General features: G+C 59.4%; 78 protein-coding genes, 1 pseudogene and 1 riboswitch (2 of these 80 running past the window's edge). Of the genes and pseudogenes, 40 read left to right on the top strand and 39 right to left on the bottom strand.

Annotated features, from left to right (window positions below; all coding sequences use genetic code 11):
• The 7 genes and pseudogenes from ACLM45_RS01015 to ACLM45_RS01045 form a co-directional block, all read left to right on the top strand.
• Positions 1–185 carry the end of a rhodanese-like domain-containing protein gene (locus ACLM45_RS01015; protein ID WP_415410138.1) on the top strand. The gene continues 916 nt to the left of window position 1, outside the view, so 185 of the gene's 1,101 nt are visible here — the last part of the coding sequence; its start codon lies off the left edge, out of view; its stop codon occupies positions 183–185.
• Positions 186–221: 36 nt separating this feature from the next.
• The gene (locus ACLM45_RS01020) at positions 222–701 is read left to right on the top strand and encodes a rhodanese-like domain-containing protein (protein ID WP_415410140.1); all 480 of its coding nucleotides are present in this window, start codon (positions 222–224) and stop codon (positions 699–701) included.
• The gene (locus ACLM45_RS01025) at positions 698–907 is read left to right on the top strand and encodes a hypothetical protein (RefSeq protein WP_415410142.1); all 210 of its coding nucleotides are present in this window, start codon (positions 698–700) and stop codon (positions 905–907) included. Before ACLM45_RS01020 ends, ACLM45_RS01025 begins: the two co-directional genes overlap by 4 nt.
• 15 nt (positions 908–922) lie before the next feature.
• Positions 923–1,504, top strand: a pseudogene (locus ACLM45_RS01030) (sulfite exporter TauE/SafE family protein); the annotation flags it as partial.
• Between the two features lie 79 nt (positions 1,505–1,583).
• Entirely contained in the window at positions 1,584–1,778 is a 195-nt protein-coding gene (locus ACLM45_RS01035) for a hypothetical protein (RefSeq protein ID WP_415410144.1), read from the top strand.
• The gene (locus tag ACLM45_RS01040; protein ID WP_415410145.1) at positions 1,741–2,217 is read left to right on the top strand and encodes a DUF411 domain-containing protein; all 477 of its coding nucleotides are present in this window, start codon (positions 1,741–1,743) and stop codon (positions 2,215–2,217) included. The genes ACLM45_RS01035 and ACLM45_RS01040 overlap by 38 nt, the downstream gene beginning before the upstream one ends.
• 988 nt (positions 2,218–3,205) lie before the next feature.
• Positions 3,206–3,784, top strand: coding sequence for a LuxR C-terminal-related transcriptional regulator (locus ACLM45_RS01045; protein WP_415410147.1), 579 nt, complete (start codon positions 3,206–3,208; stop codon positions 3,782–3,784).
• Between the two features lie 7 nt (positions 3,785–3,791).
• Here the strand turns inward: ACLM45_RS01045 and ACLM45_RS01050 are convergent, their stop codons facing one another.
• From ACLM45_RS01050 to ACLM45_RS01085, 8 genes are all read right to left on the bottom strand, one after another.
• Positions 3,792–4,247, bottom strand: coding sequence for a lipocalin-like domain-containing protein (locus tag ACLM45_RS01050; RefSeq protein WP_198005720.1), 456 nt, complete (start codon positions 4,245–4,247; stop codon positions 3,792–3,794).
• A 128-nt stretch (positions 4,248–4,375) separates the two neighbouring features.
• Complete coding sequence (locus tag ACLM45_RS01055; RefSeq protein ID WP_006041050.1) at positions 4,376–4,528, bottom strand: hypothetical protein; 153 nt, start codon at positions 4,526–4,528, stop codon at positions 4,376–4,378.
• A 110-nt stretch (positions 4,529–4,638) separates the two neighbouring features.
• A complete protein-coding gene (locus ACLM45_RS01060; protein WP_415410149.1) occupies positions 4,639–4,743 on the bottom strand; it encodes a DUF4278 domain-containing protein in 105 nt (34 codons plus the stop codon).
• A 171-nt stretch (positions 4,744–4,914) separates the two neighbouring features.
• Positions 4,915–5,103 carry a hypothetical protein gene (locus ACLM45_RS01065; RefSeq protein ID WP_006041051.1) on the bottom strand — a complete coding sequence of 63 codons (189 nt, stop codon included), beginning with the start codon at positions 5,101–5,103 and terminating at the stop codon, positions 4,915–4,917.
• Positions 5,104–5,491: 388 nt separating this feature from the next.
• Positions 5,492–5,812: a hypothetical protein gene (locus ACLM45_RS01070; protein WP_415410150.1), complete on the bottom strand. Its 321-nt coding sequence runs from the start codon at positions 5,810–5,812 to the stop codon at positions 5,492–5,494.
• A 45-nt stretch (positions 5,813–5,857) separates the two neighbouring features.
• Positions 5,858–6,601 carry a fatty acid desaturase gene (locus ACLM45_RS01075; protein WP_415410152.1) on the bottom strand — a complete coding sequence of 248 codons (744 nt, stop codon included), beginning with the start codon at positions 6,599–6,601 and terminating at the stop codon, positions 5,858–5,860.
• Positions 6,591–7,547 (bottom strand): orange carotenoid-binding protein, encoded by a 957-nt coding sequence (locus ACLM45_RS01080; protein ID WP_415410154.1) that lies wholly within the window; start codon positions 7,545–7,547, stop codon positions 6,591–6,593. The genes ACLM45_RS01075 and ACLM45_RS01080 overlap by 11 nt, the downstream gene beginning before the upstream one ends.
• Positions 7,548–7,652: 105 nt before the next feature.
• Entirely contained in the window at positions 7,653–7,904 is a 252-nt protein-coding gene (locus tag ACLM45_RS01085; protein ID WP_006041057.1) for a DUF3104 domain-containing protein, read from the bottom strand.
• Positions 7,905–8,026: 122 nt separating this feature from the next.
• Between ACLM45_RS01085 and ACLM45_RS01090 the strand changes: the two genes are divergently transcribed.
• On the top strand, positions 8,027–8,245 hold the full coding sequence (locus ACLM45_RS01090) for a hypothetical protein (RefSeq protein WP_415410156.1): 219 nt from the start codon (positions 8,027–8,029) through the stop codon (positions 8,243–8,245).
• 256 nt (positions 8,246–8,501) lie between these two features.
• Here the strand turns inward: ACLM45_RS01090 and ACLM45_RS01095 are convergent, their stop codons facing one another.
• Positions 8,502–8,636 (bottom strand): hypothetical protein, encoded by a 135-nt coding sequence (locus ACLM45_RS01095; RefSeq protein WP_415410157.1) that lies wholly within the window; start codon positions 8,634–8,636, stop codon positions 8,502–8,504.
• Positions 8,637–8,638: 2 nt separating this feature from the next.
• Here ACLM45_RS01095 and ACLM45_RS01100 point away from each other — a divergent pair, with 2 nt between their 5' ends.
• Both ACLM45_RS01100 and ACLM45_RS01105 read left to right on the top strand, forming a co-directional pair.
• Positions 8,639–8,767: a hypothetical protein gene (locus tag ACLM45_RS01100; protein WP_006041059.1), complete on the top strand. Its 129-nt coding sequence runs from the start codon at positions 8,639–8,641 to the stop codon at positions 8,765–8,767.
• A 141-nt stretch (positions 8,768–8,908) separates the two neighbouring features.
• A complete protein-coding gene (locus ACLM45_RS01105; RefSeq protein WP_415410159.1) occupies positions 8,909–10,165 on the top strand; it encodes a glycosyltransferase in 1,257 nt (418 codons plus the stop codon).
• Here the strand turns inward: ACLM45_RS01105 and ACLM45_RS01110 are convergent.
• Complete coding sequence (locus ACLM45_RS01110) at positions 10,132–10,332, bottom strand: chlorophyll a/b-binding protein (RefSeq protein WP_415410161.1); 201 nt, start codon at positions 10,330–10,332, stop codon at positions 10,132–10,134. The genes ACLM45_RS01105 and ACLM45_RS01110 overlap by 34 nt on opposite strands.
• A 60-nt stretch (positions 10,333–10,392) precedes the next feature.
• Complete coding sequence (locus tag ACLM45_RS01115; RefSeq protein ID WP_415410163.1) at positions 10,393–11,007, bottom strand: DUF3598 family protein; 615 nt, start codon at positions 11,005–11,007, stop codon at positions 10,393–10,395.
• Here ACLM45_RS01115 and ACLM45_RS01120 point away from each other — a divergent pair.
• The gene (locus ACLM45_RS01120) at positions 11,006–11,314 is read left to right on the top strand and encodes a Nif11-like leader peptide family natural product precursor (protein WP_415410165.1); all 309 of its coding nucleotides are present in this window, start codon (positions 11,006–11,008) and stop codon (positions 11,312–11,314) included. The genes ACLM45_RS01115 and ACLM45_RS01120 overlap by 2 nt on opposite strands.
• 7 nt (positions 11,315–11,321) lie before the next feature.
• On the opposite strand, the gene ACLM45_RS01125 is transcribed toward ACLM45_RS01120, so the two are convergent.
• Positions 11,322–11,630 (bottom strand): hypothetical protein, encoded by a 309-nt coding sequence (locus ACLM45_RS01125; RefSeq protein ID WP_006041064.1) that lies wholly within the window; start codon positions 11,628–11,630, stop codon positions 11,322–11,324.
• A gap of 69 nt (positions 11,631–11,699) precedes the next feature.
• On the opposite strand from ACLM45_RS01125, the gene ACLM45_RS01130 reads away from it, so the two are divergent.
• The 5 genes from ACLM45_RS01130 to ACLM45_RS01150 all read left to right on the top strand — a co-directional run bounded on the left by ACLM45_RS01130 (position 11,700) and on the right by ACLM45_RS01150 (position 14,480).
• Positions 11,700–11,918: a hypothetical protein gene (locus ACLM45_RS01130; RefSeq protein ID WP_006041065.1), complete on the top strand. Its 219-nt coding sequence runs from the start codon at positions 11,700–11,702 to the stop codon at positions 11,916–11,918.
• A complete protein-coding gene (locus ACLM45_RS01135; RefSeq protein WP_006041066.1) occupies positions 11,915–12,166 on the top strand; it encodes a TIGR03643 family protein in 252 nt (83 codons plus the stop codon). The genes ACLM45_RS01130 and ACLM45_RS01135 overlap by 4 nt, the downstream gene beginning before the upstream one ends.
• Before the next feature lie 30 nt (positions 12,167–12,196).
• Positions 12,197–12,466: a hypothetical protein gene (locus tag ACLM45_RS01140; protein ID WP_006041067.1), complete on the top strand. Its 270-nt coding sequence runs from the start codon at positions 12,197–12,199 to the stop codon at positions 12,464–12,466.
• Between the two features lie 1,351 nt (positions 12,467–13,817).
• Entirely contained in the window at positions 13,818–14,063 is a 246-nt protein-coding gene (locus ACLM45_RS01145) for a hypothetical protein (protein WP_415411449.1), read from the top strand.
• Between the two features lie 78 nt (positions 14,064–14,141).
• Complete coding sequence (locus tag ACLM45_RS01150) at positions 14,142–14,480, top strand: phenylpyruvate tautomerase MIF-related protein (RefSeq protein ID WP_415411450.1); 339 nt, start codon at positions 14,142–14,144, stop codon at positions 14,478–14,480.
• A 5-nt stretch (positions 14,481–14,485) separates the two neighbouring features.
• On the opposite strand, the gene ACLM45_RS01155 is transcribed toward ACLM45_RS01150, so the two are convergent.
• The gene (locus ACLM45_RS01155; RefSeq protein WP_415410167.1) at positions 14,486–14,932 is read right to left on the bottom strand and encodes a cupin domain-containing protein; all 447 of its coding nucleotides are present in this window, start codon (positions 14,930–14,932) and stop codon (positions 14,486–14,488) included.
• Positions 14,933–15,268: 336 nt separating this feature from the next.
• On the opposite strand from ACLM45_RS01155, the gene dcd reads away from it, so the two are divergent.
• On the top strand, positions 15,269–15,793 hold the full coding sequence (dcd, locus tag ACLM45_RS01160) for a dCTP deaminase (protein WP_006041074.1): 525 nt from the start codon (positions 15,269–15,271) through the stop codon (positions 15,791–15,793).
• Positions 15,794–15,805: 12 nt separating this feature from the next.
• Here the strand turns inward: dcd and ACLM45_RS01165 are convergent, their stop codons facing one another.
• Both ACLM45_RS01165 and ACLM45_RS01170 read right to left on the bottom strand, forming a co-directional pair.
• Entirely contained in the window at positions 15,806–16,627 is an 822-nt protein-coding gene (locus tag ACLM45_RS01165) for an SDR family NAD(P)-dependent oxidoreductase (protein WP_415410169.1), read from the bottom strand.
• 3 nt (positions 16,628–16,630) lie between these two features.
• Positions 16,631–17,155: a superoxide dismutase family protein gene (locus tag ACLM45_RS01170; RefSeq protein ID WP_415410170.1), complete on the bottom strand. Its 525-nt coding sequence runs from the start codon at positions 17,153–17,155 to the stop codon at positions 16,631–16,633.
• Positions 17,156–17,606: 451 nt separating this feature from the next.
• On the opposite strand from ACLM45_RS01170, the gene ACLM45_RS01175 reads away from it, so the two are divergent.
• The 3 genes from ACLM45_RS01175 to ACLM45_RS01185 all read left to right on the top strand — a co-directional run bounded on the left by ACLM45_RS01175 (position 17,607) and on the right by ACLM45_RS01185 (position 20,079).
• Positions 17,607–18,773 carry a hypothetical protein gene (locus ACLM45_RS01175; protein ID WP_415410172.1) on the top strand — a complete coding sequence of 389 codons (1,167 nt, stop codon included), beginning with the start codon at positions 17,607–17,609 and terminating at the stop codon, positions 18,771–18,773.
• Between the two features lie 156 nt (positions 18,774–18,929).
• Positions 18,930–19,781 carry an MBL fold metallo-hydrolase gene (locus ACLM45_RS01180; RefSeq protein ID WP_415410174.1) on the top strand — a complete coding sequence of 284 codons (852 nt, stop codon included), beginning with the start codon at positions 18,930–18,932 and terminating at the stop codon, positions 19,779–19,781.
• A 13-nt stretch (positions 19,782–19,794) separates the two neighbouring features.
• Entirely contained in the window at positions 19,795–20,079 is a 285-nt protein-coding gene (locus ACLM45_RS01185) for a DUF427 domain-containing protein (protein ID WP_038004869.1), read from the top strand.
• Between the two features lie 4 nt (positions 20,080–20,083).
• Here the strand turns inward: ACLM45_RS01185 and ACLM45_RS01190 are convergent, their stop codons facing one another.
• Positions 20,084–20,320, bottom strand: a complete 237-nt coding sequence (locus ACLM45_RS01190) for a hypothetical protein (RefSeq protein ID WP_415410175.1) — start codon at positions 20,318–20,320, stop codon at positions 20,084–20,086.
• 126 nt (positions 20,321–20,446) lie between these two features.
• Between ACLM45_RS01190 and ACLM45_RS01195 the strand changes: the two genes are divergently transcribed.
• Complete coding sequence (locus ACLM45_RS01195) at positions 20,447–20,716, top strand: DUF1651 domain-containing protein (protein WP_415410177.1); 270 nt, start codon at positions 20,447–20,449, stop codon at positions 20,714–20,716.
• Between the two features lie 202 nt (positions 20,717–20,918).
• Here ACLM45_RS01195 and ACLM45_RS01200 read toward each other — a convergent pair whose 3' ends face one another.
• From ACLM45_RS01200 to ACLM45_RS01210, 3 genes are read right to left on the bottom strand one after another with little or no spacing between them, the layout of a single operon-like run.
• Positions 20,919–21,440, bottom strand: coding sequence for a DUF924 family protein (locus ACLM45_RS01200; protein ID WP_415410179.1), 522 nt, complete (start codon positions 21,438–21,440; stop codon positions 20,919–20,921).
• Positions 21,427–21,744: a hypothetical protein gene (locus ACLM45_RS01205; protein ID WP_006041083.1), complete on the bottom strand. Its 318-nt coding sequence runs from the start codon at positions 21,742–21,744 to the stop codon at positions 21,427–21,429. Before ACLM45_RS01205 ends, ACLM45_RS01200 begins: the two co-directional genes overlap by 14 nt.
• A complete protein-coding gene (locus tag ACLM45_RS01210) occupies positions 21,741–21,980 on the bottom strand; it encodes a hypothetical protein (RefSeq protein WP_006041084.1) in 240 nt (79 codons plus the stop codon). The genes ACLM45_RS01205 and ACLM45_RS01210 overlap by 4 nt, the downstream gene beginning before the upstream one ends.
• Positions 21,981–22,037: 57 nt before the next feature.
• On the opposite strand from ACLM45_RS01210, the gene ACLM45_RS01215 reads away from it, so the two are divergent.
• The 3 genes from ACLM45_RS01215 to ACLM45_RS01225 all read left to right on the top strand — a co-directional run bounded on the left by ACLM45_RS01215 (position 22,038) and on the right by ACLM45_RS01225 (position 23,153).
• Positions 22,038–22,409: a hypothetical protein gene (locus ACLM45_RS01215; protein WP_415410180.1), complete on the top strand. Its 372-nt coding sequence runs from the start codon at positions 22,038–22,040 to the stop codon at positions 22,407–22,409.
• A gap of 164 nt (positions 22,410–22,573) precedes the next feature.
• The gene (locus tag ACLM45_RS01220) at positions 22,574–22,768 is read left to right on the top strand and encodes a hypothetical protein (RefSeq protein WP_415410182.1); all 195 of its coding nucleotides are present in this window, start codon (positions 22,574–22,576) and stop codon (positions 22,766–22,768) included.
• 43 nt (positions 22,769–22,811) lie between these two features.
• Positions 22,812–23,153 carry a hypothetical protein gene (locus ACLM45_RS01225; protein WP_415410183.1) on the top strand — a complete coding sequence of 114 codons (342 nt, stop codon included), beginning with the start codon at positions 22,812–22,814 and terminating at the stop codon, positions 23,151–23,153.
• Positions 23,154–23,530: 377 nt separating this feature from the next.
• On the opposite strand, the gene ACLM45_RS01230 is transcribed toward ACLM45_RS01225, so the two are convergent.
• The 11 genes from ACLM45_RS01230 to ACLM45_RS01280 form a co-directional block, all read right to left on the bottom strand.
• Positions 23,531–23,698, bottom strand: coding sequence for a hypothetical protein (locus tag ACLM45_RS01230; protein WP_415410184.1), 168 nt, complete (start codon positions 23,696–23,698; stop codon positions 23,531–23,533).
• A gap of 68 nt (positions 23,699–23,766) precedes the next feature.
• Complete coding sequence (locus ACLM45_RS01235; protein WP_006041092.1) at positions 23,767–23,967, bottom strand: hypothetical protein; 201 nt, start codon at positions 23,965–23,967, stop codon at positions 23,767–23,769.
• 116 nt (positions 23,968–24,083) lie between these two features.
• Positions 24,084–24,743, bottom strand: coding sequence for a Na(+)/H(+) antiporter subunit B (locus ACLM45_RS01240; RefSeq protein ID WP_415410186.1), 660 nt, complete (start codon positions 24,741–24,743; stop codon positions 24,084–24,086).
• On the bottom strand, positions 24,740–25,297 hold the full coding sequence (locus ACLM45_RS01245; RefSeq protein ID WP_415410187.1) for a hydrogenase subunit MbhD domain-containing protein: 558 nt from the start codon (positions 25,295–25,297) through the stop codon (positions 24,740–24,742). The genes ACLM45_RS01240 and ACLM45_RS01245 overlap by 4 nt, the downstream gene beginning before the upstream one ends.
• Positions 25,287–25,610: a monovalent cation/H(+) antiporter subunit G gene (locus ACLM45_RS01250; RefSeq protein ID WP_415410188.1), complete on the bottom strand. Its 324-nt coding sequence runs from the start codon at positions 25,608–25,610 to the stop codon at positions 25,287–25,289. The genes ACLM45_RS01245 and ACLM45_RS01250 overlap by 11 nt, the downstream gene beginning before the upstream one ends.
• Positions 25,607–25,855: a hypothetical protein gene (locus ACLM45_RS01255; RefSeq protein WP_415410189.1), complete on the bottom strand. Its 249-nt coding sequence runs from the start codon at positions 25,853–25,855 to the stop codon at positions 25,607–25,609. Before ACLM45_RS01255 ends, ACLM45_RS01250 begins: the two co-directional genes overlap by 4 nt.
• Positions 25,852–26,301 carry a Na+/H+ antiporter subunit E gene (locus ACLM45_RS01260; RefSeq protein ID WP_415410190.1) on the bottom strand — a complete coding sequence of 150 codons (450 nt, stop codon included), beginning with the start codon at positions 26,299–26,301 and terminating at the stop codon, positions 25,852–25,854. The genes ACLM45_RS01255 and ACLM45_RS01260 overlap by 4 nt, the downstream gene beginning before the upstream one ends.
• Entirely contained in the window at positions 26,298–27,812 is a 1,515-nt protein-coding gene (locus ACLM45_RS01265; RefSeq protein WP_415410191.1) for a proton-conducting transporter membrane subunit, read from the bottom strand. The genes ACLM45_RS01260 and ACLM45_RS01265 overlap by 4 nt, the downstream gene beginning before the upstream one ends.
• Positions 27,812–28,174 carry a cation:proton antiporter subunit C gene (locus tag ACLM45_RS01270; RefSeq protein WP_415410193.1) on the bottom strand — a complete coding sequence of 121 codons (363 nt, stop codon included), beginning with the start codon at positions 28,172–28,174 and terminating at the stop codon, positions 27,812–27,814. Before ACLM45_RS01270 ends, ACLM45_RS01265 begins: the two co-directional genes overlap by 1 nt.
• The gene (locus ACLM45_RS01275) at positions 28,175–29,191 is read right to left on the bottom strand and encodes a TerB family tellurite resistance protein (protein ID WP_415410194.1); all 1,017 of its coding nucleotides are present in this window, start codon (positions 29,189–29,191) and stop codon (positions 28,175–28,177) included.
• Positions 29,192–29,243: 52 nt separating this feature from the next.
• On the bottom strand, positions 29,244–29,444 hold the full coding sequence (locus tag ACLM45_RS01280) for a hypothetical protein (protein ID WP_415410196.1): 201 nt from the start codon (positions 29,442–29,444) through the stop codon (positions 29,244–29,246).
• 420 nt (positions 29,445–29,864) lie between these two features.
• On the opposite strand from ACLM45_RS01280, the gene ACLM45_RS01285 reads away from it, so the two are divergent.
• The 3 genes from ACLM45_RS01285 (at position 29,865) to ACLM45_RS01295 (ending at position 32,559) form a co-directional block, all read left to right on the top strand.
• Positions 29,865–30,038, top strand: coding sequence for a DUF2256 domain-containing protein (locus ACLM45_RS01285; protein ID WP_415410198.1), 174 nt, complete (start codon positions 29,865–29,867; stop codon positions 30,036–30,038).
• Between the two features lie 725 nt (positions 30,039–30,763).
• Positions 30,764–31,801 carry a metal ABC transporter substrate-binding protein gene (locus tag ACLM45_RS01290; protein WP_415410199.1) on the top strand — a complete coding sequence of 346 codons (1,038 nt, stop codon included), beginning with the start codon at positions 30,764–30,766 and terminating at the stop codon, positions 31,799–31,801.
• A 2-nt stretch (positions 31,802–31,803) separates the two neighbouring features.
• Entirely contained in the window at positions 31,804–32,559 is a 756-nt protein-coding gene (locus tag ACLM45_RS01295; RefSeq protein ID WP_415411451.1) for a metal ABC transporter ATP-binding protein, read from the top strand.
• A gap of 49 nt (positions 32,560–32,608) precedes the next feature.
• On the opposite strand, the gene ACLM45_RS01300 is transcribed toward ACLM45_RS01295, so the two are convergent.
• The 3 genes from ACLM45_RS01300 to ACLM45_RS01310 form a co-directional block, all read right to left on the bottom strand.
• Positions 32,609–33,838, bottom strand: a complete 1,230-nt coding sequence (locus ACLM45_RS01300; RefSeq protein WP_415410201.1) for a flotillin family protein — start codon at positions 33,836–33,838, stop codon at positions 32,609–32,611.
• On the bottom strand, positions 33,838–35,175 hold the full coding sequence (locus ACLM45_RS01305) for a flotillin family protein (RefSeq protein WP_415410203.1): 1,338 nt from the start codon (positions 35,173–35,175) through the stop codon (positions 33,838–33,840). Before ACLM45_RS01305 ends, ACLM45_RS01300 begins: the two co-directional genes overlap by 1 nt.
• Positions 35,176–35,242: 67 nt before the next feature.
• Entirely contained in the window at positions 35,243–35,752 is a 510-nt protein-coding gene (locus tag ACLM45_RS01310) for a nodulation protein NodD (RefSeq protein ID WP_415410204.1), read from the bottom strand.
• Positions 35,753–35,784: 32 nt separating this feature from the next.
• Between ACLM45_RS01310 and ACLM45_RS01315 the strand changes: the two genes are divergently transcribed.
• Positions 35,785–36,621, top strand: a complete 837-nt coding sequence (locus ACLM45_RS01315; protein ID WP_415410206.1) for a metal ABC transporter permease — start codon at positions 35,785–35,787, stop codon at positions 36,619–36,621.
• Here ACLM45_RS01315 and ACLM45_RS01320 read toward each other — a convergent pair.
• Complete coding sequence (locus ACLM45_RS01320) at positions 36,612–37,691, bottom strand: DMT family transporter (RefSeq protein ID WP_415410207.1); 1,080 nt, start codon at positions 37,689–37,691, stop codon at positions 36,612–36,614. The genes ACLM45_RS01315 and ACLM45_RS01320 overlap by 10 nt on opposite strands.
• A 185-nt stretch (positions 37,692–37,876) precedes the next feature.
• Here ACLM45_RS01320 and ACLM45_RS01325 point away from each other — a divergent pair, with 185 nt between their 5' ends.
• The 10 genes from ACLM45_RS01325 (at position 37,877) to ACLM45_RS01370 (ending at position 44,691) form a co-directional block, all read left to right on the top strand.
• Positions 37,877–38,014 (top strand): hypothetical protein, encoded by a 138-nt coding sequence (locus ACLM45_RS01325; protein ID WP_415410209.1) that lies wholly within the window; start codon positions 37,877–37,879, stop codon positions 38,012–38,014.
• Positions 38,011–38,379, top strand: coding sequence for a hypothetical protein (locus tag ACLM45_RS01330; RefSeq protein WP_415410210.1), 369 nt, complete (start codon positions 38,011–38,013; stop codon positions 38,377–38,379). The genes ACLM45_RS01325 and ACLM45_RS01330 overlap by 4 nt, the downstream gene beginning before the upstream one ends.
• Positions 38,380–38,489: 110 nt before the next feature.
• Positions 38,490–38,747, top strand: a complete 258-nt coding sequence (locus ACLM45_RS01335) for a DUF3721 domain-containing protein (RefSeq protein ID WP_038004874.1) — start codon at positions 38,490–38,492, stop codon at positions 38,745–38,747.
• 88 nt (positions 38,748–38,835) lie between these two features.
• A complete protein-coding gene (locus ACLM45_RS01340; protein ID WP_006041107.1) occupies positions 38,836–39,177 on the top strand; it encodes a c-type cytochrome in 342 nt (113 codons plus the stop codon).
• A gap of 15 nt (positions 39,178–39,192) precedes the next feature.
• Positions 39,193–40,152, top strand: coding sequence for a permease (locus ACLM45_RS01345; protein ID WP_415410212.1), 960 nt, complete (start codon positions 39,193–39,195; stop codon positions 40,150–40,152).
• Between the two features lie 15 nt (positions 40,153–40,167).
• The gene (locus ACLM45_RS01350; protein WP_415410213.1) at positions 40,168–40,857 is read left to right on the top strand and encodes a TIGR03943 family putative permease subunit; all 690 of its coding nucleotides are present in this window, start codon (positions 40,168–40,170) and stop codon (positions 40,855–40,857) included.
• Entirely contained in the window at positions 40,854–42,230 is a 1,377-nt protein-coding gene (locus ACLM45_RS01355) for a hypothetical protein (RefSeq protein ID WP_415410214.1), read from the top strand. Before ACLM45_RS01350 ends, ACLM45_RS01355 begins: the two co-directional genes overlap by 4 nt.
• A gap of 27 nt (positions 42,231–42,257) precedes the next feature.
• Positions 42,258–42,959, top strand: a complete 702-nt coding sequence (locus ACLM45_RS01360) for an ABC transporter ATP-binding protein (protein ID WP_415410215.1) — start codon at positions 42,258–42,260, stop codon at positions 42,957–42,959.
• Entirely contained in the window at positions 42,952–43,737 is a 786-nt protein-coding gene (locus ACLM45_RS01365) for a metal ABC transporter permease (RefSeq protein ID WP_415410216.1), read from the top strand. Before ACLM45_RS01360 ends, ACLM45_RS01365 begins: the two co-directional genes overlap by 8 nt.
• Positions 43,738–43,797: 60 nt before the next feature.
• The gene (locus ACLM45_RS01370; RefSeq protein WP_415410217.1) at positions 43,798–44,691 is read left to right on the top strand and encodes a metal ABC transporter substrate-binding protein; all 894 of its coding nucleotides are present in this window, start codon (positions 43,798–43,800) and stop codon (positions 44,689–44,691) included.
• A 6-nt stretch (positions 44,692–44,697) separates the two neighbouring features.
• Here ACLM45_RS01370 and ACLM45_RS01375 read toward each other — a convergent pair whose 3' ends face one another.
• The 3 genes from ACLM45_RS01375 to ACLM45_RS01385 form a co-directional block, all read right to left on the bottom strand.
• Complete coding sequence (locus ACLM45_RS01375; RefSeq protein WP_415410218.1) at positions 44,698–46,311, bottom strand: iron uptake porin; 1,614 nt, start codon at positions 46,309–46,311, stop codon at positions 44,698–44,700.
• A 123-nt stretch (positions 46,312–46,434) separates the two neighbouring features.
• On the bottom strand, positions 46,435–46,959 hold the full coding sequence (locus tag ACLM45_RS01380) for a HupE/UreJ family protein (protein ID WP_415411452.1): 525 nt from the start codon (positions 46,957–46,959) through the stop codon (positions 46,435–46,437).
• 119 nt (positions 46,960–47,078) lie between these two features.
• Positions 47,079–47,226, bottom strand: a riboswitch (cobalamin riboswitch).
• A 5-nt stretch (positions 47,227–47,231) separates the two neighbouring features.
• Positions 47,232–47,426, bottom strand: coding sequence for a hypothetical protein (locus ACLM45_RS01385; protein ID WP_415410219.1), 195 nt, complete (start codon positions 47,424–47,426; stop codon positions 47,232–47,234).
• A 100-nt stretch (positions 47,427–47,526) separates the two neighbouring features.
• On the opposite strand from ACLM45_RS01385, the gene ACLM45_RS01390 reads away from it, so the two are divergent.
• Positions 47,527–48,351 carry a dehydrogenase gene (locus ACLM45_RS01390; protein ID WP_415410220.1) on the top strand — a complete coding sequence of 275 codons (825 nt, stop codon included), beginning with the start codon at positions 47,527–47,529 and terminating at the stop codon, positions 48,349–48,351.
• A gap of 58 nt (positions 48,352–48,409) precedes the next feature.
• Positions 48,410–49,120, top strand: a complete 711-nt coding sequence (locus ACLM45_RS01395) for a 16S rRNA (uracil(1498)-N(3))-methyltransferase (RefSeq protein WP_415410222.1) — start codon at positions 48,410–48,412, stop codon at positions 49,118–49,120.
• Positions 49,121–49,136: 16 nt separating this feature from the next.
• Here the strand turns inward: ACLM45_RS01395 and ACLM45_RS01400 are convergent, their stop codons facing one another.
• Both ACLM45_RS01400 and ACLM45_RS01405 read right to left on the bottom strand, forming a co-directional pair.
• Positions 49,137–49,538 (bottom strand): OsmC family protein, encoded by a 402-nt coding sequence (locus tag ACLM45_RS01400; protein WP_415410223.1) that lies wholly within the window; start codon positions 49,536–49,538, stop codon positions 49,137–49,139.
• On the bottom strand, positions 49,535–49,995 hold the 3' portion of the coding sequence (locus ACLM45_RS01405; RefSeq protein ID WP_415410224.1) for a cation transporter. 499 nt of this gene lie beyond the right edge of the window; 461 of the gene's 960 nt are visible here — the last part of the coding sequence; the start codon falls outside the window, past its right edge; its stop codon occupies positions 49,535–49,537. Before ACLM45_RS01405 ends, ACLM45_RS01400 begins: the two co-directional genes overlap by 4 nt.

Raw genomic sequence — 49,995 nt, forward strand, 5'->3', positions numbered from 1 at the left:
CGGAGCTCAGTGAGCGCCAGACGGAGTTGCCCAGGGACCGGCCGCTGGTGGTGGTCTGTTACGCCGGCAGCTGTTCGGCCCTCGCCACCCAGCAGCTGCAGCGCAACGGCTGGCCCCGCGTCGCCAATCTGCGCGGCGGTCTGCATCGCTGGGCGGACGAGGGCTATCCGCTCGAGTGCCCGTGAGCACCTGTTTTTTGCTGTTCTCTCTTTGCTCTTGTCATGTCTGAGCGTTTGTCACCCCTGGCTCTGCAAACCCGCCTCGCCTCCGTGACGGTGGTGGATGTGCGCCAGCCGATGGAAGTGGCCGGCGGCTGCATCCCTGGCAGCCGCCGCATTCCCCTCGACCGGATCGACCGCGCGGAACTGCCGGAGGGTGATCTGGTGTTGGTGTGCCAGAGCGGTAACCGCAGCGGCCAGGCCGCTGCGGTGGTGGAGCGGCGCTGGCCAGGCCGCACGGTGCTGGATCTCGCGGGTGGCCTGGAGGGCTGGCAGCAGGCGGGCCTGCCTGTGGAGCGTCAGGTGCAGATCGCCGCCGGCAGTCTGGTGTTGCTGGGGCTGATCGGCAGCCAGGTCCTGGCCCCCGCCTGGATCGCTTTGAGTTGGTTCGTCGGTGCGGGATTGATGTTCGCCGGCATCAGCGGTTTCTGCGGCATGGCCCGGCTGCTGGCGATGATGCCCTGGAATCGGGTGCGGCTTTGAGTGTGCTGTTGCTCCTCGGTGGCGGTGTTCTGATCGGTGCTCTGCTGGCCCTGCTCGGTGCCGGTGGCTCGATTCTGCTGTTGCCGCTGTTGGTGAGTGGTCTGGATCTGCCACTGCGGGACGCCGTGCCGCTGTCGCTGCTGGTGGTGCTTCTCCTGGCCCTGGCCAACCTGATCCCAGCCGTGCAGCAGCGGCGGGTGGTCTGACGGCCGGCCCTTTGGCTTGGCCTTCCCGCTTTGGCCGGCAGCTGGCTCGGTGCGGGATGGGTGCGCAGTGGTGTGATTGCCCCTTCCATGCAGCTGCTGCTGTTCGCCCTAGCGGCCACGGCCGCCGCCCTGTTGATGCTGCGGCAGCCACAAGCGTCGCCGCCTGTGCATCAACGGGAGGGCCGGTTGCAGCTGCTGGTTCAGGGCCTCGGGGTGGGTCTGCTCACGGGGATTGCCGGTGTTGGCGGTGGCTTCGCCATCGTTCCCGCCCTGGTGTTGCTGGCTCGTCTGCCGATGACCCAGGCCTCCGGCACCAGCCTGTTGGTGATCTCTGCCAGTTCCTTGATGGCCCTGGTGCGTCATGGCCATTGGCCGGCAGCGAGTCTTCCCCTGTTGCTGCCGTTGCTGCTCGGTGGGGGCATCGGCATCCTCCTCGCCCAGCGGTTCGTGTCCCGTGTATCTGAGCGCAGGCTGCGGCAGGGTTTTGCGGCTCTGCTGCTGGTATCAGCCATCACCACCGGCCTCGAGGCCCTGCAACCGCAGACGCCATCACCTGTTGCTGGGTTGCGCATTTCCACACGTTTTACTGAGGCCTAATGACAGGTGGGTTCTCCGTGATTTAGCAGTGAAGAAGGTATGCAGATAGACACGCGTGGTTGCGACCCCTTTGGCATCCGTGCCAGCAGAAGAAACGTTGATTAATGCCCTCCGCGGCTGCAGCAATCAGCGGGAACTGAAAGACCTCGAACAACGGCTCGCCATGGTGGAGGGTGCCCCGCCTCTGTTCGACTGGATCTGCGATTTGCTGGTGAAGCGGCGCTTGTCCAGCATCCTTGCCGCGAACCTGCTCCGGCAACTCCATCACTCCTGAGAACCTGCGGAGTTGCGGGATGCGGCTGGTGTTTGCTGTGGTGTTGGCGTTGATCCTCGCCTTCCCGTTGTCGGTGTGGGCTGACGCCGAGGGGCCGGAGATCACGGTGGTCCGCTCAGCCAGTTGTGAGTGCTGCCGACAGTGGGAACAGCACCTCGCGGCTGCGGGCTTTCGCATCAACGATCAGATCAGCGACAGCCTCGATCCCACCCAGGCCTCCTGCCACACCGCCAGCGTTGCGGGCTACAGGATCGATGGGCATGTTCCAGCTGCGTCGGTTCAGCGACTGCTCGCCGAACGCCCTGATATTCAAGGCGTGGCGGTGCCGGGGATGCCGATCGGTTCTCCCGGGATGGAGATGGAAGGGATCGACCCCGACCCCTTTGTGGTGATGGCCATCGCCCACGACGGCACCACCCAGGTGTTGGAGCGGTACTGAAGAGGCAGGCTTTCCCAGACCTTCACTGGCCAATGGTTCATAGTCAAACCCCCCCAGGTCTCGTTGGTTAAGAGACCTGGGGGGGTAGCGATCAGCCTTGGGCTGATCTGGGGAGGCCGTCTTCCCTTGATGGGAAAGGCGGCCTAACGCGCTCGTTTGTGCATCACGACCTTGCGAATTTCAGTGTTGCCATACGGTTGTTCAACCTCCAGCAAGTGGACTGAAAGAAAAGGGTCGAAGCGACTGGCTGTGGCGCCTGGGGCCAGGTTCCTAGGTGGGAGGGTGATTTACTCCGTGGGGCACCTGGAACGGTGCAGATGGAGTGTCGATCGGCGTGGCGAACATCTTTGCCTACCGAAGGACGATCCCTCTCTGATGGGTGAAAACTGTTGGAGCAGGAGCCAGAAAGTCAGCGAGCTTCTTGTCTGGGCTCGGGTGGAGTGTCGGCCGTCATGGGTGCCTCCGATCTCGATGTACACAGTGTTGGTGTTCCAGGCGACAAAGGCAATCAGTGCAATCACGCATTGCCGTTTGGCTGATGCCGATCAAAAGTGAAAACGGTTTGCCTGATGCCAGTGGAAACAGCTGGGTGCTGCAGGCCTCTCCCTCAGTTGAGGGATGTGCATTCCGCTGCCTTTTGCCTCAATGAAGGCACTGCATGATTCGGACGCATGTCCCCTGCCTACGACCTCATCCTGGAGTCGAACGGTCGGCTCATCACCCACACCGTGGAGGTGGCTGATGCCCTGGCGGCTGGCCCGTGCGCGTTATCCCGCTCGCATCCGCGGGGTGGTTTGGCGGGATCCCCAGCAGGTGCATCTGGACCATCCGCGCTAACAATCGGGTGTGCGTGTGCAATCCAAGGAGCTTCGGCTTGACTCCCGTGTCAATCAAGAGGCGATTGCCCAAGCCTCTGAGCTTTTGAAGGATCGACGCATTGTTGTGGTGTTTGGCGATCGCCTCTCGCTGATTTCCTTTGTGCTCGTCGATGCGATTACTTCGAGCCTGGTGGGTGCGGCCACCACAGAAGAAGAGGGGTTTGAGCTGGCCGCGTACCCAGCCGGATCTGCTGATCTGCAGCTCGGATCTCGAATCCGGCTATGGCATCAACCTGTTGCGTCGGGTGAAGGCGGAGCTTCCAACCTGTCAGTTGCTGATCGTGCTGGTGCGCGAAACCCAGACGGTGGTGCAGGAAGCGATGGAAGCCTTTGCAGACGGTGTGGTCTTCAAATCCAGCCTGGGCACTGGCCGCGGTGATCTGATCAGTGCCCTGCGCACCCTCGCCGAAGGCGGTGTCTACTTCCCGGAGCAGATCCGTCGCATTGCCGCCTCCACTCCGCAACCCGATCTGCCGCCATTGGTGGAGGAACTGAGCCCGCGTGAACTGGAAGTGGCCGCAGGGGTGGCGCGCGGTCTCAAGAACAATGCCATCGCCACCCTGCTCGGCCTCTCAGTGGAAACAGTGAAGAGCCATGTGGGTAACGCCATGGACAAGCTCGGTGCTCGCGACCGCACCCAGATGGCGGTCATGGCGCTGCTGTATGGCTTGATTGATCCCCTGCAGTGAGCAGGCTTCAGCTGCAGCGCTTGAAGATCACGATGCTGCGGGTCGGGCCTTGTTTCGGCCAGTTGGGCATCACCCGCCATGGGGTGCGCACCGTGAGCTGGTCACCGTCAATTGAGAAGAAGCGCATCTGCTCGGTGCCCACCCATTCCGGCTTCCAAGCCACATCCACCGCAGTGATCCAGCGGTCGTCCTCCAGCCTGTAGGTGCCGGAGTAGGCCACCAAGCTGCGCAGCAGAGCAGCGTCGCCCTCGATGTCTGTTGTTGGTTTGCGACCTTCAGCGGTGAGCGTGAACGACACCCGTCCAGCCGGGGTGAAGAGCGCGTAACCCGTTGGGTGGTCACCCATCGGCCTGAAGGTGTTGCCGCTGCTTTTCTCCTCCACCAGGTAGCTCACCAGTTGCCAGGCGCCATGGATGCAAGAAGCTTCAAGGGCAATCAGTGATTGCACAGGCGTTGCGTTCACAATCGATTGATGGATTAGGCGGAAGTTACCAATGGTCACTTCAGCGTCTCAGCGGCTCGAGGCGCTGAATGAGCAGATCGACATCCTTTTGTGAATGGTTGGTATCAACCACAACCGAGGTATTCCGTTCAGTCGGCTCGCTCGCAGTGCTCGTCGTCGCAGCGCACTGTGCAGCTTGGGGCCTCCTTTCCGTAGCTCTTCGGTTCGCGCATGGTCCAGTACTCATCAACCAGGCCCATCAGGTACGAACCGAGCCTTTGAAGCAGGGAGCGCTGTTTCATGATTTCAAAATGCCATTGCCTTTGGCCTGCTGTCATCAGGCGTTGTGGAAAGAGCAATAAAAAAGCCCTGCCTGAGCAGGGCTAAAGAACCGCCGAGTGGCGGCATTCACTCATTTGGCCAACTTGAGACCGCGGTACATCAGAACCACAGGCTGCAGCCGGGTAGCTGCAGTGTGGTTCGGCACGTACTTCTGGCCGCGATAGGTAAGCGTCATGATGGTTCCTCGAAGCAAGCTCAGGTCCCCGTTCCATGGCCTGAGTCGAACTGCGCCTCACCAGGAGTGAGGTGAACGTGTTCTCGTAGCGGTTGCTACAGACCCTTCATAGCGAAGCTGTCAACTGCCGTGTCGTTCACGCGGATACACAGTGATCGATTGGGAGGCTGATCAATTGGCTTCCGGACGTGGGCATGGCATCAGGGGCAGGCAATCACCAATTGGATTGATCCATTCCTCAAATTCACTTCGGATGGCCTCGGCATCTGAAACGCGCTCTCTGCTGGCGAGCAGCTTGCTGCGTTGCTTGCTGTAGTCAACAGCGGAGCCGATCAGTTCAATGGCTTGTTCGCTGGTCATGGCTGAACACGTTGTTCGGTCCATCGTTGGCAGCCCCGCGCAGGTTGACCGTGCCAACGGCAACAAACTGATGTGTTTTTGTGCATTTGCCCATCCGCGCTGATGGGTTTGTCTCGGAAGATTTTCTGTACTTGGCTCGCCAAGAGCCATTGGGTCCGCGAGCCTGAGAGAAGGAATCTTCGCTGATCAGATTCCGCTGCATCCATAGCTCGATGATGAAACTCAACCTTGCCCATTCCCATCCGATGGGAACCCTGATTGTTGAAGGCGTGCATCAACCGTTCCATGCTCTGGCCTGTGCCTTGAGCCCGGCCTCAATACGGATTCAACCCAAAGTTGGAGCATTGCATTCTTGGATTGATCAACAACACATGCATCAGCCTGGCGCTTAGAACATTGCCATCGCTTTGATTTTACTCAGTTTGGTTTTTTCTAACCCCTCGAGATCATCGTAATTGATCAAGTTTTGTTTGATCATGTCAGCGAGAGTAAATAATATGTTTGCCGTGTCAAATTCAGACCGACCTTCGTATTGAAAGCGTTCGCTGCTGAGAAAATCGTGAAATTTCCAGATTGACTCTGGTGTATCGAGTAGTTCGCTCTGTTCTCTGAGAATCACAATCAGAGCTTCGATGGAGCGTTGCTTGCCTGTTTCAAAGGCATGCTTGGCAACGGATTGTTCCTGGTGTGTCCAGTCAGCTGCTGACATGGTTTTGAGAAGGTGAGGGGTCGGGGCAGAGGTGCTGAACCAGGTTCAGAATTGGTTGTAGACAGTGCGCACTTCTGGAAGCTGATGCCAGGGCACTGCTGGGTAACTGTGATGTTCGCGATGATAGCCAAAGTGGTAACACGCTGCGAACGACAGTATGGGGTGAAGATCGAGGCTGATTGGTTGATGGAAATCATCAGTCTCAGGGGCACTTTTGCGATGGGGTAAAAATGTCCCCACCACAAATAGTTGCCAGGAGCTGATGATTAAAGGAAGCACATAGATCAACGCAAGCGTGAGCAGTGGCTGATCCTGATTGGCGGGAATCATCAACAGCAAAACCCCCATCCAGGACGCCAGCTTGAGCAGCTGCATCGGATTCAGATAGCGACTGAGAAAGCGGGCATACCAGGCCACTGGTGAAGAATCCGCCGCGTTGAAGTAATCGGGATCAGTCTTGGATCCTGGCGAATGATGGTGCTGAATGTGATGGTTCAGGCACTCCTGAAAGCTCAGGCCGGCGTAGGCCCAGAGGCAGCCCTGGCCGATGAACCGATTGAAGAGTTTTCGGTGAGGAATGAGGCTGCCATGCATGGCGTCATGAGCCACGATGAATAGCCCCGTGTGCAGAAAGCTTCTCAGCAGAACAAGCCCTGCAATCAGCAAAGGGTGGGCCTGCTGAATGGGAAGCCTGAGTCCAGCGGTGAGGGTCACCAGCCAGGCGGACCCGATTAAGCCCGCCAGTTGCAACCCTCGCCAGTGGTCGTTGCGAATCGGATCACTTGCCACCAAGCTTCAGCAGCTCGGCGGGAGAGGCCAGCAGGTCGATCGCCACAAAGTAGATCTTGTTGTTGTCATCGAGCAGGAAGCGCCAGGCCACGTTCATGCCCACTTCCCGGCCGAACCAAGGTGTCTGCACCTTTCCGGTGACCTTGATCTGGGTGAATCCGCTATCGGCAGGCTCTCCGAATCCTCCCTGGGGGATCAGCTTGAGGTTCTGGCAATCGCGCTTGAAGAACTTGAGGATGGCGTCCCGACCCACGATCGGACGCTGAAACGGTGGCTGAAGAGCCCCGTCATCGAGGAAGAGATCGATGAGCTGGTCGAAGTCATTGGCATTGAGCAGCTGCATGTAGCTGAGGATCGTCTGATTCAGCACACCCGGAATGAAGATCTCCTCACGCTGATCCTCCGGAGTCGGCGCCACGATCGGCTCAGCCACCACCTTGCTGTCGTCCACGTCGGGGTCATACCCCATGTCCACCACGAAATTGCGCAGCAGGGTGATCTGCTGCCCCTGTTCCACCTTCTTCACGGCTTCCAGCACGGAGGTGGCGTTGGCTGACAGCTTGTAGCCCTGGGGGATCGGGGCCACCTTGCCCTGACGCATGAATTCACCCAGCTCATACCAGAAGCAGAGCTTCACGTTCACTGACCAGAAGGCGTAACGGCTGGAGACCGGGCTGTTGATCTTGGCGGCCAGGTCGCACATCACCTTCGTTTGCTCGTCGAAGCTCATTGCCACGATTTCATCGAGGGTGGGCTTCGCCAGGGCCATACGGGCAGCTCCCGGAGCTGCAACGGTGATGGTCTGCCCCATTTCCAGATAGGCAAACCAGATCAGGGCCAGTTGGTCTTCAGGGCTGAGCAGCTTGAACCGCGCGGTGATGGCCGGCACGGCATCGGCAGTCATGGTCTCCGGGAAAATCTGACGAGCTTTGTCGAGCGTGAACATCCGGAGTGATCGAGAATTCTAAAAACTGTAACACTATGTTTCGGGTTTAAGCGATTTTGATCGGATGCTCGCGGTTCCCATTTGTTCATGGTATGGATTTTGCCCTTAATGGGTGCTGGTCGGTGCCGCTGGCAGGATGTGGGTCACTAGGTCGGCATTCACCCAGCGCACCACGCCGGAGTCGATATCAGCGATCTGGAAGAGGGTGAAGACCTGAGGGTCCCTTGCTCCGCCGTTGCAGTGCAGGACCAGTCCCATCCACCAGTCCTGGTCGTTGGGTTCGCCGAGCAGGGGGTCGTGCCGGACGATCACAGTCATCCCTGGCTGAAGGTCGAGAAAGACCGGACGGGCGGCCATGAATTTAGTACTGATGTATTGATGCTAGGGGCGGTGTCTGGCCAGGCCAAGTTCCCGGGTTTTTCGCTTCAAGGCACCTGGCTGAAGATGCTTCGTAGTGTGAGTTGTGATGAATGGCGATCATGAACCCCAAGCAGCTCGGTGCCATCAGGCGTGCGGTGATCTATGCCGTTGTTGGCTATGGCGGGTTGGCAGTGATTAACAACAGCGGTCTGGCTCCTGATCGGATGTGGACTATCTACCTACCTCTGTTCGTGGGTGTGTATTTCTTTGCGCGCTGGGCTGATTCCAAGATCGCAGCCTTCAATCAGCAGCGGCAGGAGAAAGAGTCCGAGTCGTGAACAAATGTATCTGGCTCGCGCATTGGAGTGCTCAAAGATACATTCTGGATCTGGGAAATGTAAAAGGGTGGACCTTAAAAGGTCTGCCTTTTTTATCGCCCCAAGATTTCAAGATCATCTTGCAATCGTTGGAATCCTTAGCATCGAGCTGCAGCGGCTGAAGAAAGCGCTGCTGTTTCAACGCTCGCCAACAGCAAGGCCGCCTTTTCCCGGGAGAAAAGACGGCCTGGGTTGCGACAATGGGGAAGCGTCTGGCTTAAGGGCGGCTGGGGCCTGAAGTCCAGAGGTAAGGCTTTTGAAGCTCCGGGGCACCTGTGGCTGCGTAGCGATGCGTTGGAGTGTCGGTCGACGTGGCGTACCAGTGATTGCCTGCCGAGGGACGAAGCCTCACGGATGGGTGGAAACTGTTGGAGCAGGGGCCGGTTGGGTCAGGCTGCTTCAGGTTTGGGCTGGGGTGGAGTGTCGGCTGTCATCAGCGCCTCCGATCTCAATGACCACACTGTCGTCGGCCTGAACCGCTGAGACAATCCGTGTTAAGGCGCATTGTTGCTCTGGTTAAAAAAGACGAGAGTGCAAGTGATGTGCCTGCCGTGATGTGGCGGACTGCGAACGCGATCAGGGCGTCATGGTGTTGTTCATCAAGCCGATCATGAATGCAGATCGTTGGTTGTCTTGAGTGCCCATGGGGAGCAGCTCGTCGCTCTGCTGCTGCTGGCGTCGGCCACGGCATCCTGCGGCGGTCTTCTGTTGCTTCAACTGGGGCTGATGCGTGGCTTTGCCCGCGCTCCTGTGCTGCGGTCGGACGCGTCCGCCAGTCCTGAGGACACCGCGTTGACGGTGGTGATCCCGGCCTACAACGAGGCCGCCAACATCGGCCCCTGCCTCCAGCACGTGCTCGAAAGTGAGCCTCCCTGTGCTGACTGGCAGGTGTTGGTTGTGGATGATGCTTCCACCGATGCAACCACGGAGCTGGCGACCCAAGTGCTGGCGAACGCCGTGCTGGCTGAGCGCGAGCATGCTCAGATCCGCGGTGAGGTGTTGCAGGCAGGCTCTCGGCCGGAGGGTGAGTGCTGGGTCGGCAAGAACTGGGCCTGCTCCAAGGGAATGGAGGGGGTTGTGTCGGGGTGGGTGGTGTTCATCGATGCGGACGTGCGGCTGAAGCCCGATGCCCTGCGCCGTGCTCTCGCCCAGGCGATCGATGAGGGCGCTGATCTGTTCAGCCTTGCTCCGCGCCTGAGCTGTGCCTGCCTGGCGGAATGGATGGTGCAGCCGATCATGGCCAGCCTTCTCGGCCTGGGCTTTCCCATTGAAGACGCCAACGATCCCACCTCATCGGTGGCGTTTGCAGCAGGTCCATTCATGCTGTTTCGACGTACGGCCTATGAAGCCATCGGTGGACATCGCGCCCTTGCCGCCGAAGTGGTGGAAGATCTGGCTTTGGCCCGGCGCATCAAGAACAAAGGCATGCGGCTGCGCTACGTGCTGGGACTTGATGCGGTGGATCTACGCATGTATCCAGATCTTGCTTCCCTCTGGGAAGGGTGGACCAAAAACTGGTGTCTCGGCCTGGATCGCGACGTCCTGAAGGCGCTGGCGGCAGCGGCCGTGGTGGTGTTGATGTTCAGTGTCCCCTGGATGTTGCTTGTGGCATCACCGGCACTGTTCCTGGGATTCCCAACACTGTTTCTCTGGTGGGAAAGCAGTTTCGCTTTGGGGATCCTGGCGATTGTTCAGCAATTTCTGTTGAGGCTCTACATCAGCAGAACGTTCAGAATCCCTACAACCCTCTGGTGGTTGATGGGAGCCGGTGGGCTGCTGGTGGGAGCGATCGGACCGGTCTCGGTCTGGCGAACTCTGACCGGTCGGGGATGGACCTGGAAAGGACGTCAGCTCAGGCCGAGCACGCCGAAGGTGATCTGACTGAGGATGCCGTGGCCGGTGAGGGCTTCGGTGAGAACGCCGATCACGAAACCGAGCATGGCCACGCGACCGTTGAGCAGTTCAGCGCGCACCATGCGCTCACTTTTGATCTGGGCGGCAGCAGCGTCCTGGAACCAGGCATCTCTGTTGGAAGAAGTGGAATCCATGGTCAAGCATCAATTAATTGAACGTTACGACTCTTTGTTAAGGAATGCAACGCTCCTGGCTCAAGGCCAGGCCTGACTCAAAGGCAGCAGATCTCCCTTGGTGTCGTAGCGACGCACCATCTGCCGCACTGTTCCATCAGGAAGGGTCCAGCGCAGCCCGCAGGCGGTGGCGTCGCCCGCCTGGCGATCGCGCTGGTCCAGAAGCAGTTCAACGCCCTCTTCGGGTTCCCAGATCAGCAGGTCCTCCGCGCTGTGCGCGGGGCACTGAAGTGGCTCCGTTGGTGCCTCGGGTTTCCGGGTGCCTTCGATTTCTACGACATACACCACCTGCTCCAATCCGCTCACTCCATGACGCACCACGATCCTTCTGCGCGCTTGCTGGTGCACCACGCAGAGTTCCGCCACCCAGTTCCAGGGCGTGATGCTGGCCGGGCCAAGAGACCAACCACCGTTGGGGCTCACTTGCATGGTGGGTGGCAGGGTTTGAAAGGTCATCGACCGCTGCTGGCCGGTCTGCTCGTAGGAGAGACAGGTCTGAATCAGCCCGTCGGACTCCTTCACCGACAGTGATGTGGGGAAGCGAGCCTGCTCATGGCCATCGCCGTTGAGACGGATGAAGCACCCCGCCCAACGGCCGATGTTGTGCTGCAGCAACGCTGCCCGTTGGTCGTGCATGGCGGCTGTGGAGGAGCTGAGCACGTTCAGGTTGGCGCGCCGTCAGGGACGATGGAGTCTCAAGCCCCTGCTCGGAGCCATGGCCCCCTCACCTGTGCAGGCGTTTCTGGCCCATCTCAGCCGTGACCCTCGCCTGCAGGCGCAGGTTCAGGCCTCCGTCACCGCTGACGAGGTGGCTCTACTGGCCCAGCAGCTCGGCTATGCAGTGTCCGGGAGTGATCTGCTGCTGCTCTCAGGCCGCAGCGTTGATGGTGTGCGGGTGACCCGCGTGGATCACCCGGGGGAATACCCCGGGCGTTACTACTGAAGCCGGCTCAGCTCACGTGCAGGGCCAGGAAGGCATCGTCGAGGGCGGTCATCTCGGCCTCGTCGTCCTGAAAGCAGCTTCCGTAGAGCAGGTTGAGGATGCGACCTACCTCCATGTCGCGATCGGCGACCTCCTGCCAGAGGCGCTGGCTCAGCACGGCGTCGGCCAGAACGAACTGCGCCTGAACGAGCTCGCGTGTGATGGCGAAGTAGCTCTGACGGTCATTGCGCAGGCGGCACTCGGCGGTCGGCTGGGCAGTCGTTAACTGATCCTGTTGCGTGCGCAGACGGGCCGTCTTGGTTGAGGACTGGTTCATACTGCGCTCCTAGGACCTTTCCTCCAGTGTTGTGCCCTGTATCAAAAGGCACAATCAGCGTTCATACCCATGCCTGCAAGTGAGCTCATTCACGAACTGAACGGCAAGCCCATCAGGATTTCCGTTCCCAGCGATCGCCTCGTGGTGGATCGGGTGGCCAGGCACATGCAGCGACGGCTTGCCGAGAACGACTGGCGTCCCTATGGCTCGCAAGCTGACGCTCTCCAGGCCTGGGCGCGCCTGGGTGGCATCCGCGTGGATGTGCTCCGTGCCCTGGATCTGCTGTGAGCAGCCCCGTCGATCGTTTTGATTCCGTCGATCTCGACCGAATCATTGAAATGGCCTGGGAAGACCGCACCACCTTTGAGGCCATTCAGGCTCAGTTCGGCATCAGCGAACCGGAGGTGATCGCCATCATGCGCCATGCGCTCAAACCCTCCTCTTTCCGGATGTGGCGCAAGCGCGTGAGCGGACGTCGAACGAAGCACGGGATGACCAGTCGGTCGTCTCGCTTCCGCGCCAGCGGCCACCATTAGTGGCAGGCTGAAACGGACGCCCACCTCACCATGAAGCAGTTGCCGGGCCGTCGCCGGCCGAAGTGGATTCAACAACTGGCTGCAACGGCCGTCGCTGTTGTGGCCACGATCTGGTTGATCACCCTGCTTCCCGTGCTGCTGTTTGTCGGCCTGATCGCGGGGTTGCTGCTGATCCCCGTGCTCAGGAAGCTGAGGCTCGAGATGGAGCAGCTGGAGCGCCAGCAGCGAGGAGAGCCACCGCTCCCCAGAGATGTCACGCCCTGGCACCGTAGGGTCTGGAATCAATGGCGTGCCCGCTGAACCGAGTTCAGCACGAAAGCAGAGCGCGTTTTCCCCATCGCTCATGGAGTTCATCCTTGCGCAGCATCGCTGCGTTCGAGGCATCTGGCTTCAGGATGGCGTCCAAGGCGGAGGCCCGCCCTGTCGTTTCGGATTTCCGCGCTGAGCAGGCCAGTGCCGTTGCAAGTAGAGCGAAGGAGCCTGTTTCGCTCTACTCGCAAAGAGGAAGGCCGTCCCTCCCGATGGAAAGACGGCCTAAGTCGCTCGTTCATGCATCGTTCAACCCTTGAATGAACAGGGGTTGAGAGGCCCGCCCACCTACGACAGGAATGGGGTGGTCTCTCTTATTCCTCGCTTCCGACACCAACTGTCCTTTGATTCCCGTAAAGGGGCAGAGGTCAAGTCGTAGTGCCATTTCTGGCGAGGGTCGAAGCGTCTGGCGTGTTGGCGCCTGGGGCCATTTAGTCCAGGGGTGTGGCTGATGAAGCTCCGGGGCACCTGTGGCGGTGCAAGTTGGAGTGTCGATTGGCGTGGCGCTCAGTTGATGCTTACCAAAGGACCAGCTTCACTGATGGGTGAAAACTGTTGGAGCAGGGGCCAAAAAGTCAGGTTGCTTCTGCTGTTTGCTCAGGTGGAGTGTTGTCCGTCATGGGCTCCTCCGATCTCGATGGACATACTTTCCACCCGTCAGTAGTTAATGGCTATCCGAGTTAACGCTCATTGCCCTCCAGGGCGAATTGGTTGAGTGTGGGAATGGCGTGCCACCCGGTTGGACCTGGGAGTTCCAGGCCAGTGGCCACACGATTCACCCATCCGCTCTTGATGTGGTTTCAGCCGCTGGCTGGTTGTCGTGTTCTGAATCAAGTGCCCCCCATCACGGCGATGCCGGTTGGGAATAATTCATTGTGTCTCTGGTCGTACTGAAGGGAGATGGTTAAAGCACTTGCTGCATTAATAGATGTCCGCCGATGAGTGCCTCCTTTTGAAAAGATAAATGCTCTTTTAGATGATGCCTTGGAAGTCATTGTAGGTGAATCTTGTTAGAGCATCATCTCTTTTTGAATTGAAGAAAATGCGCTTAAAAAGCATTCAATTTTTTCTCCTTCCTTTGCTTTTATCCAGTCATTGATGGCTTTGTTGTATAAATCTTTTGTGTGCGCCGGAGCCTTCGAGATGTGAGGCTTGGTGGGATTGATCCTGCTGACCTGCGTCGGGCCTTTGTCTGCATGGACTGGGGATACTCTGCGCCAACGGTGGCCTACCTGTGTTGCTGGATGAGTTCTACGTGGCTGCTTCTACCGCTGGTGGTCAACGCGATTGGACCTCAGTGATGCCAGTGGTGGCAGAGTTGAAGGGCGCATGCAGCAGTGCCATGGATGCCACGGACCCCCTCGACCAGGCCAAGGCCATTGCAGATGCGATCGAACAGATCGCCAACCAGCTCACACCCGCTGTGATCCGCGCAGCGCGCAACGATGGCGGGGGGCGGAACGACCTCGACCGGATCGAATATGCCCTCGGCACGATCGGCAAGGCTTTGATTCTCACTGATTACACGATCGATGAGGAAAAAGACATGGACAAGCTGCAGGCGTTCCGGGAATCCCAGCGGACCTGAGGAGTGCAGCGGGTGTAGACCGGAACCACACGAGGACACTCCTCGACGTTCATCACAGTGTCGAGCTCTGAGCACCGCATGCCACTGATCAATCTGCGCACGTCCCTTGCTTCCGTCGACGATGCGGATGGGTTGCTTCAGCAGCTGTCGTCGTTGCTGGCGGAGCAGACAGGCAAGTCCGAGGCCTATGTGATGACGTTGCTGGAAACCGGTGTGCCGATGACCTTCGCCGGCAGCCCCGAACCCTGCGCCTATGTGGAGGTGAAGTCGATTGGTGCCCTACGCCCCCCAGCCATGACTGCGGCCTTCTGCGATCTGATCAGTGCTCGAACCGGGGTTCCAACCAACAGGATTTACATCGGCTTTGATGATGTGCCAGCAAGCTGCTGGGGCTGGAACGGATCCACGTTCGGTTGATTCCTTCAGTTCCCTTGAGGAACGAGGTCGATCACCACGGCGGTGGCTGTCGTTCTACTGGTGTTGCGCCAGCCGTGCAGAACACCGCTTGATTCAAAGACAGCGTCCCCAGCCTGTCGCTCGATCGCACGAACCCCAGCACCGTCTTGCCTGTATTCCACCAGTGTGCCGCTGAGGATGTAAGCAACCCCGGGCCTCTGCTCGTGTTCATGCCAGGCCACCGATCCACCGGGCAGGATCGTGATGCGCCTGGTCCGTAGTTCCCGTCCTTGCAGCGCACTGAATTCCTGTTCGAGGTTGAGAGCTCCGAGCGGTTCCACGCGGATCTGGCGGGTTTCTGCTGGAGCACCTCCAACCGGTGGACGCAGCTCCTCGCTGGGGGTGACGGGATGGGCAACGGATCCAGTAGCCCATCCCGCCAGCACGAGGAGCAGAGCACCTTGCCTGCGCATCAGGAATCAACGCTGGCCGAACAGCTCATCCCAGCTGATGAGCTGCGATGACTGGTTCCGTTGGCCCTCGTTGGAGGGACTGAAGTGGGAGGGCTGACTGGTCGATGGACTAAGGGAACTCTGATGATTAGACAACACAAAGTGTTGTTGTCCCTGACTGGAAGGACTCTTCATGATGGTTTCTCCGTTGAGGTATCTGGATCGCGCTGAACGTTTGTTTCAGGCTCTCTCGGCGTGCAGGTGACATATGTCAGACCTGCTTCACAAGTACATGGTGCCACAAACAAGGGCTCATGTCGTGTTCAGGCCATACTTTGTGCCCCTCGTAGGAGCCCCATGGCAGTTCTGGGACAGCAGGCCATTCTTCAGGCGATCGAGGCCGGCGTGATCACGATCTCTCCCTTCGATCCTGAGCTGGTGGGGCCGGCGTCCGTGGATCTCACCCTGGCCGGAAGCTTCCGGGTGTTCCGCAAGGTGCATGAGGTGATCGCCGTCTGCGAAAACACCGACTACCGGGAGTTCACCGACAAGGTGGAGGTGCCAGACGGGGAGCACATCCTGATCATGCCCGGTGAAACGATTCTGGGAATCACCCGGGAGCGTCTCAGGCTTGGTCCGGGGTTGTGCGGTTGGTTGGAGGGACGCAGTCGATTCGCCCGTCTGGGGCTGATGGTCCACATCAGTGCTCCGTTCATGGGGCCAGGCATCGACAGTCAGCAGGTGCTGGAGATGAGCAATTTCGGGCCGGCCCCCCTGGCCGTGGTTCCTGGTACAGCCATCTGCCAATTCATCTTTCAGGAGCTTGATGGCGAGGAGCACTACGCAGGCCGTTTTGCCGGCCAGACCCAGCAGAGCTTCTGATCGCGTGTTGATTCAGTCGCCGATCATGCGCCGTCGCACCATGGCGTCCCACAGACGGGTTGGAATGAAGCGCTGAATCAGCGCTGATTCCGACGAGCTGCCGCAGCGGTAGCGCGGGCTTGGATCAGCCTCTGTGAGAGCTCGCTCGATGCAGGCGGCCACCACGTCGGGATCGGACCCTTGTCGGAAGCCTTCGGCCCAGGCCGTTGCGACGTTCTGCATCATCCTTCCCCAGACAGGATCATCGCCACCAGCCGCAAGTGCAGGCTGGCTGACGGCTTCAAAACCCGTGCGGATCAAGCCGGGTTCGATCACCACCACCTTCACGCCAAAGCTCTGCAGCTCCATGCGCAGCGCATCGCTCAAGGCTTCAACAGCGAACTTGCTGGCGCCATACCAGCCAGCTCCCGGTGTCACAAAACGACCGGCGATAGATGAGATGTTCACGATCCGGCCTTGACCGCGGCTGCGCATCGCCGGCAGCAGCGCTTGGGTCAGGCCCATGAGCCCGAACACATTCACCTCAAACATTGCCCGTGCCGCATCAAGCGGCATGGTTTCCAACGGTCCAACGTCGCCGTATCCGGCATTGTTCACCAGGGCATCAAGGCCGCCGCCGTGCTCCGCAACCGCGTCACTGAGCGCTTGTCGGGAATCGGAATCCGTGATGTCGAGGGCATGAACAACGGCTCCCCGCCCGCGCAGGTCCTCCATGGCCTCCACGCGCCTGGCTGCGGCATGCACGGTCCAGCCCCTCTTCAGCAGCTGCAGGGCCGTGATCCGGCCGATGCCGCTGGAGGCACCGGTGATCAGAACGGTTCGAGTGGTTGGCATGCGTCAGCCCACCCCGCAGGCGATGCGGGCGCCACCGCCTCCCAATGGTGGGATGTCGCTGTACGTGTCACCACCGGCATGCACCACCAGCGCCCGTCCACGTAGATCGGAGGTGCTCAGTCTGGGGGCCACTACCGTGGTTGTGGTGTTGCCATCGGCATTCACCACAAGCTTGCTGAGGTCACCACGGTGACCGTTCCCGAACGGTCCGAGATGGGTGTTGGTTTCGTCGGGGTCCCAGTGACCCTTGGCGGCCAGACCCGCCACCATCTCGCCCTCGCCATTCATGGCGGCGTCGCAGGAGTCGCCCGCATGCAGGTGGAACCCGTGCTCACCCTCACGCAACCCTTGCAGTGAGGGAGTGATCACCAGCCCCTGGTCGCTGTCGTGAGCCAGCACAGCGCCGATGGGTGCACCAACACCATCGGCGCTGATGGCCTGAAACGGTATTTCCAGTGAAGCGGCCAAGACCCTGGCCGGCAGACATAACAACAGGATCAACGCAATCAGGGGAACCAGGCGCGGCATGGGTCGGGGTCGGTCGCACTCATTTTGCTCTGGCAGGTCGGTCAACCGAGATCAGGGTCACGCGGTTGCGATGGAGCTGGCGTAACAATCCTGACCCTGTACTTGCCACTGTTCAATGAATCCGCCACGCTGAAATTGACCCTGCAGGTCGCATCATGAAACGCTGGCTTCTCAAGGTTGCCTTCCGCATTGGCATGCCGCTCGCACTCTGGCCTTTGAAACTTTTGGATAGTCCGCGATCCACGACGCGTCACTGAGGCGTTCATGTCGATCCAAGGGTGCATGCTGAATTGTTGGTGGTCAATCTCAGGCGAAGCGCACAGTGACGGATCTCTTTGTAGTCCAGGTAATATTATTTTTGAAGCATAATTATTCGTTGTTATTTCGGGATTGAATGGCTTTGATGCTGCATGAGAGATGAGTTAACCTGATGTTGTGTTGTGTTAGATCGATGTCCTCCTCGGAGCAGTGGTTTGACGTTCTGGTTACTGATGATTTGAGTCGTTCAGCTCAAAAGCTGCCATTGGAGGGTGAGGCCTTTCGTTTTCTGGAGTGGGAATGGACCTATCGATCTCCTGCTGATAGCGCTGGCGGCAGGATCAGAGCAAGGGGGACCTTCTTGACTGATTACGATTTAGATGGAGATGGCTGGTACAACATCGTTTCGATTCTTGGCCAGAATAATGGTGTTCCCATTACAGGCCTGTTTCCAGCAGGTGTAGCGATTCCAGGGAATTCAGGCTTTCCTGGTGACAATCTTGTTCGAGAACAAGGCGATCGTGATTGGAGTGCTGAGGGGCAGCTGACAGGGGATGGTTTTCAGTATTCACTTGCAGATGGCTCTTTCGTTAATGTCTTTTTCGCCGACTTCACTGTCGTTCCGACTTATAAAGAATTTCGTAGTCGGGCACCTTTTCCAGAAGGTCCTGTCAGTCCTAACAACGAGCTTGACGTCAGTTTTCAGGCTGAACCAGATTTCGACCTTGCTGATAATGCCAGTAATATTCTTGTTGACAGGGAGGGGGGCAATGTTCTGAAGGGTCTGGGAGGGGATGATTTCTATGTCGTTAAAAGTGCAGGCATTGATGTTGTTGAGCGTGTTGGAAAAGGCGTCGATACAGTTCTTTCCAGTGTTTCTTTTAGGCTTAATTTAAACGTTGAAAACTTGGTGTTGACAGGTGGCGAGGCGATCCAAGGAATTGGAAATTCACTCAACAATGTGCTGGCGGGAAATGCTGCGAATAATAAGTTGAAAGGCAAGAGTGGTCGTGACACTCTTGTGGGAGGATTGGGTAAAGATAGTCTTACTGGTGGTCTTGATGACGATACTTTTGTTTTCAGGTCTATTGCGGATTCAGGGGTGACATCTCGTACCCGCGACAGGATCACTGATTTTCGGATTGGTGATCGAATTGATCTTTCGTTGATTGATGCAAATCTTGGCCTCAGAGGCCATCAGTCTTTTTCTTTTATCGATTCTGATGCCTTTACGGATGCAGGCCAAATTCGATTTTCCAAGGGACTTCTAAGTGTCAATGTTGATGATGTGCTTGATGCTGACTTTCAAGTGAAGTTGAAGGATGTGACAGAGTTTTTTGTTGAGTCATTGGCTCTCTGATCACATGATTTCTGCCATTGCCCTGATGCAATGAGGTCTTCTTGCAATGGCTACCCAAGCTCTTTGATGCTGTTCCTGAATCGTCCTGAATCTTATTGAGAATCTTTTCCGTCATTGTCTGGCTGAACAGATTTCATTTTGATTTTTTGAATGAATATGTTTTGGATTAACGACCGTTGTATCAACTGCGGCACCTGTTGGCAGTTCGATCCCGATCATTTTTCCCCTTCTGGCGAGAGGGCCTGCGTGGCTGTTCAGCCTGTGGATGCCCCAGAGGCTCAGCAAGCTCTTCTCGCTTTGCAGGCCTGCCCGGTTGCGGCCATCGAGACGGAACGAGAGCTGCGCAACACCACACCGACGGATGGTTTTCCTGTGGTGATCCACGAGCATCCCCTGGGAACGGTTCAGTACTGCGGTTGGGCTTCTCGGCGCAGTTTCGGAGCCTGCAGTTGGTTGATCACAAGGCCTTCAGGGAATGTGATGGTGGATGTGCCGCGCTGGAGTGCTCCTCTGGCCCGTCGCATCAAAGATCTGGGTGGATTGCAGTTCATCCTCCTGACCCATCGCGACGATGTGGCCGACCATGAGCTCTGGGCCAGATCTTTTCGCTGTGAACGCTGGATCCATGCGGCCGATGCTGATGCAGCCCCCCAGGCGGAACAGCGGTTGAAGGGCCATGACGCCCTCGAGATCGCCGAAGGGCTTCAGCTGATCCCCACGCCAGGGCATACGCAGGGATCGCTCTGCGCTCTACTCGGCGATGCCCGCTCCGTGCTGTTCAGCGGTGATCACCTCTGGTGGAATCCTGAGCAGGCGGTGGTGGTGGCGTCAGAGCGCTATTGCTGGTGGGATTTTGCTAGCCAACTGCAGTCTATAGAGCGGCTGCTGGAACTTGATGTGGCCTTGCTGCTGCCTGGGCATGGCCGGCGCCATGCCTTTGCTCCGGGAGCCTGGCGCACCGCTCTTGAACAGACTCTCAACTGGAGCCGGCGCCATCATGAGCCCTGATCAGGATGAATCGATGCAGGCAGTGTTCAACGGCACGGTGATTGCCGAGAGCGACGACATCGTGATGGTGGATGGCAATCCCTATTTCCCTCGGGCGTCGATGAACGCCGACTGTTTTCGGGACTCCAGTCACACCACGGTGTGCGGCTGGAAAGGAACCGCCCGCTATTGGGATGTGGTGGTCGGTGATCAGGTGATCACGAATGCGGTGTGGAGTTACGAGTCACCGAAGCCCCAGGCGGAACAGATCCGCGAGCGTTTCGCGTTTTATCGCGGCAAGGGTGTGGAGCTGAGCTGAGTATTCAGCGTTTTCGCTGGCGGCGGTTCGCCTTGCGTGTGCCCCCGTACTGATAACCGGGTTGGGTCTCAATCCGCGACCAGCACTGAAGGCAGATCAAGGTCCATGTTTTGATCATGCTGCTGCGCACGCGGTAATGCACCGTTCCAATGCTCTGGCACAGGGCGCAGGGGATCATCTGGTCTTTGGGTTGGCTCTCGCTGACCTCAGAGGTGTCGTTGGGTTGTGGCATCAACGGCATGGCTACCTTGCAGAAGCATGCATCGACCCATGAGCAAGGCCACATAACTGCTGATGGCTGATCCTCTTCATGCGTGATTGCTGAAGAGTGCGCTCAAGTCCCAGCGAATCCCGACAGGATTCGTGCATGTGGACATCCAAACCCGATCAATACCAGAAACCCCAGGTCTGTGGAGGTCAGGGCTGGTTGATGAACCGGCAAGAGGGTCTTGTTGTGCGCTTTCAACAAGCCACGCCAACGTCCCAAGCTGAATGGGTCTGGGTTGAAACGGGTCGTCTTGTTGCACCTGGCCAGGCCACTCCTGAGCATCGGAGACGGCTGTTGCTCGTCAATGCCATCAAGGCTTTCGAAACGATGCGCCTGACGGGATGGGAGCGCACCATCGCCCACTGGTGATTGGCTCGAAAATTAAAAAACTCTGGAAATAGCCCTGTTCTTGAATTTTGAGAACCTTTCTTGTCAAGTATTAATGCTTAATTCGCTCGAAAATCGTTCGTGTTGCTACACGGCTCTCATGTGAATGGGTAAAAGTAGGGATGGAAGCGTTTCACTTCCAATGCGTCGAACGGGTGAGCTGAGGGGCTTGCCCATTCCCTTCTCACCGCCTTTCCGCTCTGGTTGCGGACTTCCGCCAGGGATAGTGCCCGTGTCGCAGCAAGACCTCTCGGTGGTGACGGGCGATCCTCGCCGTGTCGTCGTCAGCCCACTCTTCAAGGAGCGGAATGGCGCTCTCGACGGTTTCGATGTCCTCGCTGTGCAGTAAAGGCATCAACCAGAACTGCCGCCGGGCACGTTCCGTTTCCCTCTGGACCCAACCCTGCCGCAGCGAATCTCTGCTGAGAATGACTGCTCGTGCATCCCCAGCGAAAGCTCTTAACTCTCCACGCCAAACATGGCGGCTGAACTGATCGAGCAGCAGGACCAGCGCAAGCGCAGAAGCAGCGTCTTGCGTCCAGTCCGCCAGGTCTCCGGCTTGAGCCGAATAACAAAGATCGCCGAATCTCTCCTTGATGTTTAGGTCGAAGTGAGGGTTGTGCCTGAACCACTGCCAGGGGTGGCAGTCTTCAAACCAGAAGCGAAGAATCCCATCGGCCTCTTTGGCCGGTTCAGTCAGAACCACGAACCCGCTTCACCGCCAGGCCGGCTTCGCTGGCTGTGATCGCCGACAGCAGAACCAGGCCGACCAGCCCAATCAGCTGATTCTGGGGATCGGCGTCCGGCTCGGCGTTCAAGCCCAGTGCGGCGCCGGCAACAAACCAGGCGGTAGCCAGCGCCGACGTGATCCAGTAGGCCTTCCAGCGGCGTTGGTAGAGGTACCCCGCACCCAGGCCGGGAACCACGTTCAGCACAACGGCTACCCAACCAGCTGATGCCCCCAGGATCTGCTCCGGGCTGGGACCTGTTTTCGTTTCCTGTGATGTCATTGCTTGTTCCGGCTGGCGGCGTAGGCCACAGCCCCTCCGGCGACGAGGGTAAGCACACCGGTGCTTAGAAGGAACCCGGTCAGCATGATCAAACCAAGAAAGGAGCCCAGCAGCGACATTTTCACGCGCAGCAGTTTGGATTTGATCAGCAGCATCAGCAGCAGCATCACTGTGGCTTTAAGGCCAGCGATCTTCGCGGCGCTGATCGGGCAGAAAGGGCAGAAGGGAGGGAGCATCGACGGGCGGTGCGCAAAGGTGCGACCCTTTCACTCTGACGTGTTCACTCCTCCGCTGTGGCTCGATGTCTGGGATGGCTTGCCGCGATCTTCGTGCTTTTTCTCTGCATCGTTGTTCCCCTGAAACCTGTCTCGGCGGCCTGGATCTGTGATGGCGATCCGCTGACGGCGCAGGACCTCAGCCTTGGACGGGAAGCGATTGGTGTGACGGCGGCTCCGCTTCCGAACAGCACGGCTGGCACCGTGCCCGGTGATGGCGTTTTGCTCCACTGGCGCGGCGTGACGCTTCAGCTTCCTCGCACCAACAATGCAGGGACACCGAGTTACACCGATGGGCGTTGGTGGTGGCAGGTGGAAGATCCATTGCATCCCGATTTCCGAGAGCGGCGCGGCTCCGTGATCAGTTACGCCTGCGATGCCTTGGAGTGAGATCAGGCTCCCGGGGCCAGACCCTGAAGCAGCACGTATTCATAGATCGCCGCAGCCAGAACAATCAGTCCGATAGCACCGAGAAGCAGTCGTCCGTCCATGGTGGTATCAAGGCAGCCGCAGTGGGCTTAAAAGCAATTCATGATGGTGTTTTCAAAAGCCAAGTGCACGATCCACGCTGGATTCTTGTGGCCTGGGGGGTCGTGGCTCTGGCAGCTGCTCTGCGGTTCTGGCGGATAACACGGCCCTTCCGCATCAGGCTTTCATCGCCGAATCGCCTCACGTCAACCGATCTCGATCAGGCTCGCGCATCGTTGGAGCGCTCCTGGAGCGAGGGCGACCGTCGCGGTAGCAACTAAACAGTGCCTTTCCCGCCGTTACATTGAAGGAATGAATCCCTCGATGTCACGTCAGCAGATCGAAGAGGAGCTTGAACAGGCCCGGGAAATGGGACGCTGGCTCAGCGATGAGGAACGCGATCATCTGGCTGCACGGAAGCAGGAGGAGCGCCTCGCTTTCGAGCATGACCAGCAACTACGCAAGCGACTCATTGTTCTGGCGGGGGTGTTCTTGCTGATTCCGCCGTTGTGGCCCGTGTCAGCTGGCCTGGCTGTGTATCTGCTGTTCCCCCAGTCGTTCCGTCGGCTGATGGTGTTGGCCGGCGGCAGTCTTCTTCTGCTGATCGCCCTCGGGATTGGCACCATGGGCGTTGCTCTAGCACTGCTATGGGCGGTCCTGAGCTGATGTCAAGCAGCGTCAGGACCTTAAGACAATGTTTGATCTGCTGCAAAAAAGTTTGATCTGCGTCACCCTTTGAGCGTCCGCGCGTGTGGTGACGCAGACCGCGGACGGAGGCTCACCCCTCGGATGCTTCCGGGGTCGGAGCCTTCATGGCCGGCGCATCGGGGTCGTAATCGACTGCTTCAGACTCTTGAAATTGCATCATGTCTTCATCCTCCAACGTGGTCGCAGCAGGATTTGCGCACGTGATTACCGCTAAGCAGGCAGTGATGATTAGAGCTGCAAGATGACCCAGGCGAGAGAGCAGCCAACGATGAGCGAAACAATGCCCAGCAGTGCTCGCCAGAACCGGGGGTCGTTGGGTTGAAACACCAAGCACGTCAGGCGCAGGTGTGGATCAGTTTGATCGAGCCGTTGTCCACCTGACGGAGCAGATCGGTGCGCAGGCGTTGGTCCTGATCGTCCAGTTCCTGCAACATCAGGACCGAGCGGAAGCTATCGACGGTGATGCGGCTATGCAATTTGGCCTTCAAGTACAGCTCAACCATGGTTGAAACCTTGCGGCATCAAAACTAGTCAATGCCAACAGGCCAATGTGACGAGTCGAGCGGACTCCTCAGCTCTGGCCCCCGGGGATGAAGGGGGGTGGTCCCTGGCGCATGATCCAAGTGGTGGCCGCTTTCTGGGTCTGCCAGGCCTGCATCAGTTGCTTGGCAAGCTGCCGAAGTTGATCAGGATCCTGGGTGGTATCGAGGGCCCGATTGAACTGTTCAATCTGAAACCGTTGTTCCGTACTGAGTTGAATGCTGCCATTCATCGCGATTTCCAGTTGCGAATGACTACAACGTACGGGCTTGAATCAAACGATTTGTTGCAGATCACACGCTTGTGACCGCCTGTCAGCACATGCGCACTTGCGATCTGCTAATGCGCCTATAGCAGCCCGCGATGTTGCACGAAGCGCTGGATCATCGCCCACGAGCCCAAAGTCACCTTCAGGGCTACCAGCAGATTCAGCAGTGGAATCCAGCCTCCGCTCAGCAGACTCCCGAACTCACCGCCCCCTGGCGACAGCCCTTCGAGGGCCAGGAAGGACACAACAACGAACCCCATCACCGCCGCTTTTTCCCAAAGATCTGCATGCCAGCGTTTGTGGAGACGGCGACTGCGTTCATTCCCGCCGCTGATCAACACAAGGCCGATGGCAGTGCCGCCGGCAACGCCGGCGGCGAATCCACCTCCCGGGCTCAGGTGTCCGCGCAGCGCCAGCTCCACCCCTACCAGGGCTGCCAGTGTTGCCACCTGTTCACACACCACCCGCGAGGGAATGTCGCTCAGGCTCCGGATCCGTGTCCGCAGGGGTTCGTCTCGCAGCAGCATGCACACACCGATGGATGCCAAGGTGAACACCACCACTTCGCCGACGGTGTCGAACAAGCGGATGTGCAGGATCACCCCCGACACCAGATTGGGCACCCCTCCTTCGGCCGCCAGCCCGCTGATCAGTCCACCCATACCACCCACCTGAGGCAACGGTCCTGTCAGCGGTGCCGCGAAGAGCGCGATGGCCGCGAGCACATAGAGCCAGATCATGAGGTTGGCTCCTCTGATGGAATCAGCACCCCGCCGTTCTTGCGCCAATGCGCGTAGCCCGGACTGTTCTCGAGACGTTGCTTCAGGGATGGCTGAACAATCGTGAGGCGACTTTGATCCTCCAGCCATCCGTGGGGGGCTGTGCCCTGGCGCACCAGCCTGAGCCGCAGGTGCAAAGGCTGGATCCAGTGGCTCAGAACCTGGGCTTCAGCATCGACCGTTCGCACTATGGCTCCCTCTGTGGCCCCCTCCATTGCGGTGCTGCGCCGATCCTCGAGGCGCAGGGTCATCGACGAGCGCAGGGCGATCACATAAAGGGTGGTGGACAGCAGTGTTCCCACCATCGCTTCGGTGAGGGCCACATCCGGAGCACCCAGGAGCACGAAGAGCAGTGTGGACACTGATCCGAACACGCCCCGCAGCATCAGGGCCTGGTAGGGGTTGTCCTGGCAGACCATCAGCACCGACACCAGAGGCAGCAACGCGGTGATCGGCAACAGCAGCCCCAGGGAGCCTTGAAGACTCAACAGGGAGAGATCGAAATCAGGAAGCATCACCCAGCTCCCGCGCTTTGGTCTTCAGCGAACCGCTCAGGTGAACACCTCGGGCGACCACGTAGCCGAAGATCGTGTTCCACAGCATCAACCCCAGCATGGCCAGGCCGTAGAGCGGCCACCAGTCGGGGCGTCGAATCAGTAGCCCCAACAACATCAGCAACGATCCGAGGGAATCGGAGACCGTGAGCTTGTGCAGCCGCTCGAGCAGGGGACGCACCTCCAACAGAGGCCAGCTGCCCCAGAACCAGAGAAACAGTCCCGCCATCAGAAACAGCAGGCTCGCTGCCTCCTTCAGGAGCACAACACTCATGGCTCTCTTTCCTCCAGAAGCCTGGCCAGCAAAAGCATTCCAGCGTCACCGGCACTGAGCATCAGTGCCCCCACCAGGGCGAGCATCCGATCTCCGCGCATCACGGCCACCACCAGGGCCAGCATCGCCATTTTCGTGCCGATGCTGCCGAACGCCGCCAGTCGTTCCCATGCGCCGCAGTTGCGGCACAGCAGGGCAATCGGGATCAACAGGGCGAGCACCATGCCCCAGAGCAGCAATGTCATTGCGGTGACCTCCCGCCAGCCGGCGCTCGCCCCCGGCGTTGTGCTGGGCGCAAGCGATGGATCCGGTAGCGATGGTGCGATCCCTCCACTCCATCCTCAACGCGCACCAGGTCGAGCACCAGGGTGAAGGGTGTGAGGGTGATGGCCAGCAGTTCCAGAAACACCACCAGCGGTGTGGCGGTGCCGCTGGCACGATGCTCAGTTTCATCACAGTGTTCGCGACCACCAGCAAGGATCAACGCCACGGCTTCGCCGTAGGCCTGGGGAATGGCAAGCAGGCTCTGCCACAGCGCCTTAAGCAGCGGCGCAACATGGTCGTCGTGGTGATGTGCTCTTGGTAACAGAATCGCCACCAGCAGACCGAACAGCAAGTTGGTTCTGTTTGTGTCGCCTGTGAGCAACACCCACAGCAGCAGCCGGAACCCCAGGCTCAGAACCACGGTCATCCCCAACCCTCCATGACATGCAGGATCAGCAGCATTCCGGCTCCCACCACAGCCAGGCTGCCGATCAGATCCTGGAGTGATTCCAGATCCGGCCAGCGACGTTCAAGCGCAGGCCGCCACCGGTGCAGACCTCGATCCAATAGCAGACCGAGGGCGAACACCAGTCCAGTCATGGCGAGCTTGTGAGCGTCGTGGGTGGGGGCAACGGCGAGGCTCATCAGAGCCGATGCACCGATCAGCACCACCAGGAGCAGAGTGATGCTGCCCCCTGACGGTGACAAGACTGCGTGGCTGCTTCTGTTGCTCCCGCTGTGGGCACGCCACGGAGCACCCCAGAGCCTGGCGTACACCGCCACACTGCCGATGGAAGCCAGGAGCACGGCCGCGGCCCAGAACGGTGGCAACGCAGACTCCAGCTCCGATTTGGTGGTGGAGCCGATCAACCAGGGGAAGCCGGCAATCGATAGGGATCCGATCCAGAGGGGAACCTGCAACCTGGCCGGCAGGGGATGCTGACGCCAGGTGTTGAGGTCGGTGGAGTCCACGCCTCCACTCATCAGAAACAGCAGGGCTTTGCCGAGTCCGTGCGCGAAGGCCATCAGGCCACCGGCCACCGGTGAGAGGGCCACAAGCCCCATCTGGGACAGCGTGCTCCAGGCCAGAAGTCGGCGCAGGTCGGTTTCGGTGAGCGCTCGCAACAGGCCGAGTACCGCACTGGCGATGCCGATCCAGCGAATGAGTGGAGTCAGTCCTGGGTCGATCTGCATCAGTCGCAGCAGAGGCAGAACCCCGGCGGTGACCACGACCCCAGAGTGGAGCGCGGCCACTTCCGGTCTGGCGGCTGCATGACTGCGAGGAAGCCAGAGCCCTGGCAGGAACAATCCGCCCTTGCTGAAGAGTCCGAGAAGAATCAGCACCTGGGCGCTGCCGAGCTCCAGGCCTGCCAAGGCCTCCATGCTGAAGCTGCCAGTGCGCACATACACCAGTCCGGTGCCGATCAGGTACAGGGTCATGGCCGTGCTCGCGACCATCAGATACCGAAGCGCGATCCAGAACGAACGCGGTGCCTCCCGGCGAAGTTGCAGCAGGAAAGCTGCGATGCCCACCACTTCCAGAGCGACATACAGACTGATCAGGTCTGTCACCACGAAGCAGGTGTTCAGTCCCCCGAGCATTACGGCAGGCACCAGGGGGCCAGCGGCTCCCTCAAGGTTGCGGCTGGCCAAACGGGTGGCGGCGAACACCACGCCATTGAGCAGCAGAAACCAGGCAGCCGTGGCATCGATGCTCAAGCTGATGCCGTTGTTGCCGATCAGGTTGAGGCTGATGCTTTCGCCCAGCAGCAGAGACGGCAGCGCCATCAGCACCGTGGCCAGACAGCAGAGCAGCAGAGGCAACTCTCCCAGCGCCGGTACGAGAGCACCGAAAAAGGCCAGCAGATAAGGCGCCAGCAGCCAGCCCACCACCACCGCCGGGGTGAGCAGGGACACCAGAATCGCCTCAGGGGTCATCAGCACGGTTCGTCCCTGTCAAACGTGCCCACATCCAGCATTGGGTCACGGACGGAGAGGCGGCTGATCACCACGAGCAGCAGGGCTTGGGTGGAGAGTCCGATCACGATCGCCGTGAGAATCACGGCCTGGGGAATCGGGTCTGCGACAGCGGCCAGAGCCTGATCGGTCTCGCCGTTGGAGAGAATCGGGCTGCGCAGACCGGTGCGGGCCGCCACCAGCACAAAGAGCGACACCACCGATCCGCCCATCACATCCATGGCCAGCACCTTCAGGTAGAGGTTGCGGCGGAGCAGCAGTCCGAGAAATCCACTCAGCAAGCTCAGCAGAATCAGCAGTTCAAGGAGGCGGATGGTGGCCATTCAACGGCTGACCGACGTGGACTCTGGGTATTCGGCGCTTCGACCCCTTGCAGGAACTGCAAATCGATCTCTCACCACCTCGAGCGGGTCGCTGAAGTGATCCCAGGGATCAATGCCGCGGATCAGGTCGGTGTTCACATGACTTCCATGCTCGAGCCCTGCGAAGACCCTGTCGGGATCCAGTTGTCTCCACTCCCCCGGGATGAACGGAGAGACGCCGATGCCGAGTTCAAACTCGGCCATCACGAACATGATCACATCGAAGGGATCCAGGCGCTCGAAACCGGCCTGGAAGCCAATCACGCCGCCTTCCTCAGCGGCCGTCGTTCCATAGCCTCCGAGCACATGGCAGCAGTCATGGCGAAACACCGGTGGTGGTGGTCCTCCCAAGGCTCCGGGAAAGGCGAAGTCATTGCGCTCGATGAAGTCGGCGTAGGCCTTGCCGAAGCTGCCGGGTGGATAGCCGCGCAGGGTCTGGAAACGCTCGACCATGGCGCGGTCCCCATGGCCGCTGAGCACCTTGAGGGTTGACACAAAGGCTGGAAGACCACCATCACGCACCGTGGCTTCAATTGCCTGCCGTAAAAAACCACGTCTGGCGATGTCGAAGCGAACGATCGTCTGGCGATCCAGCATCACGTTTCTGTAGGTGGTTACCGGTCGTGCATCGACCCCAAACGCCTCGGCAGCAGCATCCAACAAGGAGAGGGTCTGGGGGTCAGGATTGCCGTCGAACATGGCGACGAGCGTCATCCCCCGCAGAATCCGTTCTTTCCATTCGGGATCGGGATCGCAGGCACTGACGGCCTGCGCCATGGCCGCTGGCTTGAGGCTGGGGCGTTGTTGCAAATCACAGTCCACCTGCAGAAGGTGGTCGCGGGTGGCGGTGATTCCTGCAAGGGCGCGTTCCGATGGCTCACCCCGCAAGCGAGCCACGGTCATCAAGCAGGACAATCCGCTCTCCGCAAGACAACGCCGAAGCTCGCTGCTGAGGAGCCGTCCGGGATGAATGACCATGGCGATCACCGGCGCTCATCCACCAGTGATAGCCATGGGATGGGAAACAGCGTCAGATGCTGTAGCGATACCCCCGATAACGCAGCTCAGTGGTTTTGCGTTCAGCCTTTTCTGGCTGATTGGCATCCAGTGATTCAGCGTCTCGCTGGTCTTTCGCCATCACCTGCTGAGCTTTTCTGAGAGCCTCAGCCTTGATCTGACGAGATTTGGTTAATTGAAGGGTGTTCACAGCTGAACTCCACAGTGTCCACACCCCCGTTGCTTGGTGCGGAGCGGACTGCAGCCTTACGGCTCAACGTGCCCGTATCATACGCCGATTGGCAAGGGATCGTTCCCCGATGGACGGTCTGTATGCCCTGCTTCTTTCAGAGCAACCCCCAGCGTGGCCGCGGCTGAGGACGAGGCCTACCGGTTCGCAAAGGATCACGATCAAGCTGATGGATTTCATCGATCAGGTTTTGATCGATAGGGGTGTGATCGTGATGCTCTGGATGAAGCCGTTCGAGAGACGCTTTGTGCGGAATGAGGATGGACCCTCTTCTTTCATCAGTGCATCAGTTTCAGCTTTTTGATGTCGGTGAGCATCGTGACTTTCCTTCGCGGACATGACCAAGAATTAGACGCTTCTTCGCTAGCCAGACAGCGGACACCTGTCATGGTTCCTGATGTTTCAATGACTCGCTCCCGTGATCGCCCCAGCAAGATCTGCCCTGTCTGCGGGCGTCCTTTCCAGTGGAGACGCAAGTGGAAGGATGTGTGGGACGACGTGAAGTACTGCTCGGAGCGCTGCAGACGGCATAAAAAATCCCCCGCAATGAAGTCGGAGGACTCTTCGCCGGCGTCGTAAGACCCCATCACCCGGCCTTGGGGTCAACGCTAAAGAGAAGTTTCTTCAGCGCCACCCTTGCGCTCATGAATAGGTCTGGTGTGAGTGTTTGCGCAACCCCCAGATCTGGTGTTGACAGAGGCTGGCTGAATGGATGAAAAGCACTTTCGGTGGCTTGTCTTGTTCGGTGCACCGTATGTGGTGTGGTTCGGCAATTTTTGAGGGGGGGATGCTGTCCTGATGCCATAAAAAACCCCGCCGAAAGGCGGGGTTCAGGGTCAGCAGGTCAAAGAAGTCTTTCCTTGTTTCGACTCTGTGAAACTGCTGAGCTCCTCACACAAATGCACTCTTGCGCCAGGACTGTCACAGTGCCAGTTGGCTCAGGACGGTTGTTGGCCTGTCCCTTGCAGTTGCGTTGTTGATGAAGAGATATGAAGTGCTCGATCCTTGCACTTGTGCCGATTCTGCGGGTGGCGGTTGAATGGACCCGAAGGGTTCGGGTGGCTGCATATGTCGAGCGGTATTGCACAGTTTTTCGAGCAGGCTTTGTCGAATGTCAATTGGGCTGGATCTTTGACAGTTATTCTGTTGATGATCACGATCACGATGGTGGGTTATCGCATTAATCACCCGATTCTCTGATATCAAGCCAGAAGACGATTGACCACAGTTTGGTGTCATATTTGAGAGGGTTTGTTTACTGCTGCTTTTGCATTACATCAGGATGGATACACAGCTTCTGATGCATGATCTGGTGGCAGATGCTTTGTTTCGTGCGTGAGTTCTTCGCTTCTAGAATCAAGAACGCTTCTCAGCCGCCATTGCCGATTTGCGACCTGCGCAGCGTCGTGATCCGATCCACTGTTCTCACCGGACTGATCGCTTGTTGCCTGCTGGCAGCCTGTTCATCGCCACGGGGCGAGCAGCGTTCTCGCGACGACCAGGATCAACGTCCCCGAGTTCTCGCCACCTTCACCGTGCTGGCTGATCTGGCCCGAAACGTGGCTGGTGATCGACTGAAGGTGGAATCAATCACCAAGCCTGGTGCAGAGATTCACGGCTATGAATTCACGCCCAGTGACATCGAACGGGCGTCCCGCGCGGATCTGATTGTGGAGAACGGGCTGGGCTTGGAGCTCTGGGCGCGGCGCTTCACGGCCGCGGCCGGTGATGTCCCCTCGGTCACACTCACAGAAGGGATTCAGCCTCTCTTGATCCAAGACGATGCCTATGCCGGCCGGCCCAATCCCCATGCCTGGATGTCGCCGCAGCGCACCGAGCACTACGTGGACCAACTCGTGAAGGCCTTCTCCTCCCTTGATCCAGATGGTGCGAAGACCTATCGGGCCAACGGAGAGGCGTACAAGCTCAAACTCCGCCAGCTGGATGGCGAACTCCGCCAGGCCTTGGATTCACTTCCGAAGCAACAGCGCCTGTTGGTGACTTGTGAGGGGGCATTCAGTTACTTGGCGCGCGACTACGGACTGGATGAGGCCTATCTGTGGCCGGTCAATGCTGAAAGCCAGATCACGCCGCGCCGCATGGCCCGCCTGATTGAACGCGTCCAACGGGACCAGGTCCCGGCCGTGTTCTGTGAGACCACGGTCAGTGATCGAGCCCAACGGGAGGTGGCCCGTGCTGCTGGAAGCCGCTTCGGCGGCAGTTTTTACGTGGATTCCTTGTCCGATCGCAACGGTCCTGCCTCAACCCTCCTCGATCTGCAGCGCCACAATGTGAAACTCATCCGAGAAGGGCTGGGGACTTCCGCCAATCCAACGCCATGACGATGCGCATCGCTGCTGAGCAGCTCTGTGTGGACTACAACGGCTCGGTGGCGTTGTACGACGCCTCTCTGAAGCTTCCATCCGGATGCATCTGCGGGCTTGTGGGCATGAACGGTGCCGGTAAGTCCACGCTGCTCAAGGCTTTGACGGGGTTTATCCGTCCATCGCGAGGACGGATCCGGATCAATGGCTGCAGCATCGCTGAGGCTCAGCGCCAGCAGTCCGTGGCCTACGTGCCCCAGAGCGAAGAGGTCGACTGCCAATTCCCAGTATCGGTCTGGGATGTGGTGATGATGGGGCGCTACGGATCGATGAATGCCCTGCGGATTCCCCGCAGTTCCGATCGGGTGGCGGTTCGCGATGCTCTTGAACGGGTTGACCTTCTGGAGCTCAGCCGCCGACCGATCGGCACGCTCTCCGGTGGCCAGCGCAAGCGTGCCTTCTTAGCCCGCGCCATTGCTCAGCGTGCTGATGTGCTGCTTCTCGACGAACCGTTCAACGGCGTGGATGTGCGCACCGAGAAATTGATGGCTGATCTGTTTTTGCAGTTCCGTCGAGAGGGATGCACGATTCTGATCTCCACGCACGACCTCACCCATGTGCGTGATTTCTGCGATCTCGTGGTGCTGATCAATAAAACAGTGCTGGCCTACGGCGAGACATCCGAAGTGTTCACACCCGAAAATCTGTCTCTCACCTTCGGCGGATTGCCCCCTGATCTGCTCACCGGAAACAGCTCCATGGACGATTCCATTTGACCGTTTTCTCTGGGTTGACTTCAACGGTTTCTGATCGCTCTGCAGCGATCTAGTCAGGAGGGGACTCTGACTTTGGGGGACTGATGGGGAGCTGAAGTCCAGTGCTGTTTTGCAGCTGTTTCAGCAGCGTGGCGATTGAAAGCGTATTGCCGCCGTCTTTTTGGGCCACCAGGTTCACTTCCTCCACTTCAATTGGCTGCACCGTATCGCTCAGCATGTTGAGCAGAGGTTCCAATTTCTGCAGAAGAAACAGACGTTTGGCGTCATCGCCAGATCGTTTCAAGGAGTCCACGAGATCCTGAAGGCCTTCGGCCTGGGATCGCCCCTGTTCAATGATCGTGGCGGCCTCACCCTTCGCTTCGGCCATCATCGTCTGACTTTCCGATTCCGCCGGGGCGACGATGTCGGCCTGCAGCTGCTCGGTGACCTGTTTGATCCGTTCCTGTTGGACGGGAAGCTCCGCTTCTGCACGGGCTAGTTCCGCTCCCACGCTGGCCTCCACCTCCGCCACGACGGCGGCCCGCCGGGTCAGTGCATCGGTGGTTCGCTTCTGGGCATTGGCTGTCGCGATCGCGAGATCCTTATCCAGGCGACGCAGGGCCGTAATCCGTTCGTTCTCGGCTTGTTTCACCGCCGATTGCGAGTTTGCTTCGGCTTCGGCAATCCGTGAATCGCGCTTCAGCTCCACCAGTTGCTTGCGGCCGATCGAGTCGAGGTAGCGCACATCATCGGAAATGTTCTGGATCTGGAGTGTGTCCAGCACCAGGCCCAGGCGCTGCAGATCGTCTTCCGCCTCCTCCAGCAAGGTGCGGGCAAAGGTGATTTTGTCTTCGTTCAATTGCTCCGGCGTGAGGCTCGACATCACACCGCGGAGATTGCCTTCCAGGGTTTCTTTGGCAATGTGGCGAATCTCATCTTGGGTTTTACCGATTAATCGTTCAATGGCGTTGTGGATCCCGGGTTCATCTCCTGAGATTTTGATGTTGGCTACCCCTGAAACATTCAAGGGAATGCCCCCCTTGGAGTACGCGTTCTCAACCCGCAGATCAATGATCATGTTGCTGAGATCAAGCCGCATCACCTCTTCGAGCAGGGGGATCCGCAGTGCACTGCCGCCACGAACGGTGCGGTACCCCACGCGCTTGCCGCTGGCAGTGCTCTGGCGCAAACCGGCAAAGATCAGCACTTCACTGGGCTGACAGATGTAATACAGCTGCCGCAGGAGAACAACAAAGGCCCAGACACCTGCCGCTCCCGTCAGTCCGATGGCGATGAACATCACAGTCCTCCTTTGGTGTTGGAATTGGTGCTTGTGAGCGTTTCGAGCAGGTCGATGCCAAGGATCTGGTGCACCTGGGTGAAGAACTGACGGACCACCCGGTGGTTCAGGTCCACAAGACTCGCCAGGCTGCTGGCGTCATTGCCGTCCAAGGTGGTGATGCGCTTGATGGTGATTCGGCCAGGAAGCCTCGTCGCTTGATCCAGCACCATCTCGATCTGCTGCAGCAAAAACACGAGCTCGGCTGTGCTGCCGGCGTCATTCCACACCGTTGTGAGCAGATCATTCACCAGGGCGCTGGCTTTGACATCTTCTGCCGTGGCAGCTGCCTTCCCACGGGCACGCAGCTCCTTGGCTTTCTGATTCGCCTGGGCTGGCAGCACCTCTTCGGCCTGGAGCCTCAGGCGCTCCAGCTGGGCTCGCACCTTTTGCAGCTTCTGTTCTGCTCTGGCGCGCGCTTCCAGCTCAGCGGCCGTGGTGCGTTCCTCCTCAGAACGCGCCTTCTTCTCCATTTCGGCGATCTGGGTGCGCACGGCGTTGTCTTTTTCGAGAACAACGGTTTCCGCTTCCGTGCGCACCACTTCGGCCACTTCTTCCATCTCCGCTTCCACCCGTTCGGCCTGGCCGATTGCTTCTGATTCGGCGATTTCCGCATCCCGAACGATCTGAGCGACCCTGCGGCGGCTGATCGAACTCAGGTAGTCAACGTCGTCAGACACGCTCTGGATCTTGAGGGTGTCCAATTGGAGCCCAAGCCGTCGCATGTCTGCGCCGACGTCCTCGGCGATCTGTTCGGCAAATCGCAACCGGTCCTCGTTCACCTGTTCAGGGGTGAGCTGGGCCAGAACACTGCGCAGGTTTCCTTCGAGGTTCTCTTTGGCCACCTGCACGATTTCGCTCTGGTCGTGGCCTAGGAATCGCTCGATGGCGTTGTTGCGCACCTCGGGATCGCTGCTGATCTTCACATTGGCGATGGCCTGGATGTTCAGCGGTGTTCCGCCATGGGAATAGGCGTTGTTCACTTCCACCACAACTGGCAGCAGGGTCACGTCGATCCGCCGAGCTGTTTCAAGAATCGGTTTCACAAAAGTCCAGCCGCCATTGGCCACAACGCGGTAGCCCTTCACGCCCTGCTGTCCCTGATTCGAGTGTGAACCGGTGACCACCAGCATCTCGTTTGGACGGCAGATTCGGATCATCCAGCGGCTGATCAGATTCAGTGTCACCAGGACGATGACCACGAGTGCGGCGCCGCCGATCACGATCTCAGAAGGATTGCGGCTGTTGGTTGAGAAATTGGGTGGCTCTGGTTGTGCCTGCGCGAAGAGTCGATGCATTCCGAAGCCAGTTGCACAGCTTCGATCTAGCGAAAGATCGCAACTTCCGCTGCAGACCTAATCCCGCCTAAAGAGAGTCGCCATCCAGTGCTTCGACGCGAAGAGTGTGCTCGTCACTGGCGATGACCACCACAGAGGTGTTCTTTGCCAGCTTCCCTTTGGAACTGAGGGCAGGCCTGCGCAAAAGGCTCCCTTTCACACTGACTTCCACGAACCCCCTGGTTTCGGTATCGGCTTCCAGGGTGATCAGGCCCTGCAATCCGATCAGATCATCACTGTGCACAAGGCTGTCTGCGGTTCTGCGGCTGAGCATCACCAACAATTTTGCGGCAGCCACGCCCATTCCCAACCCCAGAACAAGGGCGACCAGGCTGGAGGGAATCCAGGATCCCCTGGGAGAGAGCACGGTCATCAACACGCCGCTCAGCCCGAAGCCTGTGAGCCCGAATGACCAGAACGGTGTGCTGAACAGAATCGTCAACGACCCGCCATCGCCATCCACATCGCCCCCGTCATGCAACGAAAAGCTGATCAGCACGACTCCAGCCACGAGACAGAACCAATAAGCGCTCAGCATGGGGTGGGCCATCACTTCCTCATACTGATTCCATGGATCTGCTCCTGGAACCCCTCAGCCACGCCTTCATGCTCAAGGCGCTGTTGATCAGTGGCCTTGTGGGAGGTGTTTGCGGTCTGCTCTCCTGCTACATGACCCTCAAGGGCTGGGCTTTGATGGGTGATGCCGTCTCCCATGCGGTGCTGCCTGGTGTGGTGCTCGCTTACGCCTTGGGGTTGCCCTTCTCCCTGGGCGCGTTTGTGTTCGGTGTGGGATCTGTGGCCACCATCGGCTTCGTGAAGCAGAAGTCGCGGATCAAGGAAGACACGGTGATCGGATTGGTGTTCACGGGCTTCTTCGCCCTGGGACTGGTGCTGGTGTCGAAGACGCGGAGCAATATCGACCTCACCCACATCCTCTTCGGCAATGTGCTGGGGATCTCCTCCTCTGACATCCTCCAGACCGTGCTGATCTCCAGCGTGGTGATCATGCTGCTGCTGCTGTTCCGTAGGGATCTGCTGCTCTTTTGTTTCGATCCCACCCATGCCCGTTCGATCGGTATCAACACAGGCGTCCTGCACTACCTGCTTCTCTCGGTGCTGTCGTTGGCGGCGGTGGCCGGACTGCAGACGGTAGGAATCATTCTCGTGGTGGCCATGCTCGTCACCCCTGGGGCTACCGCCTATCTGCTTACGGATCGCTTTGATCGCATGACCTGGCTGGCGATCGGCAGCAGCGTGCTCTCGAGTTTGCTGGGGGTGTATGTGAGCTACTGGACCGACAGCTCCACGGCGGGATGCATCGTTCTTGTGCAAACCGGTCTTTTCCTGCTGGCTTTTCTTCTGGCACCGCGTCATGGCGTGCTGCGCCGTGGAAACCCTCAGGCCTGAGGGGGGGCTGACGGGTCGTGGTCATGGCGGTGGTGGAGATCGCTCACATGTGGATGGGTGTGCTCCATCGCTTCATGCTCGTGTTCATGGGCATGCCATCGCGGTGCTCCATCTGCATGTTGATGCTGGTGATGGGGATCGGGATCCTCCGCACTGTGTTGATGGCGGTGGTTGTGATGCATCGCCGCGTGGTGATGACGGTGGCTGTGGTGATCACCGATCAGCAGGATCACGCCAGCGGCCATCAGTCCTGCTGCGAGAACCAGGGTGCTGCTCAGGGCACTGCCCAGCACCACCACGGCAAACACAGCTCCAACAAACGGCGCCGTGGCGAACAGCACAGCTTCCCGTGCCGCTCCAAGCTGCCGTAGCGCGATCAGATCCAGCCAAATCGAGATGCCGTAGCCCAGTGCTCCAATCATCAGCAACGCAAGGCTGCTCCGCATCGGCGGGAAGGATTGCTGGAACACGGCTGACATCACCAGCAGTGGCAGGGAGGCTCCCAGGGCTTTGATGCAGGCGATCTGCAGAGGATCACGAAGGCTGAGGGCCTGGCTGAGGTTGTTGTCCACCCCCCAGGCCAGGCAGGCCAGGGCGATCAACACCACGCCAACAAGAGAACCGCCATCCAGGTGGCCTCCGCTCAGGATCAAGGCTCCCGCCAGGGTGAGTGCTGCTGCGCCGAACCCGCGCCGACCCAGGTGCTCGCGGCCGATCAGCACCGCCACGATCAGCGTGAACAGGGATTCCAGATTCAGCAGCAGCGACCCTGTCGCGGGGGAGAGTCGTTCAAGCCCCAGCACCAGACAGAGGGGGCCAACCACTCCCCCCAGGAGCGTGAGCAGGGCCAGGCTCGGCCAGTCGGAGGGCTGAACCGGCGTTTCCTCCACGCTTGGACTTGCCTTCGCGCGGGATCGCAGGTGCTGCAGGGGGAGCAGGACGGCACTGGCACCGAGGTAGAGCAGGGCGGTAACGGCAAGTGGACCCCCCTCAGAGGCCAGCTCCGCGATCAATGGAGCACTGCAGCCGAAGAGCACGGCGGCCAGCAGACCGGTCCAGTAGCGACGCATGCCCTTTGGGTGACCTCATCACCATGCCAAGAGTTTCTGAACCCTGGAACGGTCGGTTTCTGGAATTGGCGCTGAGCCAACAATGAATTGACTCCTGTGAATGAAAAGTCGTTGTTGGTCAGTGGCTGCCGCTGCGGTTCTGGGGTCAAGCGCTCTGCCCCCTACCTGCATTCTCGGATCCTGAAGTGCAGGTGTTCAGCACCATGGTCACCGAAGCGGAGGTGATCAAGCCCCAGCGCGGCTGGTGTGCTGCTTTGGTTGCAATCAGCGATGCCTATCAGACCGGTGGTTACGCCGCTGCAAAGGCCAAGCGTCTGCGGTGATTGATGGGGCCTACAGCTTCGATTTCGGTCCGATCGCGTTCAAACCCACTTACACCACTGGTAAGGACACGTTCCGTTCCACCCGCGCCGGAGCTCTGGCTAATTTCGTGGGTCCTGATCCCTCCATTCCCCAGTTCGGCAAGAACCAGGGCTTTGCCACCTATCACCATTGGAAAAGCTGTGAGATCCAGGACTACATGATCCAGCTGTTCGGCAACATGGCCAACACCATGGGTTTGGTGCGGGTGACGGATGCCAAGGGGCAGGTGGGCGTTGTTGAGAAAACGTGGACCTTCGTGCGCGAGATCAATGGCACGCTGCGGATCGTTCTCCACCACTCCTCGGCACCGTTCGATGCGCGCTGATTGGTGACAGGGACCTCCGGTCTCGTCTCCATTGATGGAGAATGGATCGATTGATCTCTTCATTGCATCCGATGCAATTCCATTCCACCCGTTTCAGGCTCAGAAGCGCGATGGCGTTCCTGGGTCTGCTCACCCTGGTGGGTGTTGCGTCGGCCCGCGCCCATCACGTCCCCGGGGATGACCACAGCGGCATGGTGCTGTCAGGTCAACCTCAGCAATCCGATCAGACCGCGGGGGGAAAGAAAGCCATGTTTGACACCCGGAAGGAAGCGGAGGCCGCTGCCCCCGGTTTTGGATGCAAAGGGGCCCACGCCATGGGTAGCAAGTGGATGCCCTGTGAGAGTCACGGTCACGGCATGGGGATCTGACCCCCATGTCATTGCGTGACGATCATCTGAGGCCTGCGTGAAACCTCGCAGCAGGTTTTGAACAATCAGGTCATTCGACTGGCATGCCATGCGCTTCGTTGCTTCGCTCGTCCTGGCTTTGTTGATTGGTTTGATGTCGCCGTTGTCGGCCAATGCCACCGATGCGGTGCGCGGTGGTCAGATCTTTACGACCAATTGCGCCGCCTGCCACGCCGGTGGTGGCAACATCATCAAGGCGGAGCGCACCCTTCGGGAAGCTGATCTCAAGGCCCATCTTCCCAACTATCTCGGTGCCCATGAATCGGCGATCGTGGCTCAGGTCACCTACGGCCGCAATGCCATGCCCGCCTTTGTGGATGTGCTCAGTGAATCGGAAATCGCCGACGTCGCTGCCTATGTGGAGGAGCAGTCGTCTCAAGGCTGGAGCTAACACCAGAGGCTGGGAATGACACGTGCCTCCACGGCCTGGGCCATCTTCCAAGGTCTGCTGATTGAGGCCCTTCCATTCCTTCTGCTGGGAGTGGCGATTGCCGGGATCGCCCGGTGGCTTGTTCCCCAGTCAGCCTGGGTTCGCCGGCTTCCGCGCAATGCCGTTCTCGCACCGATCGTGGGGGCACTGCTCGGCTTCGCTCTGCCGGCCTGTGAATGCGGCAATGTGCCTGTGGCCCGTCGCCTTCTGGCCAGCGGAGCACCCTTGGGAACGGGGTTTGGATTTCTCTTTGCGGCTCCGGTTCTCAATCCGATCGTGCTGGCCAGCACCTGGGCTGCGTTTCCCGATAAAACCTGGCTGCTCTGGGCGCGGCCCCTGGGTGCTTTCCTGATCGCTTTAGCGCTCAGCATGCTTCTGGGACTGCTGGCTGAATCCCGGCTGCTGGCGCCGGCTCTTCTGGAGGAGAGGCGCCTCACCCAACCGCTGTCGCGGGTGGGGTTGCTTGAGCGTGGTAGCGGTCTGGTGGGGGGCAGCGCACCGATCCCTGAACGGCCCGCATCCGTTGATCGGCTTCGGCCCGGGGAGTTGCTCGGTCACAGCACCCGGGAATTTCTCAACCTGCTCACCTTGCTGGTGATGGGTAGCGCCCTGGCGGCGGTGGTTCAAACCTGGTTGCCCCGCAGCTGGCTTCTGGCACTCGGCAGTGCGCCGACACTGTCGGTGATCGCCCTGATGCTGCTGGCCCTGGTGCTGTCGGTGTGCTCCAGCGTGGATGCCTTTCTTGCTCTGGGGTTTGCTGCTCAGGTCACCCCTGGGGCACTGCTGGCATTTCTGCTTCTTGGTCCTGTCGTTGATCTCAAACTGGCTGGCCTGTTCACTGTGTTGTTCACCCCCAGGGCGATCGCCATCACTGCGGTGGCGGCGTCGTTGCTGGTGTTGCTGATCGGCCAGTGGGTCAATTTTCTTCAGCTCTGAGTTGTTCATGTCGTGATGTCTCTGCTGCAACGCCTGCGCCGATCCCCCTGGTTGACACCTCTGGCCTTGGGGCTGTGGGGTTGGCTCTTGCTGTGGAGCCGTCTGTCCGGACGTCTGGATCTGCTTCTCAATGCGGCGTTTCACGCGGTGGTTACTGTCGCCGGAGCGGTTCTGCTGCTGCTGGCGCTGATCCAGCTGCGCGGGGCCCGGCGCCGTCCGGGTGGACCTCTTCCGCTGGGTGTGCTGTTGTCGCTGGGCGTGGCGCTGCTGATGCTGGCCTTCCCCCCGGCCCCCTCCTTCAGTGATCTGGCAGCCAACCGACAGGACAGTCTCCCCGAGGCACCCCAGCTCAGTTTTTTCCTGCCCTCCGAGCAGCGCACGCTGACGGAATGGGTGCGCTTGCTGCGCAGTCAGCCTGATCCTGATCTGCATGCCGGAGATCCGCTGCGGATCAGTGGCTTCGTGCTGGCGCGGCCTGGGGAGCCTGCGCAGTTGGCCCGTCTCACCGTGCGTTGCTGTCTGGCCGATGCCACGCCCGCTGGTCTGCCGGTGGACTGGCCTGAAGGATCAGATCCAGTGCCGGATCAATGGCTGGAGATCAAGGGAACGATGACGGTGCAGGACCGAAATGGTGTGCCGACGAATGTGGTGAAACCCGCGAGCATCAAGGTGATTCCCAGGCCGGAGCGTCCTCTGGAACCATGACAGGCCGATTCGCTGGATCCAAGGAGCGCTGGCTTGCTGCCAGCCTGACGCTGTTGGCCGCAGTGGCACTGCTTCAGCAACAGCTTCTGGCGCGGCGGCCGCCGCGTTTGCTGGCGGTGGCGGTGCAGCCGATCCGCTCCGGTGCCGCTGCTCTTGATGTGACGTTCAGCCGCCCGATGGATCGCGCCACGGTGGCGGACAGTCCGCTGGAACCCAGGTATCCGCATCGCTGGTTCGGCCGGCAGGACCGGATGCGGCTTCTTCTTGAGTCAGGCGATCCTGTTTCAGGTCCTGTGCGGCTGGATCTGCGCGGCCAGGACCTGCGCCGCCTGCCGATGACGCCGCAATCGCTTTGGTGGGATCCCAGACCCTTTCTCCTCGCAGTGGCACCAGGGGACGAGGGCGAGCGTCTGCTGATGCGGCTCCGCGATGGCCGCTGGCGTCCCTTGATGCCGGCGCAGCAGCGCATTCTCCAGGTGGAGCCCCTCGGTGACGGACGTGGCGTGGCTGTGGTGGGCGATGACGCTGAAACCACCCAGCAGGTGTTGTTTCGACGGATCGATCAGCGCTCTCTCAGCGGCGCGTCATCGGGGCTTGGCGACCCTGCCCTGGGCCCGCTGGAGACCCTGGAATCGGGTTCACTGCTGTTCGTGCACCTCAGCGCCAATCAGCGCGGTGATCTGTTGATTCAGCTCGGGGGATTTGAACCCGGGAGTGACCGGATCTGGATTCTTGACCAAGGCTCCGACCGCCGCCGCCTTGCTCTTGAGGCCAGTGGAGCCCTGCGCTTGCTCCCCGATGGCACGGGGCTAGTGCTTCCCTCGTTCGATGGCCTTGAACTGTTGCCTCTGGAGTCCACGCCAGGAGCCGCCCCACGTCAGACGCTGCCCGGCAGCCGTGAAGTGAAAGCGTTCTGCTCTGGATCCGGCCGTGCGCTGCTGGTTCGGCACTGGCCCGATTACCGCCGCTCGTTAGAGCTGGTGATTCCCGGGCGTCCGCCCCGGCAGGTGTGGATCGGCGAGGCTGGTGTGATGGCTGCCGCCTGCGACAACGGCGGCGAGCGTTTGTGGCTCGTGCTTCGCGAGGCGGGACAGCAGGCCCGAGACAGGATGCTGCTGCTCGATGCTCAAGGCCGCACCCTTCTGAATCGATCCCTCAATGACTGGCGTCTCACTTCCGGCGCTGAACTCGACTTTGATCCGGTGAGCGATCAATTGCTCACGGTGGTGCGCCGCCCAGGGGAGGACGCCGGGCGGGTGGCCTTGATCAGCGGACGCACGTTGGATCTGACCGTTCTTGATCAGCCAGCGGTGCTGGCCCGTTGGCTCCCTGCCGGTGGGGCCTGGGCTGGCAGATCCAGAGGGTCTCGATAGGTTGAGTGGGAATCGTTCTCATGATGGATGGGGGGTGCTCCCCTGGTTGCCGACTCGGTTTCGGCTGCTTTTGACAACCGCGTCGTTCTTCAAGAGGTGTCTCTGACACTCCAACCAGGCACGCTCACGGCCCTGGTTGGCGCGAATGGTGCCGGGAAATCAACCCTCCTGCACCTGTTGCAGGGGCAACTGTCCCCAACAGGCGGCCAGGTGCTCTGTGATGGCGTTCCCGTGCAGATGTGCCGCGATCAAGTGGTGCTCATGCCCCAGCGCGGACGGATTGACTGGTCGTTTCCGATCACGGTGCGGGAGTTCGTGGATCTCGGGTCGGTGCCATCCAGGTCTTATGGCTGTTGTGACAGAGATGCGGCACTGCAACGGGTCGGTCTGACAGCGCTGGCCGGCCGTCGACTGGATGCCCTCTCCGGAGGTCAGCAGCAGCGTGCCTTGCTGGCGCGTGCGATCGTGCAGCCGTCCCGGGTGCTGCTGCTCGACGAACCCTGTGCCGCCATTGATCCACCCTCGCGGGCGCAGTTGCTTCGGCTGATGCGCCAGCTGGCCGATGCAGGCCAGACCTTGCTGGTGAGCAGTCACGACTGGGGCTCGGCACTCGATCAGTACGACCGGGTGATCGTGCTCGATGGCCGCGTGCTGGCCGACGGATCGCCTGATCAGATCCGGCACCGGCTCGGCGATCAGCTTGATCCCGGAGCGCACTGCCATGACTGAGATCGATCTCTGGCTTCTGCCGCTGTTGATGGCCTTGCTGGTCGGCGTGCTCTGTCCGGTGACCGGCACCTTGCTGGTGACCCAGAGGCGGGTGTTGCAGGCGAATCTCATCTCCCATGCCGTTCTGCCGGGCGTGGCTGTGGCCGTGGCGATGGGAGTGGATCCCGCGATCGGTGGTGTGCTGAGCGGTTTGCTGGGTTCCCTGCTGGCGGAACGGTTGCAGCGGGGGCAGTCGGCAGGCCAGGAGGCCGTGATCAACACCGTGCTCGCTGGGTTTCTTGGGCTTGGAGTGCTGCTGATTCCCCTTCTCAACCTGCGCTTAGATCTGGAGGGCTTGCTGTTCGGCGATCTCCTGATCGTGGACTGGTCGGATCTGACTCGGGTGCTGGTGGCGGCCGCGGCGATGGCGTTGTTGTTGCTGACGCGCTATAGCCAACTTGTGTTTCTAGGGGTGGATCCTGAGGGTGCGCAAGCCTCTGGTTTGCCAGTGCGGAGTCTGCAATTGCTGCAGGCTCTGGTGACTTCGATGGTGATTGTGAGTGCGATGGCGGCTGTGGGGGTGATCCTGGTGATTGGTCTTCTCTGCGCGCCAGTGTTGCCCGGGCTGCGTCGCGTGGGCAGCTTGAGAGCGGCCATGGTGCAGTCCGCCTGTGTGGGACTGGCTGTCAGTGCCATTGGTTTTTTGCTGGCGGTGCCCCTGAACCTGCCCCCGGGGCCCCTGATCGGGGTGGTGTGCATGGCGCTTCTGTGCCTGCCGAAGCTGAAGCTGGCTCCGTAAAGGTGGCGTGGACAGAGAGTTGAGAATGATTATCATTCTGATAGAGCTTTCGCGTCCGTCTTGTTCGTTCCTCTTCTTCCGTCTGCGTCGGGGCTACTGATTGCCACTGCCGCTTCGGTGCCCACCGTGGTTGCTGCGGATGGAGTGCTCTGCGACATCACCAAAATGCTGGTGGCGAATCAGGCCAAGGTGGTCTGTTTGATTCCTGCCGGCGCCGATCCCCACACCCTGGCGTTGCGTCCTGCCGATCGCTTCAATCTCAGCAAGGCCAATCTGGTTCTCCTCAACGGCTACAACCTCACGCCAGCGCTGAATGGCGTCAAAGCAGGTGGCCCTGTGGTGTCGATCGGTGAGATCGCTCTACCGAAGAATCCGGTGAAGGATCCGCACCTGTGGCACGACCCATCCAATGCTGCGTCCATGGTTAACACCACAGCATCAAAGTTGAAGCCGCTGTTTCAGGGGCAGCAGGATGCCGCCATCAACCGCAGGAGGGCATCGATGGACTCCGTCTTGAAGGCCTTGGGAACCTGGACTGGAGCTCAGATCCGCACTGTTCCTGAAGCACAGCGCGTTCTGGTGACTGGCCATCGAGGCTTTTCGTTTCTGGCCAAGCGCTACGGAATCCGTGAACTTCCGTTGATTGACGAATACGCCACTGGTGGTCGGTTGCGACCTTCCAGCTTGCGTGCCATCAGCAAGGCCATCAAGGCTTCCGGCACCAAAGTGATCTTCCCTGAAGCGCTACCCCCTTCGAAAACGATGCGTCGGATCAGTCGTTCCAGCGGTGTGCCTTTGGCCAAGCAACCGTTGTTCGGCGAAGGTCAGGCTCCTGGGCAAAGCCTGATTCAGACAGCCACCGGCAATGTTTGCAATTTCGTGCTGTCCCAGGGAGGGAAATGCGACAAGAAGGGCGCTGATCAGCTGCAGAAGCGGTGGGCTTCGATCAACTGATGAGGGTCAGAATCGAAAGCTGGTTTTCACCAGGCCTCCCAGTTGATTGAAGGATTGGTTGATCGGTGTTTGTTGACCAAATGGACGACTCAGATAGAACACTGCAGGTGTGACACTGATGTTGTCTGTGACTTGAAATTGATACCACCATTCCCAGACGTAATTTCCATCTCTGGGGGTATCGCCATTCTTGATTTCAGTCGCAAAAATCGGCTGTCCAACGGCTATACCCGCATTATTTCCCTTCAGGACAACATCATTCCATTCCAGGGCGATTGTCCAGGACTGGCTTGCTGTGACCAGGTTGGATTGTTCGCTATCCGTTAGACGATTTGAATCGTAGGACGTTGTGTTGTACCCCCAGCCAGTGCTGATTGAGGGGATCCAGCCACTGTCTTGCGGTTGCCAATAACCACTGATGCCAAAGGCTGAGGTTGTGCCTGGGGTCTCGTAGCTATTCAGCACGAATTGCGTCCCGAAGGCCACAAGACCATTCGGTTCCGCCTTTTGATTCGTGTTTTGTACTGAGGAATAAATGACTGCAAGGCCCCATTGCTCTTGTTGGTAGCCGATCTGCACCGTTCCCGTGCTCCCGGCTCCTGCTGTGCCGACGCCACCTTCGGATGGATTGGATTGATTGGCGGATGCCGCTACATAGTTAGCTGCTGCGCTGAATCCACTGTCGGTCCAAGTGATGCCTGCCCCGGCTCCCAGATTTTTGTTGTAGGCCCCGGGGGCTCCATTTAGTGTTGTGACGTCGAGGACGGTGTCCGATGGATACACGCTTGGCCACAGTCCCAACATGTCTTCCTGACCAACCAATCCACCAAACGTCAACACAAATTTGTCGCCAATCGGGACTGTGTAATAGAGCCTGTCTAAAGCAACATTGTTTGGCAGATCGCCTTCTTGAAATGCTGTTTCAAGGGTGGACAGAGGTAGAAAAGAACCGCCGAAAACATTTTCACCGCCATCGAAGTTGCCCACGCGCAGGATCGTGATCAGGTTGTCTTTTCCAGTGAAACTTGTGTTCAGAGTTAATTGTGTGTCGTAGTTAAATGTTGTAGCCCCGAAGTCACTGTTGGCCGCTTTCCGATTGGCTGCTGGTTGTTCGCCAGTGGCATCAGCATCACCTCCAAAGATGTTGGCGCCAATCACAAAGGTTGTCAGACCTTCTAATTTGGTGGTGGTGGTGAACTGCGTGGCTTTCAGTTCGCCCACGCGGGCTTCCAGGCCATCCACACGGCCCTTGAGGATGGCGAGTTCCTTTTCGAACTCCTTCATCAGGCGCTTCAGCTCGTCAGTCACTTCAGTGACGCGGTCGAGACAGGCATTCAGCAGGGCAGCCGCTTCAAAGCGGGTCATGGCCCGGTTGCCACGATACGTGCTGTTGGGGTAGCCAGCCACGCAGCCGTAGCGCTCGATCAGGTTGCTCAGTGCCTGATATGCCCAGTCGGTGGGGTACACATCGGAAAACTGAGTGATGCTGGTGACCTGCTCACCGGAAGCGGCGTAATCAGACACGCCGTCGATGTTCAGCTCAGTGGCCTGAACAGAACACAATGAACTCGCAATCGCAACTCCAAGGGTGTTGCGCGCTGCGATCAAAAAGTTCTTCATGGGTATGCGTTGCGACACTGTTTGCCGTAATGCGAGTGAAATCAAGGATTGAAGTGCTGATATTAATTATTTCTGTGGGGGCGTCTTGCTTGTGTTCCGGCCTGTTGAACATTCAATGGTTTTTTAATCAACCAGGGCCACCCAGGCGAACGCCAGGCCGATGCCCATCCAGATACCAGCGCTGAGGCGGCGTCCCTGCTCACCCAGCCTGGCAACAAGGCCCTTGGAGCATGCCGTGACGAGCAGCAGCAGTGCCCCCTGGCCGATCAGCAGGCCGAGGAAGTAGGTGGATAAGGGTGTGGGCTCGGCTCCCACGATCGTGCTTCCCAGCAGGAATCCATGGAGGCCGATCAGCGGCAGCAGCCACTGCGCCGGCAACAGCGTGAGAGCGATCAGTCCTTCAGCAACCAGAGACAGGGACACCAGAGCTTCGGCCCAGGGTGCGATGGCATCGGACAGGGGGATCAACTGCGACAGCACGCTTCCTCCCAGGCCAACCGCCAGCAGAGGGATCACCCAGGCCATCGGGCGGCGCAGGCCGATGAAGGCAATCGCCAGGAGGAACAGAAGATGATCGGGGCCCAGAAGCGGATGGCCGATCCCGCTCAGCAGTCCCTGCCAGGCCGTTAGGCCTGTGCTGTCACCCATGCCGAAGGGGTGGTGGGCGTTTGCTGGTGCCACGAGTGATGCGCTGAGAAGTAGGGGTGCTGCAACCAGGCCGGCTCTACGCACAGCTGCTCCAGGAGTGGCAATAGTCAAGGTCGATCCTCGTCGTGTGATGGTCTGGCGGGCGTTCTGACTGACTTCGCGTGAGGCGAAGCTTCACAGCTGCGGGACAGCGACGGATTCGCACCGTTCTTTCCCCGTTTCCATCAGCGGCTGCTCCCCGCTGAAACCAGCAAACCACCGTAGCCCTCTTCTTAGATCCGTACTTTTCCGACTTCCGCTCTCAGAGGTGCACGACCTGTCCCCACAAGAATGGGTTGGCGGGTGTAGATCTCGACCCTTATGCCGTTGCGGGCGATGCTGATCAGGGCTCGACTCAGAGCGAGAGCGATCAGGACTGAAGCGCCAGGCCAGCGCCAGGCCACCAGCAGGTTGATCAGGTCCGCCATGGAACATTCGCATCTTGTCCTCACCTAGCAATGGCAGGCTGAACCCAGGGATGACAGCTGAGCAGCTAGCGGGCACCATGGGACACTCACGCTGAAACGCATGCGTCGCATCGGTCTGGCTCTTGTGGGTGTCCTTGCTCTACCGCTGGCTGCGGAGGCAGGTCTGATGGACATCCTCGAGAGCATGAAGCCGGCTCCTCCTGTGCGCAATGAACCTCAGTTGCCGCCGCTGCCTCGCACGCCTGGGCGAGGCAAGAACTGGGTAGGCGATCGCATGCCCAAGAAGGACATGCCGATTCTGGTGCTTGCCGGCCATGCGGATTCCCAGAAGATGTATGGGTCAGGGACGCCTGGTCGTGCAGTTGATGTGGGAGGTGCGGCTCCGATGCAAGCCGGCATCACCGATGAGCTCTACTGGAACCTGCGGACGGCCAAGGTGGTTGTGGCTGAGGGCAAGCGCCAAGGGTTGGACATCACCTTCTATGACCCTGGTGTGCGAACGATCCGTAATGGAGAGGATCCACGAACCAACTGGAGTGTGGGTGGTGAACATGCCGCCAAGGGTGGTTATGTGGTGGAGATCCACTACGACGCTTATGCGCCCCATGGCATCGGCGCAGGAATCATCCCCGCTGTGGCCTTCGGCTTCTCGGTGATGGATGAAGCGCTGGCCAAGGAATTCGGTGCCTATCCCTACGACTACAGAGGCATGTTGGGCGCTCCTCGCAAGGGCGTCTCGATGCTCGAGATCGGCATGTTGGAAGGTGCGCTGGAGGCCCGTCTGCGTGATCCTTCGCAGACGGAGTCCACACTCAATCAGATTGCTAAGAGGGTGGTCTCAGCCCTTCAGGAGGGACTTGAACAGGGCCAGTCGCTTGACATGGTCTGCCGTTTGCGGGGAAGGATTGCCGCCGATTGCAGCTGAGCCGCTGCGATTCCTCTGCTGCGATCCCTCTGGCTGCCCCAGGGCATGATTGACGCCCATGAACCTGATCCTGCTCAACAGCGACGACCAGTGGATCGACGCTCAGCGTGTTCGACTCAGCGATCGCCGTGCCGAGCACATCCGCCAGGTTCTGCGCTCCCAGCAAGGGGACACACTGCGGGTTGGATTGCTGGGAGGTCAGCTGGGCACGGGTTGGATTGAGGCCATCGATGCCAACGCTGTCTTGATGACTGTGCAGTTGCTGGATCCGCCCCCTGCACGTCACCGGTTTGATCTCGTGCTGGCTCTACCCAGGCCGAAAATGCTGCGAAGGATTCTGCGCACGGTGGCGGAGTTCGGAGCAGGCCATCTCCATCTGATCCACTCCGCCAGGGTGGACAGGAGTTACTGGCAGAGCCCTCTCCTTTCAGACGCCAAGGTGGATGAGGTTTTGCGCATGGGAATGGAGCGCTCCCGCGACACTGTCATTCCTCAGGTGCACCGCCACCGGCTGTTCCGCCCTTTTGTTGAAGACCGGTTGCCTGGGATCTGCCAGGGCCGGCCTTGTTGGATCGCTCACCAGGAGGCTGGTCTTGGCCTGTCTGCGGTTGCAACGCAGCCCGCCGTGGTGATGATTGGTCCTGAGGGTGGATTCGTGCCCTTCGAGCTTGAGCTGGCCGAACAAATGGGCGCTCAGAGAGTGCATCTCGGCGGTCGGACCCTGAGTGTGGATACTGCATTGACAACCGTTCTGGCGCAGGCGTTGTGACTGTGGGGACTCAGGATCAGGCCCAGTGGATTTCGGCGTTGATCAAAGGAACGATGCTGCGTTTCACAGGGCACTGTTCCGCCACCCGCTGAAGGAGTGCGCGCTGGTCGTCATCAAGGTGCTCTGGGAGCTGAAGGGTCACGCGCAGGGTGTCGATGCGTCTTGGCCCGTCGGTGCTCATCACTTTGTCCACGCTGGCGCTTGCTCCCTCAAGCGACCAACCGCGGCTGCGGGCGGTGATTCCCATGATTGTGAGCATGCAGGTGGCCAGTGAGGTGGCCAGGAGATCGGTGGGGGAAAACGCCTCTCCCTTACCTTCGTTATCGAGGGGGGCATCGGTGCTCAGCGTGGCTCCAGATCCCGAATGGATGGCCTCGCAATGGAGATCACCGGTGTAGGTGCAGGTGATGTTGGTCATGATGAACTCACGAAAATAGGCTCGGAGGTAAGAATTACTTTAGAAGCCACATTGGGATTTTCCAGCGCTGATTGCAGGGCCTGATTGATTGCATGACGTGTGTTGTCAATCTGGGATGGTTGTATGGCATGTTTTGCATTGCAATACGCCACGATTAACACTGAATGTCCAAGTTGTGTGATCAGGAGATTCTGGAGAGCCATCGCATGATTCGAGCAGATGACCTCAACTTGCCGTTGGAGTGTCTTGTCATGAGCGAGGTCGCTGGTGCCGCCGCTGACCTGCCAAAGGTTGAACAGGAAGCTCTGTAATGCATCTTTCCCGATCACAACACAACAGATGATCAAGAGAATTGAGTCGAAAATCGGAGATATTACGGCGAGTGGAGTGATCTTCAGGAGCGGGCTTGCAAGGAGCGCGATGCCCGTCACCACGGTGTCAGCGCCATCAGCCAAGA

Origin of the sequence: Synechococcus sp. A10-1-5-9 (genome assembly GCF_047716785.1) — a bacterium.
GTDB lineage: Bacteria > Cyanobacteriota > Cyanobacteriia > PCC-6307 > Cyanobiaceae > Synechococcus_C.

Coding starts and splice junctions, on each gene's coding strand:
- ACLM45_RS01020 (WP_415410140.1), top strand. CDS start 222: ATGTCTGAGCGTTTGTCACCCCTGGCTCTGCAAACCCGCCTCGCCTCC.
- ACLM45_RS01045 (WP_415410147.1), top strand. CDS start 3,206: ATGCGATTACTTCGAGCCTGGTGGGTGCGGCCACCACAGAAGAAGAGG.
- ACLM45_RS01055 (WP_006041050.1), bottom strand. CDS start 4,528: ATGAAACAGCGCTCCCTGCTTCAAAGGCTCGGTTCGTACCTGATGGGC.
- ACLM45_RS01060 (WP_415410149.1), bottom strand. CDS start 4,743: ATGACGCTTACCTATCGCGGCCAGAAGTACGTGCCGAACCACACTGCA.
- ACLM45_RS01065 (WP_006041051.1), bottom strand. CDS start 5,103: ATGACCAGCGAACAAGCCATTGAACTGATCGGCTCCGCTGTTGACTAC.
- ACLM45_RS01070 (WP_415410150.1), bottom strand. CDS start 5,812: ATGTCAGCAGCTGACTGGACACACCAGGAACAATCCGTTGCCAAGCAT.
- ACLM45_RS01080 (WP_415410154.1), bottom strand. CDS start 7,547: ATGTTCACGCTCGACAAAGCTCGTCAGATTTTCCCGGAGACCATGACT.
- ACLM45_RS01085 (WP_006041057.1), bottom strand. CDS start 7,904: ATGGCCGCCCGTCCGGTCTTTCTCGACCTTCAGCCAGGGATGACTGTG.
- ACLM45_RS01090 (WP_415410156.1), top strand. CDS start 8,027: ATGAACCCCAAGCAGCTCGGTGCCATCAGGCGTGCGGTGATCTATGCC.
- ACLM45_RS01100 (WP_006041059.1), top strand. CDS start 8,639: ATGGGTGGAAACTGTTGGAGCAGGGGCCGGTTGGGTCAGGCTGCTTCA.
- ACLM45_RS01110 (WP_415410161.1), bottom strand. CDS start 10,332: ATGGATTCCACTTCTTCCAACAGAGATGCCTGGTTCCAGGACGCTGCT.
- ACLM45_RS01120 (WP_415410165.1), top strand. CDS start 11,006: ATGGCGGCTGTGGAGGAGCTGAGCACGTTCAGGTTGGCGCGCCGTCAG.
- ACLM45_RS01115 (WP_415410163.1), bottom strand. CDS start 11,007: ATGCACGACCAACGGGCAGCGTTGCTGCAGCACAACATCGGCCGTTGG.
- ACLM45_RS01125 (WP_006041064.1), bottom strand. CDS start 11,630: ATGAACCAGTCCTCAACCAAGACGGCCCGTCTGCGCACGCAACAGGAT.
- ACLM45_RS01130 (WP_006041065.1), top strand. CDS start 11,700: ATGCCTGCAAGTGAGCTCATTCACGAACTGAACGGCAAGCCCATCAGG.
- ACLM45_RS01140 (WP_006041067.1), top strand. CDS start 12,197: ATGAAGCAGTTGCCGGGCCGTCGCCGGCCGAAGTGGATTCAACAACTG.
- ACLM45_RS01145 (WP_415411449.1), top strand. CDS start 13,818: ATGGATGCCACGGACCCCCTCGACCAGGCCAAGGCCATTGCAGATGCG.
- ACLM45_RS01150 (WP_415411450.1), top strand. CDS start 14,142: ATGCCACTGATCAATCTGCGCACGTCCCTTGCTTCCGTCGACGATGCG.
- ACLM45_RS01155 (WP_415410167.1), bottom strand. CDS start 14,932: ATGCGCAGGCAAGGTGCTCTGCTCCTCGTGCTGGCGGGATGGGCTACT.
- dcd (WP_006041074.1), top strand. CDS start 15,269: ATGGCAGTTCTGGGACAGCAGGCCATTCTTCAGGCGATCGAGGCCGGC.
- ACLM45_RS01165 (WP_415410169.1), bottom strand. CDS start 16,627: ATGCCAACCACTCGAACCGTTCTGATCACCGGTGCCTCCAGCGGCATC.
- ACLM45_RS01170 (WP_415410170.1), bottom strand. CDS start 17,155: ATGCCGCGCCTGGTTCCCCTGATTGCGTTGATCCTGTTGTTATGTCTG.
- ACLM45_RS01175 (WP_415410172.1), top strand. CDS start 17,607: ATGTCCTCCTCGGAGCAGTGGTTTGACGTTCTGGTTACTGATGATTTG.
- ACLM45_RS01180 (WP_415410174.1), top strand. CDS start 18,930: ATGTTTTGGATTAACGACCGTTGTATCAACTGCGGCACCTGTTGGCAG.
- ACLM45_RS01185 (WP_038004869.1), top strand. CDS start 19,795: ATGCAGGCAGTGTTCAACGGCACGGTGATTGCCGAGAGCGACGACATC.
- ACLM45_RS01190 (WP_415410175.1), bottom strand. CDS start 20,320: ATGCCGTTGATGCCACAACCCAACGACACCTCTGAGGTCAGCGAGAGC.
- ACLM45_RS01195 (WP_415410177.1), top strand. CDS start 20,447: ATGTGGACATCCAAACCCGATCAATACCAGAAACCCCAGGTCTGTGGA.
- ACLM45_RS01205 (WP_006041083.1), bottom strand. CDS start 21,744: ATGACATCACAGGAAACGAAAACAGGTCCCAGCCCGGAGCAGATCCTG.
- ACLM45_RS01210 (WP_006041084.1), bottom strand. CDS start 21,980: ATGCTCCCTCCCTTCTGCCCTTTCTGCCCGATCAGCGCCGCGAAGATC.
- ACLM45_RS01225 (WP_415410183.1), top strand. CDS start 22,812: ATGTCACGTCAGCAGATCGAAGAGGAGCTTGAACAGGCCCGGGAAATG.
- ACLM45_RS01230 (WP_415410184.1), bottom strand. CDS start 23,698: ATGGTTGAGCTGTACTTGAAGGCCAAATTGCATAGCCGCATCACCGTC.
- ACLM45_RS01235 (WP_006041092.1), bottom strand. CDS start 23,967: ATGAATGGCAGCATTCAACTCAGTACGGAACAACGGTTTCAGATTGAA.
- ACLM45_RS01240 (WP_415410186.1), bottom strand. CDS start 24,743: ATGATCTGGCTCTATGTGCTCGCGGCCATCGCGCTCTTCGCGGCACCG.
- ACLM45_RS01245 (WP_415410187.1), bottom strand. CDS start 25,297: ATGCTTCCTGATTTCGATCTCTCCCTGTTGAGTCTTCAAGGCTCCCTG.
- ACLM45_RS01250 (WP_415410188.1), bottom strand. CDS start 25,610: ATGAGTGTTGTGCTCCTGAAGGAGGCAGCGAGCCTGCTGTTTCTGATG.
- ACLM45_RS01255 (WP_415410189.1), bottom strand. CDS start 25,855: ATGACATTGCTGCTCTGGGGCATGGTGCTCGCCCTGTTGATCCCGATT.
- ACLM45_RS01260 (WP_415410190.1), bottom strand. CDS start 26,301: ATGACCGTGGTTCTGAGCCTGGGGTTCCGGCTGCTGCTGTGGGTGTTG.
- ACLM45_RS01265 (WP_415410191.1), bottom strand. CDS start 27,812: ATGACCCCTGAGGCGATTCTGGTGTCCCTGCTCACCCCGGCGGTGGTG.
- ACLM45_RS01270 (WP_415410193.1), bottom strand. CDS start 28,174: ATGGCCACCATCCGCCTCCTTGAACTGCTGATTCTGCTGAGCTTGCTG.
- ACLM45_RS01275 (WP_415410194.1), bottom strand. CDS start 29,191: ATGGTCATTCATCCCGGACGGCTCCTCAGCAGCGAGCTTCGGCGTTGT.
- ACLM45_RS01285 (WP_415410198.1), top strand. CDS start 29,865: ATGACTCGCTCCCGTGATCGCCCCAGCAAGATCTGCCCTGTCTGCGGG.
- ACLM45_RS01290 (WP_415410199.1), top strand. CDS start 30,764: ATGATCTGGTGGCAGATGCTTTGTTTCGTGCGTGAGTTCTTCGCTTCT.
- ACLM45_RS01295 (WP_415411451.1), top strand. CDS start 31,804: ATGCGCATCGCTGCTGAGCAGCTCTGTGTGGACTACAACGGCTCGGTG.
- ACLM45_RS01300 (WP_415410201.1), bottom strand. CDS start 33,838: ATGTTCATCGCCATCGGACTGACGGGAGCGGCAGGTGTCTGGGCCTTT.
- ACLM45_RS01305 (WP_415410203.1), bottom strand. CDS start 35,175: ATGCATCGACTCTTCGCGCAGGCACAACCAGAGCCACCCAATTTCTCA.
- ACLM45_RS01310 (WP_415410204.1), bottom strand. CDS start 35,752: ATGCTGAGCGCTTATTGGTTCTGTCTCGTGGCTGGAGTCGTGCTGATC.
- ACLM45_RS01315 (WP_415410206.1), top strand. CDS start 35,785: ATGGATCTGCTCCTGGAACCCCTCAGCCACGCCTTCATGCTCAAGGCG.
- ACLM45_RS01320 (WP_415410207.1), bottom strand. CDS start 37,691: ATGCGTCGCTACTGGACCGGTCTGCTGGCCGCCGTGCTCTTCGGCTGC.
- ACLM45_RS01335 (WP_038004874.1), top strand. CDS start 38,490: ATGGCGTTCCTGGGTCTGCTCACCCTGGTGGGTGTTGCGTCGGCCCGC.
- ACLM45_RS01340 (WP_006041107.1), top strand. CDS start 38,836: ATGCGCTTCGTTGCTTCGCTCGTCCTGGCTTTGTTGATTGGTTTGATG.
- ACLM45_RS01345 (WP_415410212.1), top strand. CDS start 39,193: ATGACACGTGCCTCCACGGCCTGGGCCATCTTCCAAGGTCTGCTGATT.
- ACLM45_RS01350 (WP_415410213.1), top strand. CDS start 40,168: ATGTCTCTGCTGCAACGCCTGCGCCGATCCCCCTGGTTGACACCTCTG.
- ACLM45_RS01355 (WP_415410214.1), top strand. CDS start 40,854: ATGACAGGCCGATTCGCTGGATCCAAGGAGCGCTGGCTTGCTGCCAGC.
- ACLM45_RS01360 (WP_415410215.1), top strand. CDS start 42,258: ATGGGGGGTGCTCCCCTGGTTGCCGACTCGGTTTCGGCTGCTTTTGAC.
- ACLM45_RS01365 (WP_415410216.1), top strand. CDS start 42,952: ATGACTGAGATCGATCTCTGGCTTCTGCCGCTGTTGATGGCCTTGCTG.
- ACLM45_RS01375 (WP_415410218.1), bottom strand. CDS start 46,311: ATGAAGAACTTTTTGATCGCAGCGCGCAACACCCTTGGAGTTGCGATT.
- ACLM45_RS01380 (WP_415411452.1), bottom strand. CDS start 46,959: ATGGGTGACAGCACAGGCCTAACGGCCTGGCAGGGACTGCTGAGCGGG.
- ACLM45_RS01385 (WP_415410219.1), bottom strand. CDS start 47,426: ATGGCGGACCTGATCAACCTGCTGGTGGCCTGGCGCTGGCCTGGCGCT.
- ACLM45_RS01390 (WP_415410220.1), top strand. CDS start 47,527: ATGCGTCGCATCGGTCTGGCTCTTGTGGGTGTCCTTGCTCTACCGCTG.
- ACLM45_RS01395 (WP_415410222.1), top strand. CDS start 48,410: ATGAACCTGATCCTGCTCAACAGCGACGACCAGTGGATCGACGCTCAG.
- ACLM45_RS01400 (WP_415410223.1), bottom strand. CDS start 49,538: ATGACCAACATCACCTGCACCTACACCGGTGATCTCCATTGCGAGGCC.